This window comes from Nonomuraea sp. KM90 (assembly GCF_052246675.1).
GTDB lineage: Bacteria > Actinomycetota > Actinomycetes > Streptosporangiales > Streptosporangiaceae > Nonomuraea.
This window is the reverse complement of the sequence record NZ_JBQQCB010000069.1, coordinates 1-56051: the sequence shown is the minus strand read 5'-3', so window position 1 is coordinate 56051 and position 56051 is coordinate 1. Positions and strand designations below refer to the sequence as shown.

At 73.4% G+C, this 56051-nt stretch carries 54 protein-coding genes and 1 pseudogene (1 of these 55 running past the window's edge); 34 read left to right on the top strand and 21 right to left on the bottom strand.

All coding sequences use genetic code 11. The annotated features are described in order from the left end of the window. Positions 1-467, top strand: the 3' end of a protein-coding gene (locus ACTWPW_RS41705; protein WP_443171921.1) for an arabinose isomerase. 961 nt of this gene lie to the left of the window's left edge; the window shows 467 of its 1428 coding nt (coding positions 962-1428); its start codon lies off the left edge, out of view; its stop codon occupies positions 465-467. A gap of 106 nt (positions 468-573) precedes the next feature. Here the strand turns inward: ACTWPW_RS41705 and ACTWPW_RS41700 are convergent, their stop codons facing one another. Further along, the gene (locus tag ACTWPW_RS41700; RefSeq protein WP_443171920.1) at positions 574-1764 is read right to left on the bottom strand and encodes an SGNH/GDSL hydrolase family protein; all 1191 of its coding nucleotides are present in this window, start codon (positions 1762-1764) and stop codon (positions 574-576) included. 140 nt (positions 1765-1904) lie between these two features. Here ACTWPW_RS41700 and ACTWPW_RS41695 point away from each other — a divergent pair, with 140 nt between their 5' ends. Together ACTWPW_RS41695 and ACTWPW_RS41690 are read left to right on the top strand one after the other, a co-directional pair. Then, positions 1905-2549, top strand: coding sequence for a TetR/AcrR family transcriptional regulator (locus ACTWPW_RS41695; protein ID WP_443171919.1), 645 nt, complete (start codon positions 1905-1907; stop codon positions 2547-2549). 119 nt (positions 2550-2668) lie between these two features. Then, positions 2669-4798: a SpoIIE family protein phosphatase gene (locus ACTWPW_RS41690; RefSeq protein WP_375109791.1), complete on the top strand. Its 2130-nt coding sequence runs from the start codon at positions 2669-2671 to the stop codon at positions 4796-4798. On the opposite strand, the gene ACTWPW_RS41685 is transcribed toward ACTWPW_RS41690, so the two are convergent. Then, on the bottom strand, positions 4799-5164 hold the full coding sequence (locus ACTWPW_RS41685) for a hypothetical protein (RefSeq protein ID WP_375109790.1): 366 nt from the start codon (positions 5162-5164) through the stop codon (positions 4799-4801). It abuts the gene before it with no gap. Positions 5165-5271: 107 nt separating this feature from the next. Between ACTWPW_RS41685 and ACTWPW_RS41680 the strand changes: the two genes are divergently transcribed. Further along, positions 5272-5979, top strand: coding sequence for a YqjF family protein (locus ACTWPW_RS41680; RefSeq protein WP_364125609.1), 708 nt, complete (start codon positions 5272-5274; stop codon positions 5977-5979). 16 nt (positions 5980-5995) lie between these two features. Here ACTWPW_RS41680 and ACTWPW_RS41675 read toward each other — a convergent pair whose 3' ends face one another. The 5 genes from ACTWPW_RS41675 to kstD form a co-directional block, all read right to left on the bottom strand. After that, positions 5996-6382 carry a VOC family protein gene (locus ACTWPW_RS41675; protein WP_443171918.1) on the bottom strand — a complete coding sequence of 129 codons (387 nt, stop codon included), beginning with the start codon at positions 6380-6382 and terminating at the stop codon, positions 5996-5998. Between the two features lie 86 nt (positions 6383-6468). Beyond that, on the bottom strand, positions 6469-8697 hold the full coding sequence (gene secD / locus ACTWPW_RS41670) for a protein translocase subunit SecD (protein WP_443171917.1): 2229 nt from the start codon (positions 8695-8697) through the stop codon (positions 6469-6471). A 39-nt stretch (positions 8698-8736) separates the two neighbouring features. Beyond that, the gene (locus ACTWPW_RS41665) at positions 8737-9078 is read right to left on the bottom strand and encodes a hypothetical protein (protein ID WP_443171916.1); all 342 of its coding nucleotides are present in this window, start codon (positions 9076-9078) and stop codon (positions 8737-8739) included. A 20-nt stretch (positions 9079-9098) separates the two neighbouring features. Beyond that, positions 9099-10400 (bottom strand): MFS transporter, encoded by a 1302-nt coding sequence (locus ACTWPW_RS41660; protein ID WP_443171915.1) that lies wholly within the window; start codon positions 10398-10400, stop codon positions 9099-9101. 145 nt (positions 10401-10545) lie between these two features. Further along, positions 10546-12312 (bottom strand): 3-oxosteroid 1-dehydrogenase, encoded by a 1767-nt coding sequence (kstD, locus tag ACTWPW_RS41655; RefSeq protein WP_443171914.1) that lies wholly within the window; start codon positions 12310-12312, stop codon positions 10546-10548. Between the two features lie 152 nt (positions 12313-12464). Between kstD and ACTWPW_RS41650 the strand changes: the two genes are divergently transcribed. After that, on the top strand, positions 12465-12839 hold the full coding sequence (locus ACTWPW_RS41650; protein ID WP_443171913.1) for a BlaI/MecI/CopY family transcriptional regulator: 375 nt from the start codon (positions 12465-12467) through the stop codon (positions 12837-12839). A 119-nt stretch (positions 12840-12958) separates the two neighbouring features. Here the strand turns inward: ACTWPW_RS41650 and ACTWPW_RS41645 are convergent, their stop codons facing one another. From ACTWPW_RS41645 to ACTWPW_RS41620, 6 genes are all read right to left on the bottom strand, one after another. Beyond that, positions 12959-14254, bottom strand: a complete 1296-nt coding sequence (locus tag ACTWPW_RS41645; RefSeq protein WP_443171912.1) for a BtrH N-terminal domain-containing protein — start codon at positions 14252-14254, stop codon at positions 12959-12961. Positions 14255-14467: 213 nt separating this feature from the next. Continuing rightward, complete coding sequence (locus tag ACTWPW_RS41640) at positions 14468-15010, bottom strand: dihydrofolate reductase family protein (RefSeq protein WP_443171911.1); 543 nt, start codon at positions 15008-15010, stop codon at positions 14468-14470. A gap of 91 nt (positions 15011-15101) precedes the next feature. After that, entirely contained in the window at positions 15102-16364 is a 1263-nt protein-coding gene (locus ACTWPW_RS41635; RefSeq protein WP_375109782.1) for an erythromycin esterase family protein, read from the bottom strand. A 118-nt stretch (positions 16365-16482) separates the two neighbouring features. After that, complete coding sequence (locus ACTWPW_RS41630) at positions 16483-17214, bottom strand: class I SAM-dependent methyltransferase (protein ID WP_443171910.1); 732 nt, start codon at positions 17212-17214, stop codon at positions 16483-16485. Between the two features lie 31 nt (positions 17215-17245). After that, on the bottom strand, positions 17246-17917 hold the full coding sequence (locus tag ACTWPW_RS41625; protein WP_375109780.1) for a response regulator: 672 nt from the start codon (positions 17915-17917) through the stop codon (positions 17246-17248). Further along, on the bottom strand, positions 17917-19152 hold the full coding sequence (locus ACTWPW_RS41620; RefSeq protein WP_375109779.1) for a sensor histidine kinase: 1236 nt from the start codon (positions 19150-19152) through the stop codon (positions 17917-17919). The genes ACTWPW_RS41625 and ACTWPW_RS41620 overlap by 1 nt, the downstream gene beginning before the upstream one ends. A gap of 146 nt (positions 19153-19298) precedes the next feature. Between ACTWPW_RS41620 and ACTWPW_RS41615 the strand changes: the two genes are divergently transcribed. Both ACTWPW_RS41615 and ACTWPW_RS41610 read left to right on the top strand, forming a co-directional pair. Then, entirely contained in the window at positions 19299-19952 is a 654-nt protein-coding gene (locus ACTWPW_RS41615) for a hypothetical protein (protein WP_443171909.1), read from the top strand. 169 nt (positions 19953-20121) lie between these two features. After that, positions 20122-21618, top strand: a complete 1497-nt coding sequence (locus ACTWPW_RS41610; RefSeq protein WP_443171908.1) for an alkaline phosphatase PhoX — start codon at positions 20122-20124, stop codon at positions 21616-21618. Between the two features lie 372 nt (positions 21619-21990). Here the strand turns inward: ACTWPW_RS41610 and ACTWPW_RS41605 are convergent, their stop codons facing one another. Next, the gene (locus ACTWPW_RS41605) at positions 21991-22338 is read right to left on the bottom strand and encodes an ArsR/SmtB family transcription factor (RefSeq protein ID WP_375109776.1); all 348 of its coding nucleotides are present in this window, start codon (positions 22336-22338) and stop codon (positions 21991-21993) included. A gap of 136 nt (positions 22339-22474) precedes the next feature. Between ACTWPW_RS41605 and ACTWPW_RS41600 the strand changes: the two genes are divergently transcribed. Both ACTWPW_RS41600 and ACTWPW_RS41595 read left to right on the top strand, forming a co-directional pair. Further along, on the top strand, positions 22475-22627 hold the full coding sequence (locus ACTWPW_RS41600; RefSeq protein WP_375109775.1) for a hypothetical protein: 153 nt from the start codon (positions 22475-22477) through the stop codon (positions 22625-22627). Positions 22628-22767: 140 nt separating this feature from the next. Then, complete coding sequence (locus tag ACTWPW_RS41595; protein WP_364125563.1) at positions 22768-23193, top strand: hypothetical protein; 426 nt, start codon at positions 22768-22770, stop codon at positions 23191-23193. 26 nt (positions 23194-23219) lie between these two features. Here ACTWPW_RS41595 and ACTWPW_RS41590 read toward each other — a convergent pair whose 3' ends face one another. Further along, a complete protein-coding gene (locus tag ACTWPW_RS41590; RefSeq protein WP_375109773.1) occupies positions 23220-23795 on the bottom strand; it encodes a TetR family transcriptional regulator in 576 nt (191 codons plus the stop codon). 115 nt (positions 23796-23910) lie between these two features. Between ACTWPW_RS41590 and argG the strand changes: the two genes are divergently transcribed. Both argG and ACTWPW_RS41580 read left to right on the top strand, forming a co-directional pair. Next, positions 23911-25359: an argininosuccinate synthase gene (gene argG, locus ACTWPW_RS41585; protein ID WP_375109772.1), complete on the top strand. Its 1449-nt coding sequence runs from the start codon at positions 23911-23913 to the stop codon at positions 25357-25359. A 920-nt stretch (positions 25360-26279) separates the two neighbouring features. Beyond that, entirely contained in the window at positions 26280-27086 is an 807-nt protein-coding gene (locus tag ACTWPW_RS41580) for an SAM-dependent methyltransferase (protein WP_375109771.1), read from the top strand. A 19-nt stretch (positions 27087-27105) separates the two neighbouring features. On the opposite strand, the gene ACTWPW_RS41575 is transcribed toward ACTWPW_RS41580, so the two are convergent. Then, positions 27106-28086 carry a helix-turn-helix transcriptional regulator gene (locus tag ACTWPW_RS41575; protein WP_443171907.1) on the bottom strand — a complete coding sequence of 327 codons (981 nt, stop codon included), beginning with the start codon at positions 28084-28086 and terminating at the stop codon, positions 27106-27108. Between the two features lie 62 nt (positions 28087-28148). On the opposite strand from ACTWPW_RS41575, the gene ACTWPW_RS41570 reads away from it, so the two are divergent. The 6 genes and pseudogenes from ACTWPW_RS41570 to ACTWPW_RS41545 all read left to right on the top strand — a co-directional run bounded on the left by ACTWPW_RS41570 (position 28149) and on the right by ACTWPW_RS41545 (position 33549). Then, positions 28149-28736, top strand: a complete 588-nt coding sequence (locus tag ACTWPW_RS41570) for a DinB family protein (RefSeq protein WP_375109769.1) — start codon at positions 28149-28151, stop codon at positions 28734-28736. After that, a complete protein-coding gene (locus ACTWPW_RS41565; protein ID WP_443171906.1) occupies positions 28733-29194 on the top strand; it encodes a VOC family protein in 462 nt (153 codons plus the stop codon). Before ACTWPW_RS41570 ends, ACTWPW_RS41565 begins: the two co-directional genes overlap by 4 nt. Positions 29195-29408: 214 nt before the next feature. Further along, positions 29409-29672: pseudogene (locus tag ACTWPW_RS41560) on the top strand (Dabb family protein); the annotation flags it as partial. Between the two features lie 270 nt (positions 29673-29942). Further along, positions 29943-30395 (top strand): (2Fe-2S)-binding protein, encoded by a 453-nt coding sequence (locus ACTWPW_RS41555; RefSeq protein WP_443171923.1) that lies wholly within the window; start codon positions 29943-29945, stop codon positions 30393-30395. Next, positions 30392-31375, top strand: a complete 984-nt coding sequence (locus ACTWPW_RS41550) for an FAD binding domain-containing protein (protein WP_443171905.1) — start codon at positions 30392-30394, stop codon at positions 31373-31375. Before ACTWPW_RS41555 ends, ACTWPW_RS41550 begins: the two co-directional genes overlap by 4 nt. Further along, positions 31372-33549 carry a xanthine dehydrogenase family protein molybdopterin-binding subunit gene (locus ACTWPW_RS41545; RefSeq protein WP_443171904.1) on the top strand — a complete coding sequence of 726 codons (2178 nt, stop codon included), beginning with the start codon at positions 31372-31374 and terminating at the stop codon, positions 33547-33549. Before ACTWPW_RS41550 ends, ACTWPW_RS41545 begins: the two co-directional genes overlap by 4 nt. A gap of 70 nt (positions 33550-33619) precedes the next feature. Here the strand turns inward: ACTWPW_RS41545 and ACTWPW_RS41540 are convergent, their stop codons facing one another. Further along, positions 33620-34321 (bottom strand): TetR/AcrR family transcriptional regulator, encoded by a 702-nt coding sequence (locus ACTWPW_RS41540; RefSeq protein ID WP_443171903.1) that lies wholly within the window; start codon positions 34319-34321, stop codon positions 33620-33622. 125 nt (positions 34322-34446) lie between these two features. Between ACTWPW_RS41540 and ACTWPW_RS41535 the strand changes: the two genes are divergently transcribed. Both ACTWPW_RS41535 and ACTWPW_RS41530 read left to right on the top strand, forming a co-directional pair. Further along, a complete protein-coding gene (locus ACTWPW_RS41535) occupies positions 34447-35355 on the top strand; it encodes an NAD-dependent epimerase/dehydratase family protein (RefSeq protein WP_443171902.1) in 909 nt (302 codons plus the stop codon). Between the two features lie 106 nt (positions 35356-35461). Next, a complete protein-coding gene (locus tag ACTWPW_RS41530; protein ID WP_375109763.1) occupies positions 35462-35872 on the top strand; it encodes an ATP-binding protein in 411 nt (136 codons plus the stop codon). A 9-nt stretch (positions 35873-35881) separates the two neighbouring features. Here ACTWPW_RS41530 and ACTWPW_RS41525 read toward each other — a convergent pair whose 3' ends face one another. Next, a complete protein-coding gene (locus ACTWPW_RS41525; protein WP_443171901.1) occupies positions 35882-36424 on the bottom strand; it encodes a MarR family winged helix-turn-helix transcriptional regulator in 543 nt (180 codons plus the stop codon). Positions 36425-36495: 71 nt separating this feature from the next. Here ACTWPW_RS41525 and ACTWPW_RS41520 point away from each other — a divergent pair, with 71 nt between their 5' ends. The 5 genes from ACTWPW_RS41520 (at position 36496) to ACTWPW_RS41500 (ending at position 41910) form a co-directional block, all read left to right on the top strand. After that, positions 36496-37698, top strand: coding sequence for a flavin-dependent oxidoreductase (locus ACTWPW_RS41520; RefSeq protein ID WP_443171900.1), 1203 nt, complete (start codon positions 36496-36498; stop codon positions 37696-37698). Next, positions 37695-38144 (top strand): DUF3237 domain-containing protein, encoded by a 450-nt coding sequence (locus ACTWPW_RS41515; protein WP_375109760.1) that lies wholly within the window; start codon positions 37695-37697, stop codon positions 38142-38144. Before ACTWPW_RS41520 ends, ACTWPW_RS41515 begins: the two co-directional genes overlap by 4 nt. Positions 38145-38190: 46 nt before the next feature. After that, positions 38191-39795, top strand: coding sequence for a CocE/NonD family hydrolase (locus tag ACTWPW_RS41510; protein WP_443171899.1), 1605 nt, complete (start codon positions 38191-38193; stop codon positions 39793-39795). A gap of 73 nt (positions 39796-39868) precedes the next feature. Continuing rightward, a complete protein-coding gene (locus tag ACTWPW_RS41505) occupies positions 39869-40735 on the top strand; it encodes a sulfotransferase family protein (protein WP_375109758.1) in 867 nt (288 codons plus the stop codon). Further along, positions 40732-41910 (top strand): glycosyltransferase family 4 protein, encoded by a 1179-nt coding sequence (locus ACTWPW_RS41500; protein ID WP_375109757.1) that lies wholly within the window; start codon positions 40732-40734, stop codon positions 41908-41910. Before ACTWPW_RS41505 ends, ACTWPW_RS41500 begins: the two co-directional genes overlap by 4 nt. 247 nt (positions 41911-42157) lie before the next feature. On the opposite strand, the gene ACTWPW_RS41495 is transcribed toward ACTWPW_RS41500, so the two are convergent. After that, entirely contained in the window at positions 42158-43252 is a 1095-nt protein-coding gene (locus ACTWPW_RS41495; protein ID WP_443171898.1) for a serine hydrolase domain-containing protein, read from the bottom strand. A gap of 106 nt (positions 43253-43358) precedes the next feature. On the opposite strand from ACTWPW_RS41495, the gene ACTWPW_RS41490 reads away from it, so the two are divergent. The 8 genes from ACTWPW_RS41490 (at position 43359) to ACTWPW_RS41455 (ending at position 51199) form a co-directional block, all read left to right on the top strand. Next, positions 43359-44366, top strand: coding sequence for a nucleoside hydrolase (locus tag ACTWPW_RS41490; protein ID WP_375109755.1), 1008 nt, complete (start codon positions 43359-43361; stop codon positions 44364-44366). Between the two features lie 157 nt (positions 44367-44523). Then, positions 44524-46329, top strand: a complete 1806-nt coding sequence (locus tag ACTWPW_RS41485) for an HAL/PAL/TAL family ammonia-lyase (protein ID WP_443171897.1) — start codon at positions 44524-44526, stop codon at positions 46327-46329. An 18-nt stretch (positions 46330-46347) separates the two neighbouring features. Beyond that, positions 46348-46527, top strand: a complete 180-nt coding sequence (locus ACTWPW_RS41480) for a hypothetical protein (protein WP_375109753.1) — start codon at positions 46348-46350, stop codon at positions 46525-46527. A 102-nt stretch (positions 46528-46629) separates the two neighbouring features. Then, entirely contained in the window at positions 46630-47952 is a 1323-nt protein-coding gene (locus ACTWPW_RS41475) for an MFS transporter (protein WP_443171896.1), read from the top strand. Next, positions 47949-48314: a BlaI/MecI/CopY family transcriptional regulator gene (locus ACTWPW_RS41470; RefSeq protein ID WP_375109751.1), complete on the top strand. Its 366-nt coding sequence runs from the start codon at positions 47949-47951 to the stop codon at positions 48312-48314. The genes ACTWPW_RS41475 and ACTWPW_RS41470 overlap by 4 nt, the downstream gene beginning before the upstream one ends. Further along, complete coding sequence (locus ACTWPW_RS41465) at positions 48311-49288, top strand: M56 family metallopeptidase (protein ID WP_443171895.1); 978 nt, start codon at positions 48311-48313, stop codon at positions 49286-49288. The genes ACTWPW_RS41470 and ACTWPW_RS41465 overlap by 4 nt, the downstream gene beginning before the upstream one ends. Positions 49289-49380: 92 nt before the next feature. Next, positions 49381-50127, top strand: a complete 747-nt coding sequence (locus ACTWPW_RS41460) for a hypothetical protein (protein WP_443171894.1) — start codon at positions 49381-49383, stop codon at positions 50125-50127. 52 nt (positions 50128-50179) lie between these two features. After that, entirely contained in the window at positions 50180-51199 is a 1020-nt protein-coding gene (locus tag ACTWPW_RS41455; protein WP_443171893.1) for an AraC family transcriptional regulator ligand-binding domain-containing protein, read from the top strand. A 179-nt stretch (positions 51200-51378) separates the two neighbouring features. On the opposite strand, the gene ACTWPW_RS41450 is transcribed toward ACTWPW_RS41455, so the two are convergent. Together ACTWPW_RS41450 and ACTWPW_RS41445 are read right to left on the bottom strand one after the other, a co-directional pair. Then, positions 51379-52938, bottom strand: a complete 1560-nt coding sequence (locus ACTWPW_RS41450) for a nitrilase-related carbon-nitrogen hydrolase (protein WP_443171892.1) — start codon at positions 52936-52938, stop codon at positions 51379-51381. Positions 52939-53082: 144 nt separating this feature from the next. Continuing rightward, positions 53083-54987 carry an aconitate hydratase gene (locus ACTWPW_RS41445; protein ID WP_443171891.1) on the bottom strand — a complete coding sequence of 635 codons (1905 nt, stop codon included), beginning with the start codon at positions 54985-54987 and terminating at the stop codon, positions 53083-53085. Between the two features lie 181 nt (positions 54988-55168). On the opposite strand from ACTWPW_RS41445, the gene ACTWPW_RS41440 reads away from it, so the two are divergent. Both ACTWPW_RS41440 and ACTWPW_RS41435 read left to right on the top strand, forming a co-directional pair. Then, positions 55169-55750: a hypothetical protein gene (locus ACTWPW_RS41440; protein WP_443171890.1), complete on the top strand. Its 582-nt coding sequence runs from the start codon at positions 55169-55171 to the stop codon at positions 55748-55750. Positions 55751-55817: 67 nt separating this feature from the next. Continuing rightward, positions 55818-56051, top strand: a 234-nt coding sequence (locus ACTWPW_RS41435) for a hypothetical protein (protein ID WP_443171889.1), incomplete at its 3' end; no start/stop codon positions are given.

Genomic DNA, 56051 nt, shown 5'->3' with positions numbered 1-56051 from the left:
CCATGCTCATCATGGACCGCCTGGGCGCGGGCGGCTCCTTCACCGAGTTCCAGGCGCTCGACTTCCTGCGCGGCCACGTCGAGATGGGCCACGACGGGCCCGCCCACCTGGCCATCAGCGCCCGCAAGCCGCTCCTGCGCGGACTGGGCGTCTACCACGGCAAGCGGGGCTGGGGCGTCTCCGTCGAGTTCGACGTCCGGCACGGCCCGGTCACCGCGTTCGGCATCATCCAGCGCCGCGGCGGCGAGTTCGCCTTCCTGGCCTCGGAGGGCGAGACGGTGGACGGCCCGCACCTGCGGATCGGCAACACGACCAGCCGCGTCGACTTCGGGCGGGATCCCGGCGAGTGGACGGACGACTGGAGCGCCACCGGCATGTCCCACCACTGGGCGCTCGGCACCGGCCACCGCGGCGCCGAGCTGAAGGCGCTCGCCCACCTGCTGGACATCGACTACATCCAGATCTGACCCCGGGCACGCCTCCACCCGTCCCGTGCGCGGGCGCCGTGCGTGGGCGCCGGGTGTGCGGCGTTCCCGAAGCGGCGGGGCTGGCACGGGGCGGCCGGAGGGCGGGTCAGGTGAAGAGCGTCGCGGGCACGGCTGTGGCGAGGGCGTGGTAGCCGGCGGGGCTCAGGTGCAGGTGGTCGCCCCCGTCGTACGCGGCCGAGAGCCGCCCCGGCGCGGCCGGGTCCCGGACGGCGCGGTCGAAGTCGATCACCGCGTCGTACCGCCCCGCCGTGCGGATCCAGGCGTTGACCGCCTGCCGGGCCGACTCCCGGAAGCCGTGGGGGTCGTCGTACGGGTCGTGGCCGCCGAAGGGGGTCAGGGTGGCGCCGTACACCAGGAGGTCGCGTGCCTGGGCCCGGACGATGATCTGCTCGTAGGCGGCGATGAGGTCGGCGGCGGTGCGTTCCTGGGCGTCCCGGGTGGGCTCGGCGGTGCCGAGGTCGTTGACGCCCTCGAAGACCAGGAGCCACCGGGCGGCCGGCTGGGCGAGGACGTCGCGGTCCAGCCGGGCCAGGGCGCTCGGGCCGAGCCCGTCGTCGAGCACCCGGTTGCCGCCCGCCCCCTGGTTCGCGACGGCGACCCCGCCCGGGAGCCGGTCGAAGAGCCGGTCCGGCCAGCGGTCGTTGCCGTTGGTGGTGGATCCCCGGCCGTCGGTCAGGGAGTCGCCGAGCAGGACGAGCGTCCCGGTGTCGCGCCCGGCCCGGACCTCGACGCCGGAGAGGAGGTACCAGTGGTCGACGGCGGTGGCATCGGGCAGGTCGGAGGCGTCCACGTGGTCGCCGGTGGCGAGGTAGGAGGTGGTCCTGGAGCCGGGGTGCGAGGTGAGCTCGGAGGAGGGCTGTCCCCGGTCGAGACGGACCGTCACCGTCAGGACCGAGCCGGGTGTCAGGTCGAGCTCCAGCGGGTCGGACACGGCGTGCGCCCCCATCGGGACGACGAACGACGTACGGCCGGAGAACGTCACGGGCCGGGAGCTGCCCGGCCGGATGGCGCTCACCCCCGCCGCCCCGCCTTCCGGCAGCGCCACCGCCACGCGGGTGATCGGCAGCGGCGCCCCGCCGAACGCGTTGGACAGGCGCAGCCGCACCCACCGCCCGCCCGCCGACACCCGCACGGTCTGCCGCAGCGTCGTGTCGGCCAGCACCAGCCCCTCCTTGGCGTACGGCGGAGGCGGCATGTTGCCGGGCTCGGTGAGCTGGGGCATCGCCGTCCACGTCGTGACCCAGTGACCGGCCGGCAGGCTCGGCGATCCCCCCATGAAGACGGCTCCACTCGGTAGTCGAAATTTTCGGCACAATACCGAACCTTTCGCAGCCGCCTGCGGCCGGGGCGCGTTTTTACCCGGCTTTGTCGGTCGAGTGATAGGCCCCGCGGCCCTTCGCGCCTATGGTCACGACCATGGAGTCTCCAGAAGACGGCCGGGAGCCGATCGTCCGGGCGGCCACCAGGCTGTTCGCCGCTCTCGGCTACGACGGCACCTCCATCGCGCAGATCGCCGACTCGGCGGGCAGGGAACCGGCGGACGTCCACGTGCACTTCGCCACCAAGCGTGAGATCTACCTGGAGGTCATGGAGCAGGCCCGCGGTCTCCTGGGGTGCGTCGTCGAGGCGGGGGCCGGTGAGCTGCTGAACGCGCCGCCCGAGCGGCGGCCGGAGGCGCTGCACCGGTTCATCGACGAGTACCTCGACATGTGCGTGGCGCATCCGGAGGCGCCCGCCCTGTGGATGCACCGCTGGTTGTCCGACGCCAGCGACATCGCCGACGTGGAGGACAACAGCACGCAGCCGCTCATCCAGTTCGCCGTCGACAGCGTCGCCACGGTCGCCCGCCCGGCCGGCGCCGACCCGCTGCACACCACGTACACGCTGATCTGGTGCATCCACGGGTTCGCGCTGAGCGGGGTGCTCGACGGGACCGGCCACCGGTGCGGTGTCGAGGACGTCCGCCAGCTCGGGCGGTTCCGCGCGCACATGCACCTGATGCTCGGCCGCGCGCTGGACCTGCCCGAGCCGGAGCCCGAGGGGCCCGCCACCGCCCCATAGGCTGTGTGGAAATAAGCGGAACGTAACTAATTCACTACACTAATGCGTGTATTCTGCCCATATGGGAGGTTTCGGATGCCGATGGCGCTCACGTCGCGTGAGCGGAGCGTGCTGAGGCGGTGCGGGACGAGGACACGCTGATCCCCGGCGCGGCGAGCGAGTCGTCCCGCCTCGACACGCTGCTGGTCGAAGCCGTCAGCAGCTCCGGAGCCCACATAGGCGCCCTGTACCTCCTGGAGGCGCACGGCGAGGTCCTGCACATGGCGGCCGAGATCGGCATGCCGGCGCCCGTCGCCAGGGCGTGGGCCAGGGTCAGGAAGCAGGACCCGGTGCCGATCGCCGCGGCGGTCCGCGAGGAGCGGCTGATCTGGCTCTCCGGTCGCGAGCACCTGGCCAACGAGTTCCCGGGGTCGGCGCTGGCCCTGCCGTACCACTTCGCGGCGGCCCTGTCCCCCATCTGCGCCGCGGGCGCCGTCTGGGGCGGGGTCCTGCTGCTGTGGCCGTCCGGCCACGTGTCGGAGCTCACCCCCCGCCAGATCGACATCATCAACGAGGCCTGCGCCGCGCTCGGCCACGTGCTGTGTCGGGCGGCCGAGCGCGGCCGGCCGATCGCCGCCGAGCCCCGGCCCCGCATCCTCGGCCCGCGCCGCACGCCCGAGGGGGACCCGAGGGCCGACCTCGTGGCGCTCGAATGCCTCAACCGCCTGCCCGAGGGCTATCTGGCGCTGGACGTGGACGGGTGCGTGACCCTCCTCAGCGCGCCGGCCGCCGACCTGCTCGTCAGCAGCCCGTCCGAGCTGATCGGCCGGCGCCCGTGGGAGATGCTGCCGTGGCTGGCCGACCCGTCGTACGAGGACCGCTACCGGGCCGCGGTCCTGGGCCGGCAGGTCACCCACTTCGTCGCCCGCAACCCCGTGGGCCGGCAGCTCACCTTCTGGATGTATCCCGGGCTGACCGGCATCACCGTGCGCATCTCCCCCGGCACCGCGTCGCGCGCCCCCGCACCGGACGCGCCCGAGGGGCCGAAGGTCATCGCGGTGCACGAGATCCTGCAGCTGGCCACCACACTCGCGCGGGCGGTGACCGCCCAGGAGGTGATCGACCTGGTCGCCGACCACGTCATGCCCGTCTACGACGTGCAGGCGCTGGCCATCCTCACCTCGAAGGGCGGCCGGCTGCGGGTCGCCGCCTCACGCGGTTACAGCCGGCGGGCCATCGACGAGTTCGACGGCCGCCCGGCCATCCCGGCGATCCCCGCCGGCCGGGCGTTCGACGCGGGCAAGCCGGCGTTCTTCTCGACCTGGGACGAGCTGCGCGCCACCTACCCGGACGCCCTCCGCTCCGACGACATGTGCGCCTGGGCGTTCCTGCCGCTGGTGACCTCGGGCCGGCCGATCGGCACCTGCATCCTCGCCTACGACCGCCCGCACGAGTTCAGGACCGACGAGCGCGCCACGCTCACCGCGCTGGCCGGGCTGATCGCCCAGGCGTTCGAGCGCGCCCGCCTCTACGACGTCAAGCACCAGCTCGCCCAGTGCCTGCAGTCCAGCCTGCTGCCGCACACCCTGCCCCAGATCCCCGGCCTGGACGTCGCCGCCACATACCTGCCCGCCACCCCCGGCATGGACATCGGCGGCGACTTCTACGACCTGATCCGCCTCAGCGACACCATGGCCGCGGCGGTCATCGGCGACGTGCAGGGCCACGACGTGACCGCCGCCGCGCTCATGGGGCAGGTGCGGACGGCCATCCGCGCCCACGCCACCGCGGGGGCCTCCCCCGGCGACGTGCTGGCGCACACCAACCGGCTGCTCACCGAGCTGGCCCCCGACCGCTTCACGAGCTGCCTGTACGTCAGCTTCGACCTGCGCCGGCACGCCGCGTGCCTGGCCAGCGCGGGGCACCTGCCGCCGGTGCTGGGCCCGCCCGGCGGCCCCGGCCGGGTCATCGACACCTCCCCCGGCCTGCTGCTCGGCATCGACCCCGACGCCGAGTACGCGACCACGGACCTGTCCCTTCCACCCGGCTCGGTGATGGCCCTCTACACCGACGGCCTCATCGAGGAGCCGGGGCTCGACCTGGGCGACGCCATCGCCGCCCTGGCCGCCCGCTTCGCCCCGACGCCCGGGCAGCCCTTGCACCGCCTGGCGGAGTCACTCGTCGAATCCGCCACCATCGAGCGGCGTACGGACGACATCGCGGTGCTCCTCCTGCGGGACGCCTTCACGCACCCGGACGGGAGGCCCTGATCACCGCCCGGGAGCCAGGCGCAGCACCGCCTTCCCCGAGGACAGCGAGACCACGCGCACGCCGATGCCGTTGACCGACCCCGACGTGCCCTCGCCGAGCTGCGCCTGCGACATCACGCCCGGCCCGGTGCCCTTCACGCGCACGGTGCCGGCGGTGAAGGCGATGGCCAGCCTGGTGATGCCGAAGCGGGGGCTGACCCGGAACGACACGCTCTTGGTGAGGGTGAGCTCGCACCTGCCGTCGTAGCAGGCGCGCAGGTTGGGCTTGGCCGCGGCGGACGCGCCCGTGGCGGTCAGGTGGGCGGCGACGGGGGTGAGGGCGATGGACGCGGCCACGGCCAGGGCAGTGGTGATCTTGGGGGGCATGATCCTCCTTGCGCTCCGCTCGTGTCATGAAAGCTTACGGAACTCGTCAGTACGCCGCTTGCCGCCCGGGCAGAATGCCGGGCGCCGCTGGGGGCAGGGGCCGGGGTGTGCGAGCGCCATCGTCTCTTCACGTCGCCCGGCCGGTGATGTACCACCAGTGGTCGGAGATCACCTTCCTCCACTGGCGTTGTCCGCCGGCCGTCGTGCAGGCGCTGGTGCCGGGCTCGCTCACGGTCGAGACCTTCGACGGGTCCGCCTGGGTAGGGCTGACGCCGTTCCTCATGGAGGGGGTGCGGGTGCCCGGCCTGCCCGCCGTGCCGTGGTTGTCGAGGTTCCCGGAGACGAACGTGCGGACGTACGTACGCGACGATCTGGGCCGCCGCGGGATCTGGTTCCTGTCGCTGGACGCCGGGCGCCTGACCGCGGCGCTGGGCGGCCGGGCGGGCTTCTGGCTGCCGTACTTCTGGTCCGACATGTCGGTGCGGGTGGGCGGGGGCCGCGTCCGGTACAGGTGCCGGCGTCATGGGAACGGGGCCCGGTGCGACGCGGAGGTGGCGACGGGCCCGCTGCTGCCGGCCGGCGAGGTGGACGAGCTGGCGCTGTTCCTGACCGCCCGCTACCGGCTGTTCACGGTCGTGGCGGGCCGGACGGCCCGGGCGCGGGTGGAGCACCCGCCCTGGCCGCTGCGCCGGGCCGAGCTCACCCGCCTCGACCAGGACCTGGTCCAGGCCGCCGGCCTGCCCGCCCCGCAGGGCCCTCCCGTCGTGCACGCCTCCTCCGGGGTCCCGGTACGGGTGGGGATGTGGACCTGGTGACCCCCGTCCGCGGCGGTCAGCGGGTGTCGCGGCGCAAGGGGTGATCGGGCGGGACCTGCACCAGGACGATGCGGTGGCCGTCGGGATCGGCGATCCACAGCTCGACCAGCCCCCACGACTCCAGGCGGGCCTCGCGCAGCACGGTGACGCCCGCCGCCCGCAGCCGCTCCTCCTCGCGCGCCACGTCGCGTACCTGCAGCCAGAGCGAGACCCCCGGCCCGGCACCGTCCCGCGCGGCCCCGGAGAGCTCCAGGAAGCCCTGCCCGAGGAAGAAGACCACGCCCGGATGGTCGGGCGGGCCGAACTCGCGATAGACGGCCAGGCCGAGGGTCTCGGCGTAGAAGCGGCGGCTGCGCGCGGGGTCACCCGGGCGCAGCAGCACGCGGCTGCTCAGCACCTCCATGCCGGACCTGTTCCCCGATCACGGCCCGGGATGCGCGCCGCCGGCCGGGGACGCCGGCGCCCGGCCGGAGCTCGGGCCCGGTGCCATCACACGACCGCACCCCGCGGCACCTGCGGCTTCGCGGACGCGGGAGGGGGCGGCGGGCGCCGGTCGAACCTGCCGAGCAGGATCGCCGCCGGCCCGGCCACGAAGGCCGACGACAGCGTGCCCGTCACGATCCCGGCCACCAGCGCCAGCGCGAAGTCACGCAGCGAGTCGCCCCCGAAGGCCATCAGCGCGAGCAGGATGAACAGCGCCCCGAGCCCGGTGTTGACGGTACGCGGCAGCGTCTGCAGGATCGCCCCGTCGACCGCCGCCGCGAACGGCACGCGGGCCGTCCACAACTCCCTGACCCGGTCGAACACCACCACCTTGTCGTTGACCGAGTAGCCGACGACGGTCAGCGTCGCGGCCAGGAACACGCCGTCGACCGGCTTGCCCAGCCACGCGAACAGCCCCGCCACCACGGCCACGTCCACCAGCAGGGCCAGCACGGCCGCCACGCCGAACGTCCACCGGAACCTGGCCGCCAGGTACACCAGCTGCATCGCCACGGCCACGCCGAGCGCGACGAGGGCGTTGCGGCGCAGCTCCTCGCCCAGGCTCGGGCCGATGAACTCCTCGCGCCGCTTGGTCACCTCGCCCGCCTGGCCTTCGAGTGCCCGCTCGATCCCGGCCACGTCCTCGATGCCGAGCCGCGCGGCGCGTACCGAGACCCCGTCGTCGCCCGCCTGCACCACCGCCGTCGGGAACCCGGCCCGCGCCACCGCCTGCCCGGCGGCGTCGGCCGAGATCGGCCTGGAGGTGGCGAACTCGACCAGCCGCCCGCCGGTGAACTCGACGCCGAAGTTCAGGCCGCGGGCGACCAGCCCGGCCACGGCCACCGCCGCCAGCCCGCCCGCGATCCCCAGCCACACCTTCCCGGCCCGCATGAGCTGCGGGTTCCGGCCGGCCAGCCACGTCCGGACGGTCCCGGCCGAGCCGAGCCCCGACACGCGCGGCCGGATCCGGCCGATGACGGCCTGGACGAGCACGCGGGTGATGAGCAGGGCCGAGACGAGCGAGGCGGCCACGCCGACGGCCAGGGTCACGCCGAAGCCCTTGACCGGGCCCGAGGCCAGCCAGAACAGCAGCCCGGCGGCGATCAGGGTGGTGACGTTGGAGTCGGCGATCGCGCTCCAGGCGTTCCGGAAGCCCCGGTCGAGAGCCGCCCGCAGCCCGCGGCGGGGCGCCTGCTGGTACTCCTCCCTGGCCCGCTCGAAGACCAGCACGTTGGCGTCGATCGCCATGCCGATGGCCAGCACGAACCCGGCCAGCCCCGGCAGCGTGAAGGTCGCGCCCATCGCCACCAGCGCCGCGTACGAGATCAGGCCGTAGCAGGCCAGCGCGAGCACCGACAGCAGCCCGGCCAGGCGGTAGGCGGCCACGATGAAGACGGCGGTCAGGACCAGCCCGGCGACCGCCGCCCTGGCGCTGGCGTCGATGGCCGCCGCGCCGAGCGTCGGGCCGACCGTCCGCTGCTCGACGAGCTGGAGCGGCACCGGCAGCGCGCCGCCCTTGATCAGCACGGCCAGGTCGCGCGCCTCCTCGTGCGTGAACGAGCCGGTGATGTCGGCGCTGCCGCCCGGGATCCCGGTACGGCAGGGCACGGACGGATCGAGCGGCGGCGAGGAGATGACCTCCTTGTCGAGCACGATGGCGACCCTGCGCCGCGGGTCGTCAGGAGGTTGGCAGGCCGCCTCCCCGGTCAGCCGCTGCCAGGCCCCCTCCTCACGGAAGTCGATGCTCACCCACCAGCCGGGGCCGCGCTGGGGGTCGCTCCGCTCGGCGGCGTCGCTCACCCCGTCGCCGGTGATGGCCGCGGGCCCGAGCTTCAGCAGGCCGCCGTTCTCGTCGCGGAACGCCGACCGGTCGCCCGGCTCGGCCGCGCCGAGCACGGGGTGGAAGGCGAGCTGCGCGGTACGGCCGATGACCTCGGCCGCCTGCCGCGGGTCGAGCACGCCGGGCAGCTCGACGATGATCCGCCGCTCGCCGGAGCGGACCAGGGTGGGGTCGACCACGCCGAGCGCGTCCGCCCGCCGGCGCAGCACGTCGAGCGCCCGGTCGGTGGCGGCGGCGTCGGCCCCGACGGTCGGCGAGTCCCTCGTCTCGAAGACGAGCTGGGTGCCGCCGCGCAGGTCGAGGCCCAGGCGCGGGGCGGCGGTAAGGGTGATCGCTAATGAGATCGCGATGACGGCACACGCCGCCACCGCACGCCAGAACGGCGCACGGAACATGGAAGCCTCCACAGGCTCGGAAGTGCGGAAAAGGGATCTTCAGCGCACTGTGGAGGGAGGCGCCCGCGCCGCCGCGGCGGGCGGCCTGCGGGCCTCGGGGGCGTCGGCGCCCCGGTCAGGGACGAGGACGGCCCACGGGGACCGGAAGCGGGGCAGCCCGGACCCGGGCGCGGCGGCCGCGCCGGTCACGGTGTTCGGGCCGGCCCAGGCGCGTACGGCGGGGGCCGGGTGCGGGACCTGCCGCACCCCGGAATGTTGCTGCTCGGCCCGCCAGGTCGCGGTCTGCGCGGCGGTCACCTGCTGGACCGGCTGCGCGTGGGCGGCGGCCGGCAGGAACCAGGACAGGAGGAGGAGCAGCGCGGCGGGCAGCCTGGTGCGCATGGACCCCCTCCCTTCGGGGCTCACCCTAGCCCGTCCGGCGTCGAAGGGCGCCTCGATGCCCGCGGACCGATCACGGCGCCCGCGCAGGCGATGAGCAGGCCCGCGGCCAGCAGGGCGGTGACCGGGCCGGCGCTCTGGGCGAGGGCGGCCAGCGCCAGCCCGCCGACGATCTCGCCGCCGGTCTCGGCCTGCGAGAGGAACGACTGCACGGTGGCCCGCACGTCGCTCGTGGTGCGCCGGTTGACCCAGACCACGCTCGCGACCCGGGTGAGGGGGTCGCAGATCCCGGTCACGAGCAGCATGCCGAGCCCGCCGAGCAGCGCGACGGGCGCCCAGGCGAGCACGAGCAGGCCCAGCACGCCGGCGAGGCAGGCGAGCGCGTAGGCCCGTCGTACGACGCCCGCGCCGCCGATCCGGCCCTCGACGGCCCGCAGCGCGACGACCCCGGCCAGCGAGGCGAGGATCCCGAGACCCGTGTACCAGAGCGTGGGATCGCCGGCCGGGAATCCGAGGGCGACGAGCTGCCTGGGGAAGATCCAGGTGATCATCGTGGCCCCGTTGACGATCACCGTGGCGGCGAGCACGAGCCGGATCTCGCGGTCCCGGCGGGCGAGGGCGAGACCGCGCCGGAGGGTCGACAGCGAGGCGGCCCGCCGGCGGTGGGTCACGGGGGTGAAGCCGCGCTCGGTGAAGCGGGCGGCGACGTACAGGCCGGCCAGCGCGACGCCCGCGCCCGAGACGACGATCGCCACCCACAGACCGGCCGCCCAGCCGAGCACCCCGAACACCACCATCCCCGCCGCCCCACCGGCCAGCTCCCAGCGAGCCGCGGCGGCCAGCACCCGCGCGATCCCGTCCGGCCCGGCGGGGTCGCCGGCGGGCCGCCCGGCGGGCCGCCGGGCAGGGTCGCCGGCGGGCCGACCGGCGGCGCGGTCCGGCCCGGTGAGCTCGTCGGTGAGCCACGCGACGTCGGCCCCGGCCGACAGCGCCCAGCCCAGCCCCCACAGCACCTGCGTCACCACGATCCACGGGAAGGCGGTCACGAAGCCGGTCATCACCATGCCGGCGGCCAGCAGCCCGTGCCCGGCGACCAGCGACCACCGGCGGCTGACGGTGTCCGACCAGGCGCCCGCGGGGATGTCGGAGACCAGCATCGTGGCGGCCACGACCGTGCCGAGAAGGATCAGCTCACCGGCGGAGAGCCGGGCGACGACGACGAAGTAGAGGCTGGAGGCGAGCACGTAGCCCCGGTGGGACATGGCCCGCAGGAACGTCCAGAGCAGGAACGTCCGCGCCGCGCCCATGCCCGTGCCCGTGCCCACGCCCGTCAGCCCGGCACGCGCCGGATCCCGCTCGCGGACCCGGTGACGACGACCCTGGTGGACTTCATGACCTGCCTCCGGCGGGCGGACGGCGCACCCCGTCGATCGACGCTACTGGGAGGCCAGGTCCGAAGTCGTGCCGTTTTCAGGCGACGGGGGTGCCGGCGAGGTCGTTCGCCGCGACGTACCCGAAGGTCATGGCCGGTCCGAGGGTGGAGCCGGAGCCGGCGTAGCTGTGGCCCATGACGGCGCCGCTGGCGTTCCCGGCCGCGTACAGGCCGGGGATCACCGAGCCGTCCGCCCGCAGCACGCGGGCACGGGCGTCGGTGCGCATGCCGCCCTTGGTGCCCAGGTCGCCGGGGACGATCTTGAAGGCGTAGAAGGGCGGCAGCCACAGGGGCGCCAGGCAGGGGTTGGGCTTGACGTGCGGGTCGGCGTAGTAGCGGTCGTAGGCGCTGTCGCCGCGGTGGAAGTCGGCGTCCCGGCCCGCCAGCGCGAACCCGTTGAAGCGGGTGATCGTGGCGCGCAGGGCCGCCCTCGGCACCCCGATCCGGTCGGCGAGCTGCTCGATGGACCAGGCGCGGTGCACGGCGCCGCTGTCGTACCAGGCGTCGGGGAAGGGCAGCAGCGGCGCGACGTCCTTGAACAGGTAGCGGTTGCGGTAGTTCTGGTCGACGATCAGCCAGGCGGGGATGTGCGGCGCGGACGGGGTGTTGCGGTCGTACATGGTGTGCACGATGTCGCTGTACGGCGCCCCCTCGTTGGCGAAGCGCACGCCGTTGCCGTTGACCATGACGCAGCCCGGCAGGGTGCGCTCGGCCAGGCAGAAGTACGGCTCGTCGGGCAGCGGGATCACCGGGCCCCACCAGGCGTCGTCCATCAGGTCCAGCGCGGCGCCGGCCCGCTCGCCGGCCTCGATGCCGGCGCCGGTGTTCTCCTTGGCGCCGATCGTCCAGTCGGTGCCGATGGGCTGGCGCTGGAACTCGGCCCGCATCGCCGCGCTGTGCTCGAACCCGCCCGACCCCACGATCACCCCGCGCCGCGCCCTGACCAGGCCGGCGGACGTGACCACGCCCGCGACCCGGCCCGCCTCGACGTGCAGGTCGAGCAGGGGCGTGTTGAGCCACACCGGCACCCCGGCCGCGAGCAGCCCGGCCCGGAGGCCGCCGGCCAGCGCCTGCCCCATGGTGAGCGGCTGCTCCCCGCGCAGCGCGGCTTCGGTGCCCCGCAGCAGGCACGCGGCGGACACCTCGATCCCCTTCGGGTGGACCGCGCTGAGCGTCAGCCACTTGTAGTCGGCGCTGAAGACGACCATGCCGGCCGGGGTGGGGATGTACGGCGGGTTGAGGCGGGCGAGCTCGGCGCCGAGGACGCGGCCGTCGAGCTGGTCCGGCTCGATGGAGCGCCCGTTCGGCATCCCGCCGGGGAACTCGGGATAGTAGTCGGAGTAGCCCTGCATGAACCGGAACCGCAGCGGGCTGTTGCGCATGACGAACGAGATCATGGCCGGTCCGGCGGCGAGGAACGCCTGCTGCCGCTCGACCGGCACCGTGCCGCCCACGACGCGCGCGAGGTAGGCGGCGGCCTTGGCGGGGGTGTCCGGCACGCCGGCGGCGAGGATCACCTCGTTGCACGGGATCCAGATGCCCGCGCCCGACCGGGCCGCGGAGCCGCCGAAGGTGGGGGCCTTCTCCAGCACGACGGTGCGCAGGCCGCGCTTGGCCGCGGTGAGCGCGGCGGTCATCCCCGCGGCCCCCGCCCCGACGACCACGACGTCGTAGTCGGCCTCGGCGTACGCGGGCGTCTGCCCGAGCGCCGCTCCGGTCACCAGGATCCCGCCCGCGACGAGCAGGGTGCGGCGGCTGTGCCCGGCGGCGGTCAGGCCCTCGGGGGCCGGCACGGCAGGTCCCATCGATCGATCCCCTCACCTCTGGGAGAGCCTGGTGGCCCCCTCGCCGTACCGAAGCATGCGCTTGGTTGGTTTCGGTGTCAACCGCAGGTCCCGGCGGACGTCTACGATCGCCGGTAGCATTGGGCGCGGCGCGGTTGGAGGGGGCCTGTCACATGGCGCGCGGCCTGGGAGAGCTCGAGTCCACGATCATGGATCACCTGTGGGCCACCAAGCAGCCCGCCTCGGTCAGGGACGTCCTGGAGCACCTGCGCCGGGAGCGCCCCCTCGCGTACACGACGGTGATGACCGTGATGGACAAGCTCCACACGAAGGGCCTGCTCAAGCGCGAGGCGGTGGGCCGGGCCTACATCTACGAGGCGGTCTCGTCGAAGGAGGCGTACACCGCCGAGATGATGCGCGAGTCGCTGGCCAGGAGCGGCAACCGGGCGGCCACGCTGGTGCACTTCCTCGAACGGCTCACGCCCGAGGAGGCCGGCGCCCTGGAGGCGGCCCTGCGCGTCTACCCGCCCAAGGGCCACGCCTCCTAGCAGCAGCGACCCTACGAGCAGCCGTAGTAGCCGCCCGTCGACCGGCGCGCCGCGAGTTCGGCGGGATCGTGGCGGGCGTGCCGGCCCCGTGCCGGAACGGCACGCCCGCCCCGTCCCCGTCAGGCCGTCAGTTCGGCCAGGCGGGCGACGGCCGCCCGTTCGGCCTCGTGGACGGCGCCCAGGCGGGTGCCGAGAGCCGCGAAGAGCGGGGCCGGGTCGCCGGCCGCGGCGAGGGAGTCGTTCGCGGCGGCGCGGGCCCCCCACAGCTCGCGGGACGCCCGCGCGGCGGCCGGGTCGCCGGCGGTGCCGTCCGCCATGACGCTCTCCTTGATCGCGGCGGTCAGCTCCCGGATCCGCGCGAACTCCGGCACCTCGGCGGGCAGCGCGGTCTCCGCCAGGTCGTGCCAGAGCGCGTGGATCTCCCGGAACCGGCCGGCCAGCTCCTCCAGCGCGGGCCGCTCCAGCAGCGTGGCGGCCTCGTCCAGCGCGTCGGCGAACAGGTCGCGCAGGTTCCCGCCGTCCATGCCCACCGGCTCCGCCCCCTCCCAGACCGACAGCAGGGCGTCCGCCAGCCCCTGCCGGTCGGCGAAGACCTTCGGCCACGCCTTGGCGTTGCGGGTGTCGGTCAGCAGCCGGGCCCACTTGCGCCAGGCGGGCAGCGAGAAGGAGTCGGAGGCGGCCGACAGGTGCTCGGCGCAGTCGCGCAGCCCCTCGCGGGCAGCGCCCGCCAGGGTGGCCTCGTCCGGCTCGGCCTCGCCGAGCACGTGCAGCACGTTCCCGTACGAGCCGACCCGGGCCCGCGCGGCGTCGAACCGCTCCTGGGGGATGTGGATCGGCGCCTGGCCCCGGTCGTCCAGGAACACCCCGTCCGCGTCGCGCCGGTAGGCGACCACCGGGTGGCCGCCGTGCCCGTCCAGGGAGGCGGGCAGGTGCCAGTAGCCCAGGTGGTAGCGGTCGGGCAGGACCACGCAGGGCCGGCCGGCGTCCAGCTCCGCGGCCAGCCGCCGGCTCGCCGCGCGGACCCCGGACGTGCGGTGCTCCTCGTACGGCACCCCGAGGCGGCCGAGCGTCTTGGCCATCCAGCGGTCGTGGTACTGCCACTGGTTGCGGAAGCCCAGCGTCACGTGCCGGGCCCCGTCGTGCTTGAACTCCCACAGGATGTACCCGGCTCCGATGCCCCCGCCCGCCAGGAACACCAGCGGCTCGCTGACGACGGCGCCCTGGTTGAGCAGGACGGCGGCGATCGCGGCGCTGGACGGGTGCCGCCCGCCCGAGAAGCGCCATCCGCCGTCGGCGGCCGTCGCGGCGGCACCGACCGCAGGGCCGACGACGTGGTGGCGGGCCGTGGTGTAGCTCTCGCCCGTCTTGGCCATCCGCGCCCGGATGCGCGCCTTGAGCTGCTTCTTGCTGGTCATGTACGGCTCTTCCCGCGGCCATCGCCAGGGCCCGGCCCACGCCCGCGGCCCGTGGCGGCCGCGAAAGAACGCGGACCGGTCGGAGCGCGGCTCCCGAGGCGCCTGACGTCCCCTTTGCCCCCGCGTCGGGCGGGTCGCGTGGGGACCCGCTCTGGAGGTTCGGCGGGAGAGTGCCGCCGTGCAGCGGATATTAGTACACCGCCGCCGGCCGGCCTAGGGCTTGAGCCCGTAGGTGAGGACGATGATGCCCGACTTGAAGCGGGTCGTCTCCAGCAGGTCGAGGTGCGTGAGGTCCACCAGGCCGTCGAGCAGCCGGTCGCCACCGCCGGCGATGGTGGGGAACATCCAGAAGTGGAACTCGTCGACCAGCCGGTTCTCGATCAGCGTGCGGTCGAGCGAGCCGGTGCCGAACTTCAGGATGTTCTCCCCCGGCTGCCGCTTCAGCTCGGCGACGGCGGCGGCGACGTCCCCCTGGATGAGGGTGCCGTTCCAGGCGTCGGCGTCCTTGAGCGTGGTGGAGGCGACGTACTTGGGCATGCCGTTGATCCGGTCCGTGTACGGGTCGCCGGAGCGGCCGGGCCAGACCTGGGCGAACCCCTCGTACGTCTCGCGGCCCAGCAGCAGCGCGTCGGCCCCGAACAGCAGCTTCGTGCCGTAGCCCTGGTGCTCCTCGTCCCAGTAGGGCGCACCCCAGACGTGCGGGTCACCGATGACCCCGTCCAGCGTGACGAACGTCGATTCGACGAGCTTCCTCATGGTGGTCTCCTTCTCGGTCGGCCTGGCTGATGGAATGTAGCCTGGCCCGGGCCGCTTACCGAATCCCGACGATGTTCTTAAGGCCGGGTTCTCAAGGCCGTGCAGGCAGGGGCGTACAGGGCGTGATCACCTGGCGGTGCACGATCACGTCGAACCACCCCGCCAGCGAGCCGCCGGACATGTACGAGCCCTGCGGCCGCGCCGGTTCGTAGGCCGCGTACCCGCGCACCTTCGCCGGCCCGCGCAGCCACTCGCGCACCGGCTCCGGGGCGTCGGCGCGCAGGTCCACCGCGTACTCGTCGAGGCCGGCGGCGCCGAAGACGCGGTTGGCGAAGCCGGGGTCCGGGCGCGGCACCGGCGCCGGGGCGGTGCCGCAGCCGCGTCCCGCGTTCAGCGTCCCGTGGTCGAACAGGACGCCGACGGACCGGTAGCGGTCGCCGTACCAGCGGCGCAGGTGGGAGCCGGCGCTGTCGAACGTGATCGCCTCCCCGCCGAGCGTCACCCGCAGGCGCGGCGCGGCGGCCGTGTGCGCGGAGGCCGCCCAGTAGGCCACCTTGTCGCCCGTGTGGCGCTGCCACCAGCGCAGGTTCTCCGCCGCGCGGCTGTCGCGGTAGGCGTAGTTGTCCCGGAGGCTGAAGCCCTCGTACCAGGACAGGATCTGCCGGGCGTGCTGCACGGCCAGTCGCTGCTCCCTGGTCCGGGGCAGGCGCGCGACCAGCTCGTACACCTCCCGGGCGTGCCGGATGTAGGGGCGCTTGTCGGTCACGTCCAGGTACCACATCAGGTTCCGGTGCGTGTCCTCGTGGCGGGGGCGGATGGGCTCCAGGTGCCGGCCCAGCCTGCCGAGCAGGGCGGGGGCGGCCTTCGTCACGTAGGAGGAGACGGCGTCGTAGGCGAGGGAGCGGGTGGCGTAGTATTCCACGCCGACGAACTGGACCTTGTCGTCGTGGCCGGCGTTGTACGCGCGCAGCCAGGCCAGCACCTCGCGGACCTCGGCCGTCTGCCAGGTGGTCGTCAGCTCGCGCATCAGGGCGTCGAGGTCGCCCTCGCCGGTCAGGACGTACCGGTTGACCCGTACGCCCGTCGTCCAGTCCTCCTCCCAGGCGATGGAGCGGAACCCCAGCTCCGTCACCAGGAGGCGCAGGGTGCGGAACTTGAGCGTGGACTCCTCGTGGGTGCCGTGGGACGACTCCCCCAGGCCGACGACGGTCGCGTCGCCGATCATCTCCCGGGTGACCTGCGGCCGGGCGTTCTGCCTGAGCCAGTCGACGACCTCCGGGTGGGCGGCCGGAGTGGCGGCAGGGGTGGCGGCAGGGGTCGCGGCCAGGACGCCTGCGACGAATAGACGGAACATGGTGACCCCGTTCTGGGATGGGACGGTGAGCCCCCAGAATCCCCGCCGCACCCGTGGGCGCGCGTCCGCCGGGCGGCCCATCGCGGGCTGCGCCCGGCGGCGTAGGGGTTCTCCCCGATCAGTCCTCGGGGCGCCGGGCCAGGAACACGAACTCCCGGCCGGGCCGGTCCGGCGCGTCGCGTACCTCCTCCAGGGTGTAGCCGCCGGCCGACAGGTCCGCCTCGACCTCGTCGCGCTCGCGGAAGCGCAGCGTGGAGTCCGACGTGAGCACCTGCCCGTCGGAGGCGAACACCCACGTGCCGCGGAAGGTCACCAGCGGCCCGCTGACGTCGAGCAGGTCGTACCACTGCTCCACCCGGCCCAGCCCCGGCAGCTCGGCGACCTGGTACGTCGCCGCCCGGTTCCACTCCAGCCAGGCCTTCCTGGCCGGGTCGCGGGTCTCGAACACCAGGTGCCCGCCGGGCCGCAGCGACGCGCGCACGCCGGCCAGCGTGGCCCGCCAGTCCGCCGGCTCGACGATCGCCTGGGCCACGTTCGCGGTCATCGTGGCCAGGTCGGCCCGCATCGGCGGGAGGGCCGTGGCGTCGCCGTGGATCCAGCGCACGCGCTCGGCGCCGGGCTTGCCCCGTGCGACGTCGAGCGAGGCCGCGGCCGGGTCCACCCCCGTCACCTCGAGGCCGCGGCCGGCCAGCAGCAGCGCGAACGTGCCGGTGCCGCAGCCGACGTCGAGCACGCTGCGCGCGCCGAGCTCGGCGGCGATCGCGGCGTAGACCTCCAGGTCGCCGCGGTCGGGGTCCAGCGGGTCGTAGACGGCGGCCAGCCGGGGGTGTTCGAAGATCGCGTCAGCCATGCGGCCACGATACGCGCGGGCCCGATCCGGGTTACGGGTGAGGGTGCCGGGACACCCAGACCGCGAGCTGGGTGCGGTCGCGCAGGCCGAGCTTGCGCAGGCAGTTCGAGATGTGGTTCTTGGCGGTGCCCTCGGTGATGTGCAGCCGGCGCGCGATCTCCCGGTTGGCCGCGCCGGTGCCGATGAGCAGCGCGATCTCGTACTCGCGTGCGGACAGGCCGCACGGCGGCTCCGCCGCGTCCGGCTCCCGCCCGGGGACGGGGGCGGTCGTCTTGCGCAACGCGCTGACGAGCCGCTCGGTCGCCGCCCCGCCCAGCACGGTCTCCCCCCGCGCGGCCCGCCTGATCGCGGCCACCAGCTCGTCCGGCGGCGTGTCCTTCAGCAGGTAGCCCTTCGCGCCGGCGCGGAGCCCGCCGAAGATGTAGTCGTCGTCGTCGAACGTGGTCAGGATCACCGGCGCGACCTCGGGGAACTCCGCCCGCAGCCGGGCGACCAGCGCCACGCCGTCCATCCCCGGCATGCGGGCGTCGACGAGGGCCACCTGCGGCCGCACGGCGGCCCCGGCCAGCCAGCTCAGCGCCTCCTCGCCGCCGGCCGCGGCGGCGGCGACCTCGATGCCGGGCTCGATCTCCAGGAGCTTGCGCAGGCCCTCGCGCATGAGGATGTGGTCGTCCACCAGCAGGACGCGGATCGCCGTCGCCATCACACCGGCACCGTCGCCTTGAGCGTGAACCCCTCGCCGCGGGCGCCGACCACGTCCAGCACCCCGCCCACGTCCCGCAGGCGTTCGCGCAGGCCGTGCAGCCCGAACCCGTGCTCGGTGGCCCCGGGCTCCGCGCCTGTGCCGTCGTCGGAGACCGTCACCTCCAGCCGCTCGGCCGTGCAGTCGAGCGCGACCTCGATGTGCCGGGCACGGGAATGGCGCAGGGCGTTCGTGAGCCCCTCCTGGACGACCCGATAGCAGACCAGCGCGCGGTTCTCGTCCACGTCCGGCCAGGTGCCCGTCACCGTGAAGGCGACGCCGGTGTCCCCCGAACCGAACGACTCGGTCAGTGCCCGCAGGGCGGCGGGTCCGGTGAGGCCGTCCATGCGCAGCGGCTTGAGCGCGCGTACCCAGCGGCGGGTGTCGGTCAGCGCCTCCCGGGTGAGGGCCTGCGCCTGGCCGACCTCGTCCCAGGCGTCCTCCGGGCGTACGGTGCGGTAGCGCCGGGCGTTCTCCAGGCCCACGTTGATGACGGTGAGGTAGTGGCCCACCGAGTCGTGCATGTCGCGCGCCATCCGCGCGCGCTCCTCGGCGACGGCCAGCTCGCGCGAGCGCGCCGCGTGCCGGCCCAGCTCGGCGTGGGCCCGCTCGAGGTCGGCCAGCAGGCGGCGGGTCTCCTCCGCCCGGCGCTGAGAGTCGAACATCGCGACCACGGCCACGAGGAGCACCAGGCACAGCAGCAGCATGACCGTGCCGTCGGCGACCGCCGCGAGCACGGACTGGCGGGGGTTGAGCAGCCCGACCACGACGTTGAGCAGGGCGGCGACGACGGCGTAGCCGAGGGCGCCGCGCAGCCCGAGCACGACCAGCGCGTTCGCGACCGCCAGCCCCACGATCAGCAGGGCCGCGGCCCCGCCCGCCGACATGAGCAGCAGCGACACGGCCAGGAACGCCACGGTCACCGCCCTGCGCGCGAGCGGCGCCCTCGGCCGCCACGGCAGCAGCGTCCACAGGACGGCGCCGGGCAACAGGGCGGCGGTGCCCGCGTAGAAGAGCACCTGGTGCAGCAGCCGGCTGTCCGGCGGCAGGTCGCCCACGACCGGGAGGGCGCCGGCGAACACCGCGGCGCTGACGGCGACCGAGACCCAGAAGAAGAGCCCGAACACGAGGGGCGGGCGGCCGCCGGAGAATCCCACCCAGCCGTCCAGGTCCCGGATCGATCGCACCTGCCGCATATGCGGGAGCATAACCATTCCGTTCCCGCAGGGCAGCGTGCCGATGGTCATGTCCGTGAGCATGACCCGGGTCATGCTCACGGACATGACCGGTACGTGCCCCGCGCGGGATGTTCGGCCCTGATCGCCAAATTTACGATCACCGCATGCGTACCGCAGAACGGCTCCGGGCACCGTGGCCCGGCATCATGGTGTCCTCGCTCAGCCTGGTCGCGATGATCGCGATCTCCTGGGCGGTGTGGGATTCGCTGCCTGAGCTCGTGACGACCCGGGAGGCCACCCCGCGCCGGGCCGGTTTCCGGGTGCCGAGGCTCGTCCTGGCGGCGGCGCTGCCGGCGACCCTGGTGGTGATCGGCATCGTCATGGCGGGCGCGACCGCGGTCGCGGACCGGCTGCGCCCGCACCTCCCTCCGCTGCTCGTCGCGTCCCCGAGCCGGCAGACGAGGTCGATGAACGTCCTCTTCGTCCTGCTGCCGCCGTTCCTGACCGTTCTGCACGGCGGCCTGCTGCTGCGCACCGCCGGCCACGACGTCCCCCTGGAGCGGGGGATGGCCGTCGCGATCGGGCTCCTGCTGGCCGGCCTGGGCCTGGCCCTGCCCAGGATCAGTGCCCGGCTCCCCGTGCCGGGGTGGGGGCGGGCGCAGCGCCTGGGCGGGCTGGCCATGACGGCGGTGGGCGCGGGGTGCGCCGCCGGAGCCCTGTTCCTGCCGCCGCTGCTGGTGTCCGTGGCCGCCGCGCTCGCCGCCGGGGTGATCCCCTTCCTCCCGGCGCTCGTCGCGCTGGCGCGTGCGCGCCGCTGACGTTCACTCGCCCGCCCCCGTCCAACAGCAGGCCGGGGGCGGGTCTGCCGGACGAACGGCATAAATGGGCCCCCTCTGCGCGTAAGACGCCGTTTACGCTTTCGTAAGCACTCGTTCATCCCATGCGACATATAGACACACGTCTATAAGTCGCCCCGAGGGGAGCACCATGACCGAGCTTGATCGACGATCCTTCCTCGGCCGCGGCCTGGCCACCACCGGCGGTGTGCTGGCCAGCGGCGTCGCCATCCAGACGCTGGCCGCCCACGCGTCCTGGGCCGACGGCGGCCGCCCCGCCGCCGACCCCGGCGAGACGGGGTACGGCCCGCTGCGCCGCACCCCCTCCAAGAACACCGGCGAGGAACTGCTTGCCCTCCCCGCGGGCTTCTCGTACGTCGTGCTGGGCAGGACCGGCACCCCCATGACCGACGGCGTCGCCACCCCCATCGCCCACGACGGCATGGCCGCCTTCCCCGGCACCCACCGCCACACCGCCCGCCTGATCCGCAACCACGAGGTGCGCACCGCCCCCGGCTCGCCGCTCGGCCGCGTGCACGTCGAGGGCTCGGAGCGCTACGACGAGCTGGGCGTGGCCGGCACCACCACCCTCGAGGTGGACTTACGCAGCGGCGAGGTGCTGCGCCACTTCGTGAGCCTCAACGGCACGATCATCAACTGCGCGGGCGGCCGGATGTTGCACGACCGCGGCTGGCTGACCTGCGAGGAGACGACCGCCGGCCCCGCGCAGGGCTGGCAGCGCAAGCACGGCTACATCTTCGAGGTGCCCCTGCACGGCCCCCGGCCCGGCCACCCCGCGCCCTCCCAGCCGCTGACGGCGATGGGCCGCTTCTCCCACGAGGCCGTCGCGGTGGACCCGCGCACCGGGTACGTCTACGAGACCGAGGACGACTCCGGCAAGCCCGACGGCTTCTACCGCTTCCGCCCCCGCGACCCGCGTGACCTGGCCGAAGGCGGCGTGCTGGAGATGCTCAAGATCAAGGGCGTCGACGGCTACGACTGCCGCGAGGGCCAGACCATGGGCGCCCGCCTGCCGGTCGAGTGGGTGCGCATCGACGACCCCGACCCCGACCTCGAAGGCGGCGCACCGACCTGCACCCAGCAGGGCCTGGCCAAGGGCGGCGCGAAGTTCAACCGCCTCGAAGGCTGCTGGTACGGCGACGGCAGCGTCTTCTTCAACTCCACCAGCGGCGGCGACGTCAAGAACGGCGACCCGCCCAACGCCGACGGCTACCTGGAGGGCTACGGCCAGGTCTGGCAGTACGTCCCGGGCCGGCGGGATGGCGGCACGCTCGTGCTCGTGTACGAGTCGCCCGGCCGCAAGGAGCTGGACTCGCCGGACAACCTCACGTTCACGCCCCGGGGCGGCATCGTGCTGTGCGAGGACGACGCCGGCCCGACCGACGCGGACCCGCACCCGCTGGCTCCCGGCCTGGTCAACGTCAACCGGCTGATCGGGCTGGACCCGCGGAGGGGACAGCCGTTCGAGTTCGCGGTCAACATCGCCGACGACAGTGAGTTCGCGGGGGCGTGCTTCAGCCCGGACGGCTCGGTCCTGTTCGTCAACCAGCTCGGCGACACGGCCGCGCTGGACCCGCCGGGCCGTACGTACGCCATCCGCGGCCCCTGGCACCGCGGGCCGCTGTAACCGCGGCTGGACAACCCCCTCGGGGCCCACAAAGATAGACATGTGTCTATGAAAGAGGGGTCGCTGCCCCTCCTTCCCACCGGCGGATGCGCCGGCCCGCGACCGGGCCGGCCCATTCCCCGGACCACCGCCATCGCGTACGCCCGGCGCCTGCAGGCCGTGGCGGACCCCGTACGGCTGCGCCTGCTCAGCCTCGTGCTCGCCGGCCAGGACGGTGACTCCTGCGGCTCCGAGCAGCATCACCTGGAGATCCTGCGAGAGGCGAACCTGATCGAGCCGTGCGGCGGGAGCGCCCCGCTCGGCCACCGCGCCACGGCGGAAGGACGGGAGCTGTTCGCCCGCCTGATGGCCTGTCGCGACGCCACGCGGGAGTCAGGGGATCAGGCCGCGCAGGGCGTCGAGCCGCTCGGGAACGATCGAGTACCACGCCCACTTGCCGCGCTTCTCCCGCGTCAGTAGCCCGGCGTCGACGAGGATCTTCAGATGGTGGCTGACCGTGGGCTGCGTCAGCCCGAGGGGCGCGGTGAGATCGCAGACGCACGCCTCCCCCGCGGCGCTGCCGCTGATCATGCTGAGCAGCTGGAGCCGGGTCGGATCCGCGACCGCCTTCAGCGCACCCGCGAGCCGCTCGGCCTCTGACCGTGCCAGCGGCTCGGGGACCATCTCGGGATGGCAGTGTTCGTCGTGCTGATCGGTCAGCGTGATCTCGTCGGGCTGCACCGAGCCAGTTTAGATAGTGATCGACGGTGACGGATCCTGACCCCTTCACCGGCAAACTTCTGGTACGGGTGGGACACGTGCCCGTTTCGGCCCCGGCTGCCCGGCTATAACGCCCGCCAGGAGAAGGGAGACAGACATGTGTCTGAGCTGTGGCTGCGGGGAGCCCAACGAGGATCACGGCAACGCCGCCAACATCACCGCGCAGGACCTGCAGAGCGCCGCCCAGGCGGCGGACATCAGCCCGCAGGAGGTGGTGGAGAACATCCAGTCCGGGGTGCGCGCCGGCTGAGGACGCGGGACGGCCTCCTAACCTGACACCAGGTGAGCATTCTGTGGCGGGAAGTGGCACAACCCCCGTCTTGCATGGGGGCACGGGGCGGGGCGGACACTCGAGTCGAACGCTCTTCGCCTGCCCGGGGGTGGTTCCTCGTGCGCGACGGGTTCGAATCCCGCGAATCCTGGCCCTTCGAATGCCTGCGCTGCCTGTACGTCTGGGAGGAGGACTACATCGTCCGCCACCTGTCCGACGATCACGGCAACGAGGTCGAGATCTGGCTCAGCTCCGGAGTGCCCGTGCAGCCGCCCTGGTCGGGGACGAGCTGCCCGGCGTGCGGCGCCTTCCATCTCACCTCGTTCCCGTCGGGTTACCTGGCGCGCCACCCGGAGCTGACGGCGGCGCCCGATCCTAAGCCGCTGGCCGAGGTGCCGATCATGCCGATCAAGGACATCGACCTGCCCGCCGGCCGTCCGCCGCTGCCGCGCCGCCTGCTGATCGCGGTCGGCCTGCCGGTGGTCGCGTTCGCAGGTTACGAGCTCTACCAGTACCTGCTGGCGCCCGCCCTCCACCACCACTAGGCCTCACCAGGTGACGGGCGGCTCTCTCAGCCCCGCCGCGCCGCCGCGCCGTCGATCCCCCGGCGGAGCAGGTCCCACAGCCGCCCGGCGGTCACGACCCGCTCCGGTGCCGGCAGCTTCGACAGCAGGCTGGCCAGCATGCCGACGACCAGGACCAGGTCGTCGGCCGTCACGTCCGCGCGGACGCGACCGGCGGCGCGCGCCTGCGGCAGCTTGCCCTCCAGCACCCGCGCCACCCGGTCACGCACCTCGATGACGCGCGGGTCGGGCCGGTCCGGCACGCTCACCATCGTGATGAACGCGGTCGAGGCGATGGTCTGCTCGGTGATCACGGTCAGCACGTCGTCGAGGGTCGAGCCGGGCGTGGCGGCCAGCGCCTCCAGCTCGGCGACGCTCTCCTCGAACACGGCCAGCGCGAGGCTGATGCGATCGGGGAAGTGCCGGTAGAGGCTGCCCTGCCCGACCCCGGCCTCCCGGGCGACCGTGCTGAGCGGCGCTTCGTAGCCGGCGGTGGCGAAGACCTCGCGAGCCGCCGCCATCAGTGCCGCCCGGTTCTCGGCGGCGGCACTGGGTCCCCTGTTGGGTCGGCGCTCGGCAGGCATGGCGGCCATCGTACCAACCGGACAACCTTGTCCGGATAGCCCCACCTGCACCGTGGCGACACGCGGGCCCCCCGGCTTTGAATGGTCATGCAGTCGTATGTATATACTTCTACTCGTGTCCAAGATGCTCACCTCCCTCCCTGTCGGCGAACGCGTCGGGATCGCCTTCTCCGGCGGCCTCGACACCTCTGTGGCGGTCGCCTGGATGCGCGAGAAGGGTGCCGTGCCGTGCACCTACACCGCCGACATCGGCCAGTACGACGAGCCCGACATCGCCTCGGTGCCCGGGCGCGCCACGGCGTACGGCGCGGAGGTCGCCCGGCTGGTCGACTGCCGGGCCGCCCTCGTCGAGGAGGGGCTCGCGGCCCTGGCCTGCGGGGCGTTCCACATCCGCTCCGGCGGCCGGACCTACTTCAACACCACCCCGCTCGGGCGGGCCGTCACCGGCACCCTGCTGGTGCGCGCGATGCTCGACGACGGCGTGCTGATCTGGGGTGACGGCTCGACCTTCAAGGGCAACGACATCGAGCGGTTCTACCGCTACGGCCTGCTGGCCAACCCGTCCCTGCGGATCTACAAGCCGTGGCTGGACGCCGACTTCGTCAGCGAGCTCGGCGGCCGCAAGGAGATGTCCGAGTGGCTGCTCGCCCGTGACCTGCCCTACCGGTCCAGCACGGAGAAGGCCTACTCCACCGACGCCAACATCTGGGGCGCGACCCACGAGGCCAAGTCGCTCGAGCACCTCGACGCGGGCATCGAGATCGTCGAGCCGATCATGGGCGTGCGGTTCTGGGACCCCGAGATCGAGATCCCCGCCGAAGACGTCACCATCGGCTTCGAGCAGGGGCGGCCGGTGACGATCAACGGCAAGGAGTTCGCCTCGGCGATCGACCTGGTCCTGGAGGCCAACGCCATCGGCGGCCGGCACGGCCTGGGCATGTCCGACCAGATCGAGAACCGGATCATCGAGGCCAAGAGCCGGGGCATCTACGAGGCGCCGGGCATGGCGCTGCTGCACGCGGCCTACGAGCGGCTGGTCAACGCGATCCACAACGAGGACACCCTGGCCGGCTACCACACCGAGGGGCGGAAGCTGGGCCGGCTGCTGTACGAGGGCCGCTGGCTCGACCCGCAGGCGCTGATGGTGCGCGAGTCGCTGCAGCGCTGGGTCGGGGCGGCCGTCACCGGCGAGGTGACGCTGCGGCTGCGGCGCGGCGAGGACTACTCGATCCTGGACACCTCGGGGCCGGCGTTCAGCTACCACCCGGACAAGCTGTCGATGGAGCGCACCGAGGACTCCGCCTTCGGGCCGCTCGACCGTATCGGCCAGCTCACCATGCGCAACCTCGACATCGCCGACTCCCGCGCGAAGCTGGAGCAGTACGCGGGGCTCGGCATGGTCGGCAGCCCGCACGCGACCCTGCTGGGCGCCACGCAGGCCGCGCCGACCGGGCTCATCGGCGCCATGCCCGAGGGCGGCGCTGAGGCGATCGCCTCCCGCGGCGAGGCCGCCGAGGACGACGAGCTGCTCGACCACGCGGCCATGGAGGCCGGCACCGACTGACCCCCCGCCCTCCCGGATCGGAACCGACCGACCCGCGCCCGCCAAGGGCGGCACCGGTCGACCCCAGCCCGCCCAGGGCGGCACCGGTCGACCGGTCCGATCCGGGGGATGGCCGGTTCCGGTCCCGGGGATGGCCGGTTCCGGTCCGAGGAAGGCCGGTGTCGCGCCGGGGAAAGCCGGTGTCAGCCATAGCGATGCCGGTATCGGCCCTAGGGAAACGGCACTCCGCCGCTCTACCATGCGAGCAACGAGGCGGGAGTGCCGTATGCGAATCCTGATCGTCGGAGTGGGCACCCGGGGGGACGTGCCCGCCTCCGCCGGCTTTCACGTCGCCGGGGCCATGGGCGTGCCGAGCATGCGCCCGCAGCCGGTGGAGCCGACCGGCCGCAGGTGCGGAAACCGGGCGGCCGGACGCGCCGATCACCTCACCGGCCTCGCGGTACGCGCGCCGCGGGAGGCCGGGCTGCGGGCCGGTGTCCCCGCCGTGGGCCTGCCGGCGCTCAACGACCGGCCGCTCCGGGCGTCCCGGCCGGCCGCGACCGGCGTGGCGCCTGCCGCCGTACGGTTCCGGCACCTGATCTCCGATCGGCCGGCCACCGCGCTCGGAGCCGCCGTGACCGGCCCCTCCTACTGGTGCGGGGCCGCGGAGCTCGGGGACCGGATCCGGGCGGCGCCGCCGCCGTGGTGTCGGCCGTGGACAAGCAGGCGGCCTGACATGGGAAGCCGGTCATCGTATCCTGCCACGGCGATTCTGGTAACAAACATTTCCCAAGATAACCGGTCTATCGTGTTGTCATTGACTGGAATTGTTGGAACATATGGTTCGAGTCATCGAGTGAGGTCCATAGATCGCTAACCGAGAAAAGGTCGGCGGCGAGGGGAAAGGGGCAACGCTCATGCACCAGCGTGCTGTCCGAAACTTGGCCAAGCTCGAAACCACGCAGGCCAGAATCACGCGGATATTCGACGCGGCGGCCGGTGGCAAGAACAACTTCTTGGTCGACAAGGACACGGTACGCCATTTCGATCAAGCGGCCCCCGCCCTCACGACAGCGGCCCGCTCGGTGCTCGAGTTCCTCTCCCGGGTGATTAGCCATTTAGCCGGCGAAGGCGTCGACCAATTCATGATCGTGGGCAGCGGGATCCCCAGCGGCCTTTCGGCGGGGCACCGCCTGCACGACATGGCGCGCAACGCCGCCGGCCCGGCCCCGCGGGTCCTGTACGTCGAGAGCAACCCGATGGTGGTGGCCATGGCCCAGGCCACCATCGAGCCCTTCACCGACCTGGTGCGCGTGGTGGAGGGCGACATCCGGGAGATCGACGAGATGCTCCGGGACCACGTGGTGCAGACGTTCCTCGACTGGGACCGGCCCATGGCCGTGCTGGTGCTGTCGGCCTACAGCCTCGACGACGACGAGCACGCCCACTACGTCGTCAAGCGCATCCGGCACACGGCGCCGGCGGACAGCTTCCTCTGCCTGCTGCACACCACGTTCGACGGCATCCCGCCGGAGCTCCTGCCCGCCATCCGCGACCTGCTCGCCATGACCCTGCCCCATCTCGCGATCCGCTCCCGCGAGGAGGTGGCGGCCCTGCTCGAAGGGCTCGACCTGGTCGAACCCGGGCTGGTCTGGGTCCCCCAGTGGCGCCCCGCCGGCGGCGACCTGGCCTGCGGGGACGAGCCGAGCACGTCGGGCAACTACGGGGCCGTGGCCCGCATCCCCTGACCCGGGCCGGGTCCGCGGCTCACGGCTCCTCCGCGCCGGCGCCGGCCGACAGCAGCTTCCCGGCCAGCTCGCGGCAGCGCCCCCGGAGCTCCGGCGGGTCGAGCACCTCGAAGTCGTGCCCCAGCAGGAGCATGTGGACCAGCACGCGGTCGAGGCTGCCGGCGCCGCTGAGCACCTCGCAGCGCTCGCTCCCGCGCTCCCGTACGACGCCCGCCGACGCCGGGATCTGCGCGCGTACCGTGTCGGCCGGCGCGTGCACCAGGAAGCGCGCCTGGTGCGGGTAGACCCGGCTGGCCACGTTCTCCTGCACGTACGCCGCCGCGTCGGGCGCCGCGCGCGGGCGGAAGCGCCAGGTCCGTGCGATCACCTCGGCCATCCGGTCCACGCGGAAGTTGCGCCAGTCGTCGCGGTCGAGGTCGTAGGCGAGCAAATACCAGCGCCGGTCGGAGGCCACCAGCCGGTAGGGCTCGACCCGCCGCTGTCGCACCTCGCCCCCGGACGGGTAGCCGAAGGCGGCCTCGACCTCGTCGCGGCAGGCCCTGGCCAGCGTCATGAGCACCTCGGGGTCGACCGGCGTGCGACCGCCGCCGAAGGACTCCACCGAGCCGGAGAGCGCGCGCACCTCGTGCCGCAGCCGGACCGGCAGCACCCGGTCGAGCTTGGTCAGCGCCCGCAGCGCGGCGTCTCCGGCGCCGGCGACCGCACCACCCGCCCCGGCGAGCAGCGAGACCGCGGTGGCGATCGCCTCCTCGTCGTCGAGCAGCAGCGGCGGCAGGTCCTGCCCCGGGCCGAGCTGGTAGCCGCCGCCGACGCCCTGGCCGGAATGCACCGGATAGCCGAGCGCGCGCAGCCGCTCGACGTCGCGGCGCACCGTGCGCGACGTGACCCCGAGCCGGTCGGCGAGCTCGGGGCCGGTCCAGACCTGGCGCTGCTGCAGCAACCCGAGCAGGGTGAGCACCCGCTCCGTCGTGCCCCGCTCCTCACCGCTCGCCACTCCCATGTCACCCACCTTGCCAGAGATAGCGGACCGATCCTGTCCGCCATGGGTGTGAGAGTGGCTCCATGGACGCAGACGAACTCGACTGGAACCGGACGCTGCGCGAGCAGTTCGAGTTCCACTGGAGCCATCAGCTCCGGGCCAGGCTCGACGGCCTCACCGACGACGAGTACTTCTGGTCGCCGGTGCCGGGCGCCTGGAGCGTACGGCCGCGCGGCAGCTCGACGGCTCCCGTACAGGCCGGCGCCGGGGACTTCACGATCGACTACGCCCACCCCGAGCCGGTCCCCGCGGCCTTCACCACGATCGCCTGGCGGCTCGGTCACGTCGTCGTCGGCGTGCTCGCCGCGCGGAACGCGGCCCACTTCGGCGCGCCGGCGGCGTCGTACGAGAGCTGGGAGTACGCCGGCAGCGCGGCCACCGCGCTCGGCCAGCTCGAGACCCAGCTCGACCGCTGGCTGGCGGGGGTGCGCGGCCTCGGCGAGGCCGAGCTCCGGGCCCCGGTCGGCGAGAAGGAGCCCTACCCCGACGCGCCGATGGCCGACCTGGTGCTGCACGTCAACCGCGAGCTGATCCACCATCTGTCCGAGGTCTGCCTGCTGCGCGACCTCTACCTGCACACGAACACCCCGACGAACGGAGCAACCCGATGAGCCGCCACATCCAGGTCACCTTCGACGCCCACGACCCGCAGGCGCTGTCGTCCTTCTGGCGCGACGTCCTGGGCTACGTCCACCCCGGCCCGCCCGGGGTCGACCTGCCCGAGGGCGCCGACCCGCTGGCCGCGTGGGACGACTTCCTCGAGCGGGTCGGCGTGCCCAAGGAGCAGCGCAACACGAGGTCGGCCATCGAGGACCCGGACGGGCACGGCCCCCGGCTGTTCTTCCAGCAGGTGCCGGAGGACAAGGTGGCCAAGAACCGCGTCCACCTCGACGTCCGCGCGGCTCCCGGGCTGCAGGGGGACGAGCGGATGGCCGCGCTGGAGGCCGAGTGCGAGCGGCTCGTCGCCCTGGGGGCGACGCGGATCAGCCGCCACGAGCCAGAGCCCCCGATGAGCGGCGGGTTCATCGTGATGGCCGACCCCGAGGGCAACGAGTTCTGCCTGGACTGACGCTCCCGGCCGCATGAGGTTCGCGCCCGGGATAGCCCTGCGCTAACACATTTCCGTTAGCACTGGTTGACAATGGATACTTGATAACGGAATACTGCTACCAACGCTAGCGACGCCTCTCCCGCTCGCCCGAGAAGGCACCTGAGCCCGGCTGATCCGCACCACAGGGGCTTTCGCATGCCGCCAGACCGATCCGTACGAAGAAGGGAGCGAGATGATCTACCACGGCAGCCGGTTCACCTTCAGGCCGGATACGACACCGCGGCAGCGGGCGGAGGCTCTCGAAAGCCTGCGTGACCAGGGCAGGGTCATCCCGTCGGTGAGATCCTTCGCCGTCGGTCGCGACGGGAGCGGTGCCTACGAATGGGGCGCCATCTTCGTGATCGAAGACCTGGACGGCTACCGCGAGTATCTGACGCATCCCGCGCGCCGCCGCGCCGACCGGACCGCACTGCCGCTGGTCGAGGAGGTCGTCTCCTTCGATCTGACCGACGACCCGGATCCGGGGACGGCCGCGAGGATCAACGAGCTGCGTCAACGCCTCCTGGAGCCGCCGGCGGAGCACGATCCCTTACCCGAGGGGCCCGTGCACACCCGCCGTACCGTGCTCAAGGCCATCGCGGTGACCGCGGCGGGGACGGCCGCCGCCGGGGGGACGGGCATCGCCGCCGCTCCCGCTGCCGCGGCTCCCCGGACCGCCGCCGCTCAGGCGTACGCCGTCGCCCCCGGTGCGTCGGTGGAGGTCGCCATGACGGTCAACGGGCAGCTGCGCAAGGTCGTCCTGGAGCCGAGGGTGACGCTGCTGGACGCGTTGCGCGAGCGGCTGAGCCTGACCGGCACCAAGAAGGGCTGTGACTGGGGCGAGTGCGGGGCGTGCACGGTGCTGGTCGACGGCGAGCGGGTCAAGTCGTGCCTGACGCTGGCGGTGATGCGGCAGGGGGCCGAGGTCACCACGGTGGAGGGGCTGGCGCGGGGCGAGGAGTTGCATCCGGTGCAGGAGGCGTTCATCCGGCACGACGCGTTCCAGTGCGGGGCGTGCACTCCCGGTCAGCTCATGTCCGCCGTGGCCTGCATCGACGAGGGGCATGCGGGTTCCGAGGCGGAGATCCGCGAGTGGATGAGCGGGAACCTGTGCCGGTGCGCGGCGTACCAGAACATCGTCGCCGCCGTCGCCGACGCCGCGAAGGAGGTGCGACGATGAGGGCCTTCGGTTACACGGTCGCGGGCAGCCCGGCCGAGGCGGTACGGATCGCCGCGAGCACCCCCGAGTCGACCTTCGTGGCGGGCGGCACCGATCTGCTGAACCTGATGCGGGACGGCGCGGAGGCCCATGACCACCTGGTCGACGTCAACCGCCTCGGCACCGACGGTGTCACCGTCGACTCCAGGCGGTTGCGCGTCGGAGGATCGGCCAGGATGCGCCAGGTCGCCGAGCACCCCAGGGTGCGGCGGGAGTTCCCCGTGCTGTCGGAGGCGCTGCTGGCCTCGGCCTCCCCTCAGGTACGGAACATGGCCTCGATCGGCGGGAACCTGTTGCAGCGCACGAGGTGCGGCTATTTCCGGGACGCGGCCTCGGCGTGCAACAAGCGGGTCCCGGGCAGCGGTTGCCCGGCGATCACGGGGGACACCCGGGGACACGCGATCCTGGGCGGGAGCGACCACTGCATCGCCACGCACCCCTCGGACCTGGCGGTGGCGCTGGTCGCGCTGGACGCGACCGTGCACCTGCTCGGCCCGGGTGGCGAGCGGGCCGTCCCGATCGCCGACTTCCATCTCCTCCCCGGGTCCACGCCGGACCGGGAGACCGCGATGCGGCCGGGCGAGCTGATCACCTGGGTGGACGTGCCGCGCACAGCCCTGGCCGGGGAGTCGCGCTACCTGAAGCTGCGCGACCGGGCCACGTTCGAGTTCGCGGTGGTGTCGGTGGCGGCGGCGCTGCGGACGAGGGGGCGCGTGGTGCAGGACGTACGGCTGGCGTTCGGCGGCGTGGGCACCCGTCCGTGGCGGGACGTCCGGGTCGAGGCGGCGCTGCGGGGCCGGCCGCTCACCGGGCAGGCGATCGCCGAGGCGGGCCGGCTCCTGGTCAGGGACGCCGAGCCGCGCGAAGGGAACAGGTTCAAGGTCGAGCTCGTCCAGCGGGCGCTGGTGAGCATCCTCAGCGATCTGGGAGGGCTTCGATGAGCGGGCTGGTGGGGCAGGGCGTGGCGCGGGTGGACGGCCGGGCGAAGGTCACCGGCGCGGCCCGCTACGCCGCGGACAACGAGGTGGCCGGCGTGCTGCACGGCTTCCTGGTGATGAGCACGATCGCCCGCGGCGAGGTCGTGGAGATCGACACGAGGGCGGCGCTGGCGCATCCGGGCGTTGTCGCGGTCTACACCCACGCCGACATGCCGAGGCTGAGACTGCCGAGCTTTCCCTACAACAGGTCGTTCGTTCCCATGCAGGACACGCGGGTGCACCACCACGGGCAGCCGGTCGCGTACGTCCTGGCCCAGACCCTGGAGCAGGCGCAGGAGGCCGCGAACCTGGTGAAGGTGCGCTACCGGGCGGAGGATCCGGTCGCGCGGATGGCGGACGTGCTCGGCGAGGCGTTCCTGCCGGAGAAGTTCCGCAACAGGCCCAACGAGGCCGCCCGCGGCGACGCCGCCGCGGCGCTCGAACAGGCCGAGGTGCGCATCGACCAGACCTACAGCAGCCCGATGCAGCACCACAACCCGATCGAACCGCACACCACCACCGCCGTCTGGGAGGACGGCACGCTGATCCTGTACGAGAGCACCCAGGGCGTGGTCTTCGCCCGCAACGCCGTGGCGTTCGCGTTCGGCAAGGGTCAGGGGAGCGTCCGGGTCATCTCGCCCTACCTGGGCGGTGGTTTCGGCGCCAAGGGCCCCACCTATCCGCACACGCTGCTCACCGCGGCGGCGGCGCAACTCGCCGGCCGGCCGGTGAAGCTGGTGCTGTCGCGCGCGCAGATGTACACCTCCAACGGCCACCGCGCCGAGTACCGCCACCACCTCCGGCTCGGCGCCACCCGGCAGGGCACGCTGACCGCCATCGTCGACACCTCGACGGCACAGGTGACGCGCATAGACGAGAACATCTACAACGGCAGCGACTCCACGCTCCGCCTGTACGCCTGCCCGAACGTCCACGTGCGGCAGCTGGGCGTGCGGCTGGACCTGCCGACGTCGAGCTACATGCGCTCACCGGAGACGACCGCGCACTTCGGCCTCGAGACCGCCATGGACGAGCTGAGCCACGAGCTCGGCATCGACCCGGTGGAACTCCGGATCCGCAACCACACCGAGATCGACCAGCAGAGCGAGACCGGCCAGGCCTACGCCGGCAAGCAACTGCTGGAGTGCTACCGGACCGCGGCCGAGGCGTTCGGCTGGGCCCGGCGCAACCCCAGGCCGGGCACAACCAGGGACGGCGACGAGTACGTCGGGTGGGGCATGGCCACCGAGACCCACACCTACGGCTACATCCCGTCGCAGGCCCACCTCGCGATCGGCCCCGACGGGCGGGCCACCCTGCGGGCAGCCACCCAGGAGATCGGCACCGGCACCTACACCGTGCTCACCCAGGTCGTCGCCGAGGGGCTCGGCATGCCGCTCGGCCAGGTCACGACGCTGCTCGGCGACACCACGTACCCCGACGCGTCCCTGTCGGCGGGGTCGTCCACGATGCCCAGCGTGGCCGGCCCGGCGGCCGACGCGGCGCGGCGCGCGCGGGACGCCGTGATCGCGCTCGCCGTCGCCGACCCGCGCTCCCCGCTGCACGGCGTGCCCGCCGAGGAGGTCGTGACCGGGAACGGCCACCTGTTCGCCCGGAACGACCGCGATCGCAGGGACACCTACCGCGACGTCGTGACCCGCCACGGCAGCTCCGTCGAGGTGACCGGACGCCAGGACAACACGGCCGGGCACTCGTTCGGCGCGGTGTTCCTGGAGGTACGGATCCAGCCGAGGCTGGGCAGGTTGCGCGTGACCCGCGTGGTGACCGCGCACGACCTGGGCCGGGTGCTCAACCGCCGGACCGCGCGCGGGCAGGTCATCGGCGGCGTGACGTGGGGGATCGGCTTCGCGCTGATGGAGCACACGATGGTGGACCCGAACACGGCGCGGGTCGTCAACCCGAACCTGTCCACCTACCTGGTTCCGGTCTGCGCGGACACGCCGTCGGTGGAGGCGTTGTTCGTGGACCGGTCGGAGCCGGACGGCAAGCTGCTCGGCGTCCGCGGATTCGGCGAGACGCCGGGGACGGGCGTGCCCGCGGCCATCGGCAACGCGATCTACCACGCCATCGGCCGCCGCCTCAGGGACGTCCCCTTCACCCAGGACAAGCTGCTCTGATCACCGTACGCGCCGGCAGAGGGACGGACGCCCGGGGCCGACGTCCACCTGCCGGCGCCGACCGGCCGGATCAGCGGGCGGGGGCGTGGTCCGCGGCGCGGTCGAGGAGTTCGTTCAGCAGGGCCCGCTCGCCCGGGCTGTACAGGTCCGCCACCTCGCCGAGAACGGCCTTCAAGGCCACGGCCCGCTGGGCCGCGCCGGGGGCGCCGGCCGGGCCCGCCGTGGTGATCGACGCGATCATGGCCTCGCGCAGGCGGTCGGGGAGGGCCGGATCGCGCTCCTCGGGAGGAGTGCCGATGAGGTTGAGCGTGAGGCCGACACCGGCGGCGTGCACCATGCTGACGGCGGCCTCGACGCCGACCGAGAGCCGGCCCGCGACGGCGATGCGTCCGACCAGCATGCGCAGCCGCTCCAGCCCCTGCTCCGCGGCGCGGCTCCGGGACCCGGGCGTGGGCTGGCCGTACATGAGCAGGTAGTGGGCCGGGTTCTCCAGGCCGAAGCCGATGTGCGTGTCCCAGCCGCGGCGCAGGTCGTCCACGGGGTCGTCGGAGAGCGCCTGGCCGTGCTTCTGCGCGAGGTAGCGCGCGAACCCATCGGCCGCGACCGCTTCGAGCAGCCCGTTCATGTCGGTGAACAGGCGGTAGATCGTGGGTGCCTGCACTCCGGCCGCCGCGCTGACGGTCCGCGTCGTCACTCCTTCGCGGCCTTTGTCCCGAAGCAGCTTGGTCGTGGCATCGACGATGCGCCGCCGGACCTCTTCCCGATCACCCATGAATCGATGATAACAGGATGTCGATATCGGCTATGCGCGCCCGGCTTTGCCGTAACGGCAAACGAAGTTGAGGCCATTCACCCTCCGGGCCGAAGCTCGTCCGACCCGAGCAGATGGGATATCTGATGAACGTCTTCGTCACCGGAGCGAGCGGCCTCATCGGCGGCACCGTCGCCATGCGCCTGCTGGCGGCCGGTCACACCGTCACCGGCCTGACCCGCGATCACACCAAGGCCGCGGCCCTCGCCGGCCTGGGCATCGAGCCCGTGGTGGGCACGCTGGACGACGCCGGCGTGCTCGCCGGGCAGGCCGCCCGCGCCGACGCCGTCGTCAACGCGGCCGACAGCGATCACCGTCCGGCCGTCGAGACCCTCGTCGCCGCCCTGGCCGGCACCGGCAAGGCCCTGATCCACACCAGCGGCTCCAGCATCGTGGCCACCGGCACCACCGGGGAGCGGTCGGACGAGGTCTTCACCGAGGACGTCCTCGACTCCGGCTGGGTGCCCGCCCACCCCCTCCGCACGGCGCGACTGGACATCGACCGCCTGGTCCTGTCCGCCGCCGGCCGGGACGTGCGCTCCGCGGTCCTGTGCAGCAGCCTGGTCTACGGGCGGGGCCGCGGCCTGGGGCGCGACAGCGTGCTGATCGCCGCCCTGGTCGGCCAGGCCCGCGCCGGCGGTGTCGTCCGGCACGTCGGCGCGGGCGCCAACCTCTGGTCGAACGTCCACGTCGACGACCTGGCCGACCTGTACCTGCTCGCCCTGGAGAAGTCCCCGCCCGGCACCTTCTACTTCGTCGAGGGCGGCGAGGAGTCGTTCGGCGCGATGGCGGGGGCGATCGCCCGCTCCCTCGGCCTGCCGGGCCCGCGGTCATGGGACCCGGACGCGCCGGACAACGTCTGGAACCACGAGTTCGCCCGGCACGCCCTGGGATCGAACAGCCGCGTACGCGCGACCCGCGCCCGCGACCTGCTCGGCTGGCGTCCCCGGCACCGCTCCATCACCGCCTGGCTCGCCGCCGCGGACCTGGCCTGAGGATCTCTCCTCCGGAGAATTTCAAAGTGCGGATTCACAAAAGTGAAGGAGAGCGCTTATCGTGGGAATTGGGAGCGCTCCCAACCCCCCGAGAGATGTGATGCACATGCCCCTCCGCCCCGGGTCCCTGTCCGCCCCGCCGATCCGCACGGTCGAATACCTGCTGCCCTCCGTGCCCGCGGGTGTGGGCGAGGCGCGCTCCCTGGTCCGCGCGGAACTCACCCGCTGGGGCCTCACGAGCAGCGTGGACGACTGCCTGCTCATCGTCAGCGAACTGATCACGAACGTCGTCCGGCACGGCGGGTCGGCGTACGCGCTGCGCCTGGAGGACCGCGACGGCCGCCTCTACGGCGAGGTCTTCGACCCGGGCGGCGGCGTGCCCCGCCGGCGCTCCCCCGACGCCGACGCGATCTCGGGCCGGGGGCTGCAGATCGTCGCGGCGATCGCCGACGACTGGGGGGTCGCGGCGGCGGACGGCGGCAAGGTCGTGTGGTTCTCCGTCGCCTGCGCCCCCTGACCGCCCGCCTCAGGGCAGGTCGGACGGGCGGGCGCGCAGGATGCGGGTGAGCAGCCCGGTCAGCCGCTCGCGCTCGTCGTCGTCCAGGGACGCGAACCACTGCCGCTCCCTGAGGGCCTGATCGGCGAACGCCTCCCGCACGGCCGTCTCGCCGGCCGGCGTCAGCGCGATCACCACCGCGCGGCCGTCCTCCGGCATCGACCGGCGCTCGACGAGGCCGCCGCGTTCCAGCGTGTTGACCGCGTTGGTCACGGCCGACCGGGACATGGCCGAGATCTCGGCGAGCCGGACGGGCTGGGTGGGGCCCAGCAGCCAGAGCTTGAACATCAGCCGGAAACCGGGCAGCGTCCAGCCGCGCGGGCGGTGGATGCGGGTCTCCAGGTCCGTCACGAGCAGGTAGGCGAGCTGGAGCAGGTGGTAGGCCAGCGCGAACGCCTCGGGGTCGGCCGGAGGTGGCATGGCGGCCAGGCGCTCGCGCGCGTACGCGGCGTACTCGAGGTCCGGGGGCACGCCGTTCGCCCGGGTCTCCGCACTGTCGCCGGCTCTTCTCACGGGTCAAGTCTTGCGCAGCCGGACACCTTCCGAAATATTGTTATGGCCATAACAACCCTCGGGAGGGGTCTGTGCGCATCGTCATTGCCGGAGCCGGCATCGGCGGGCTGGCCGCCGCCCTGAGCCTGCACGCCGCCGGGTTCGAGGACGTGACCGTGCACGAGGCGGTCCCCGAGATCCGGCCGCTCGGCGTCGGCATCAACCTCCTCCCCCACGCCGTGCGCGAGCTGATCGAGCTGGGCCTGGCCGACCGGCTGGCGGGGATCGGCGTGGCCACGGCCGAGCTGGCCTACTTCAACCGGTACGGCACGCCGATCTGGTCCGAGCCCCGGGGACTCGCCGCCGGGTACGCCTGGCCGCAGTACTCCGTGCACCGGGGCCGCCTGCAGCACCTCCTGCTGGAGGCGGTGATCGAGCGGCTGGGGCCGGACAGCGTACGGACCGGGAGCCGGATCACCGGGCCCGGGACGGAGGACCTGCTGATCGGCGCGGACGGGATCAACTCGGCCGTCCGCGCCCACCTGCACCCCGGCGAGGGCCCGCCACCGTGGAACGGCCTGGTCCTGTGGCGCGGCATGACGTACGGGGAGCCGTTCCTGACCGGCCGATCCATGATCATGGCAGGGGACGGGACGAAGAAGTTCGTCGCCTACCCGATCGAGACCGGCCACCGCACCCTGATCAACTGGATCGCCGAACAGCCGCTGGAGGGCGCGGCCCCGGAGCGCGGCAACTGGAACCGCCCCGCCGACCCGGCCGAGGTCGGCCGGCACTTCGCGGACTGGCGCTTCGACTGGCTGGACGTGCCGGCCGTCATCGCCGGGGCGGAGGCGGCCTACGAGTACCCGATGGTGGACCGCGACCCCCTCCCCCGCTGGACGTACGGGAACGTCACGCTGCTCGGCGACGCGGCGCACGCCATGTACCCAATCGGCTCCAACGGCGCCTCCCAGGCGATCATCGACGCCCGGGTGCTGGCGCACGCGCTCGCCCACGACGACCTGGACGCGTACGAGGCGCTGCGGCGGCCCGCCACGACGGCGCTGCAGCTGTCCAACCGGGAGATGGGCCCGGAGGTCGTCATGAAGCTGGCGCACGAGCGCGCGCCCGGCGGGTTCGACGACATCGAGCAGGTCGTCCCCTACGCCGAGCGGGCCGAGATCGCCGCCTCCTACAAGCGCACGGCCGGATTCGACCCGGCCGCGCTGAGCGAGCGCCCGTCCTGGGACGCCACCCGCACGTCCCGGAGCGCAGATCGGAGCCCGGCGTCGTGAACCTGGAACCGCTCGCCACCTTCCACGTCGAGCTCGACCCCATCCTCGACCTCGGCGACTCGCACTGGGGCCGGCGCCGCGTGATCAACATCGTGGGCGGCAGGTTCGACGGCCCCCGCCTGTCGGGCGCCGTGCTGCCCGGCGGCGCCGACTGGCAGGTCCTGCACGCCGACGGCACGATCAGCATCGACACCCGCTACACGCTGCGCACCCACGACGGCGCGCTGCTCTACATCGCCACCAGCGGGGTCCGGTACGGCGCGCCGGAGGTGCTCGACCGGCTCGCGCGGGGCGAGGAGGTGGACCCGTCGGATTACTACTTCCGGCTGTTCTGCCGCTTCGAGACCGGCGACGAGCGCTATCGCTGGCTCAACCGTACGCTGGCCGTCGCGTCGGCCGCCCGCGCCGCCGCCGCCGTCCGCTACGACGCCTACAGCGTGACCTGATCTCGGGCTTGACCCCGGACCCGACCCCCGCCTCGCTGGAGACCCGATGCCGAAGCTGAACCGCTCCCCGCTGCGCGTCACCGCCGAGTACGACACGCCGATGCCGATGCGCGACGGCACCGTCCTGCGCGGCTCGGTCCACCGCGGGGCCGAGGGCGGGCCGTACCCCACGCTGCTGGCGCGCACGCCGTACGGTGAGGGCTCGTTCCGGATGATCCCGGTGGCCGCGGCGCTGGAGGCCGGGTTCGCGGTGGTGCTGCAGCACTGCCGGGGGCGCGGGAGCAGCGACGGCGAGTTCCGGCCGTGGCGGGACGAGGGGGCCGACGGCCACGACACGATCGTCTGGATCACCTCGCAGCCCTGGTCGAACGGCGAGGTCGTGATGACCGGCATGTCGTACCTGGCCGGGTGTGCCCTCCAGGCGGCGGCCACCCGCCCGCCGGGGCTCAAGGCGGTGGTGGCCTCCATGACGCCGCACGACTTCCACGACGGCCTCAAGTACCACGGCGGGGCGCTCGCGCTGGGCTCCGCGCTCAACTGGGGCGCGATGCAGGCGGCGCTCGGGCTGATGCACGCGGCGGAGGCGGGCGAGGACGTCGGGGCGGCGTTCGGCGCGCTGCTCCCGGTGCTGGGCGACCAGGCCGCCGCCGTGCGGACGCTGCCGCTGGACTCGATCGAGGGCATCCCGTGGTGGCGGGACTGGATCTCGCACCCGGAGCGCGACGCGTACTGGGAGGAGCTGGCCGAGACGCTGCGGCACGACCGGATCGAGGCGCCGGTCATGCACGTGGCGGGCTGGTTCGACCTGTTCCTGGCCGGGACGCTGGAGAACCACCGCCGCCTGGGCGGGCCGCTGATCATCGGCCCCTGGTCCCACCTGACCACGGGCGCCTCCGGCACCGGGCGGCTGGACTTCGGGTTCGCCGCCTCGGGGCAGGCGATCCAGCTGGAGCAGCGGCAGCTCGCCTTCCTGCGGGGCCGGGACACCGGGCCCGCGGTGCGGATCTTCGTGATGGGCGACGACGTGTGGCGGGACGAGGAGGCCTGGCCACTGGCCCGCGCCGTCGAGACCCGCTACCACCTGCACGCCGGCGGCCTGCTCTCCCCCGAGCCGCCCGCCGCGGACGAGCCGGCCGCCTTCACCTTCGACCCGCGCGACCCGGTCCCGACCGTCGGCGGCCCGACGCTGCTGTCCGACCCGACCAACGCCGGCCCGCAGGACCAGCGCGACGTCGAGCTGCGGCCCGACGTGCTCTGCTACACCACCGAGGCGCTGGACTCCGACGTCGAGGTGACCGGGCCGGTGTCCGTGACCCTGCGCGCCGAGACCTCGGGGGCCGCCACCGACTGGACGGCCAAGCTGGTGAACGTCCATCCCGACGGCCGGGCGATGAGCGTGATCGACGGCATCGTACGCACCTCGACGCCGTCCGGGACGTACACCGTGGATCTGGTCGCCACCAGCCAGGTCTTCAAGGCCGGCCACCGCATCCGGGTGGAGATCTCCAGCTCGAACTTCCCCCGCTTCGACCGCAACCCCGGCACCGGCCGCCCCGCCGCCCGAGCCGCCGAGGCCGACCTCGTCGTGCAGCACCAGCGGGTCTTCTCCTCCTCCTTCGTCACCCTCCCGATCGTCCCCCGCGAGAGGTAGGGTCTGAGCTGCGAGGATTCCGATTCTCACGCTTCCAGCCAATTTCCAGGTACGACAGGTAACCTCACACGGCATGAAGTGGCAGCGCACATTCAACGGCGCGCTGGCCAGGTATACAGGATTCCAGGTCAACCGAGTAGGTAAAGCAGGACAAGCGGCGAAGGCGGTGCCGGAGAAGCGACCGGAAACGCCTTTCCGGCCGCCGGCGGATCCGGGGACCGATCGCCTGCTGACGGCGCCGGTCTTCATCATCTCGCCGGTCCGGTCGGGCTCGACGCTGCTGCGGGCGATGCTGAACGCTCACCCGGACCTGCATGCTCCCCACGAGCTGCACGTACGCCGGCTGAGAGTGGAATTCGATACCTCGCTGGCCGAGAGGGCGATGGCGGCCCTGGGACACAACAAGGCCGACCTGGAGCATCTGCTCTGGGACCGGGTGCTCCACCGCGAGCTGGTACGCAGCGGCAAGCGGTTCATCGTGGAGAAGACCCCGGCCAACGCGTTCGCGTACGAGCGGCTGGCCACGTGCTGGCCGGACGCCCGGTTCGTGTTCCTGCTGCGCCACCCCGCCTCGATCGCGACCTCCTGGCACGAGGCCAGCCCCGACAAACGCACCCCGGCCGAGGCCGCCGCCGACGCCCTGCGGTACATGAAGGCCGTGCAGCGGGCACGTACGGCGTTGCCCGGCCTGACCGTCCGCTACGAGGAGCTGACCGCCGAGCCCGAGAAGATCGGGCGCGGCATCTGCGACTTCCTCAAGCTGCCCTGGGCACCCGAGCTGCTCTCCTACGGCAAGCCGGAGGTCGTGACCAAGGGCCTGGGCGACTGGAAGGACAAGATCCAGTCGGGCACGGTGCAGCGGGGGCGCGAGCTGCCCCGCCCGGAGGAGGTCCCCGACGTGCTGAAGAGCATGTGCCGGAGCTGGGGGTACCTCTCATGAAGATCCGCTACATGCTCCTGCACGCCTACGGGATGGGCGGCACCATCCGCACCGTGGTCAACCAGGCCACCGCGATGGCGGAGGCGGGGCACGACGTCGAGATCGTCAGCGTCGTGCGCCGCCGGGACGAGCCCCAGTTCGCCATCGACCGGCGGATCACGCTCTCGGCGCTGGTGGACCAGCGCTCCGGCATCGAGGCCGACTCCCTGGCCCGCAAGGTGTGGCGGCGCGCCCGCGGCAAGATCGTCCCGTACGGCGAGTTCGCCGCCGAATACTTCACCGAGCGGGTGGAGTCGGCCGTCATCGACTACGTCTCCGGCCTGCGCGACGGCATCCTGGTCACCACCCGGCCCGCGCTCAACCTCATCTCGGCCCGCCGCGCCCCGTCCGGCGTCATCCGGGTCGCCCAGGAGCACATGAACGTGGCCTCCTACCACGAGGCCGTACGCGAGCAGATCGGCCGCCACTACGGCGCGTTCGACGCCATCGCCGTGCTGACCGAGACCAGCCGCCGCGAATACCACGCGCTGGTGCCCGGCACCCCGGTGGTGCGCATCCCCAACGCGGTCCACATGGACGGGCGCAAGCACTCCGACCAGAGCAACCCGCTGGTGATCGCGGTGGGCCGGCTGGTGCCCCAAAAGGGCTTCGACATGCTCATCCCCGCCTTCGGCGCCGCGACCCGCGAGCACCCCGAGTGGAAGCTGCGCATCTTCGGCACCGGGCCGTCGAAGGAGCGGCTGCAGGCCCGCATCGACGAGGCGGGCCTGGGCGATCGCATCCGGCTGATGGGCCGTAGCAACCGCATCCACGAGGAGCTGGCCAAGGCGTCGATCTACGCGCTGAGCTCGCGGATCGAGGGGCTGCCGATGGCGATGATCGAGGCCATGGGCCACGCCCTGCCGATCGTCGCCTTCGACTGCCCCACCGGCCCCGCCGACGTGCTCACCCCCGGCAAGGACGGGGTGCTGGTGCCGCCCCGCGACGTCGACGCGCTGGGCGAGGCGCTCGGGCGGGTGATGGCCGACCGCGAGCTGCGGCAGCGCATGGGCGCCGCGGCGGCGGAGACCGCCCACGGCTACACCCCGCACGTCGTCATGCCGCTCTGGAACGATCTGTTCACCGACCTGGCCGCCGGCCGGCCGATCGGCGACGGGTCCCGGACGGCCTCCTGACGGCTTTTTCCGGCTCGGTCGCCGACGGGTCCCGCGAGACCCGCTGACGGCCTTTCCCCGGCCGGACCCTTCGGCCCCGGCCGGGCTCCTCGGGGGCCCGGCCGCTGCCTCAACACGCCGCCCCGCCCGCGCCATCCCGGCCAGGTCGCTCAGCCCAGGTCGCTCAGCCCAAGCCGCCCTCTTGGAGCGGGCCTCCCCGAGCGAGCCCGCACGAGGAGCCGGTGGCCGGCGTGCCTCGGGCGCCGGCTCAGTCCTCGCCCACCACGGCGAGGTCGTCGCCCAGCGCGGCCGCGATCTCCGCGGCGCGGGAGTGGTCGTCCAGGCGGCGCGTCAGGTAGGCGCAGCCGTGGTGGTGCCGGAGCGACCACCAGGCGGCCGAGCCGCCGATCCCGCCCTTGGCGATCTTGCCGCGGTCGCGGACGAAGCCCAGCGTCCAGGTGAGCCTGGTGCCGAAGACCTCGTCGAAGTCGGTGACCTGCGAGGCGAGCAGCTCGGCGTGCAGGTGCGGGCCGAGCAGCGCGCGCACGCGGCCGTCCGCGCCGGTCAGCTCCGAGAAGAACCGTGCCATGGCGGTGGCGGTCGTGTGCAGGTTGACCGCGCCGAAGACGGACTGCCGCCAGGCCCTGGAGTTCGCCCGCCCGACGTCGAGGGTCCCGTCGGGGATCTGCAGCCACGGGGCCGCGTGCAGCAGGCGCGGCCACGCGGGGTCGGCGTATTCCAGGTCGGCGACGCGGTCCAGCTCGCCGTCCGGCACCCCGAACCAGGCGTCCAGGCCCAGCGCGGGCCGCACCACCTCGGCGTGCACCTCCCCCAGCGTCGTGCCGGCGCCCGCGCGCAGGATGCCGTCGACCAGGTGCCCGTAGGTCAGCGCGTGCTCCCCTAACGACGTCCCCGGCACGTACTCCGGCGCCGCCCCCACCAGGCTCTCGCGCAGCCCGGCGTCGTCCAGCAGGTCCAGGCCGGCGGCCGTGGCGGGGAACCGGGGCTGGCCCGCCCGGTGCGTGAGCACGTGGCGCAGCGTGGTGGCCTCCTTGCCGTTGGCGCCGTACGCGGGCCAGTAGGTGGCCACCGGCTCGTCCAGGGCCAGCGCGCCGTCGCGCACCGCGACCAGGGCGGCGATGGTCACGAACGCCTTCGACAGCGAGTACGGCTGCACGAGCGTGCTCGCCTCCCAGGGACGGCTGCGCCCGGCATCGGCCCACCCTCCGTCGAGCCGGACGACCTCCCGCCCGTCCTTCCAGACGGACACGCCCGCGCCCGTCTCCCTGCCCTCGTCCACCAGTTTCTGGAAGACCTCGCGCACCGCCTCGTACCCGTCAGTGACGAACCCCTCGACCTTCACGATGTCTCACCTCCACCCCGAATATACCCCTATAGGGTATTCTCCACAACGGCCGATCCGGGTTTGACTGGAGCCCTGACCGCATCGCCTCACCCCCGGGAAACCCATGAGAAGGCTCCTGCTCTCCCTCGTCCTGGCCGTGGCCACCCCCCTGGCGGCCGCTCCGGCGGTGGCCCACACCCGGCCGCCCGCCGTCATCTTCGACACCGACATGGACTTCGACGACGCGGCCACGCTGGCCTATCTCGCGCAGGAGCACCGGGCCGGGCGCATCGACCTGCGCGCGATCACGGTGACGAGCAGCGGCGCCGGCTTACCCGGCCGGGCGATCCGGCACGCGAGGTGCCTGGCCGAGCGCCTGGGGCTGCGCTCCGTGCAGATCGCCGACGGCACCGCCACGGGGGCCAACTCCTTCCCCGCCGAGCTGAGGCAGCTCTTCGACCGGGTGCTCACGGCGGCCACGCCCGGCTGCTCCGGGGACGAGACGCCGTCGAAGGTGCGCGCCCCGGACCTGATCAGGAAGGTGCTGCGCGCCGACCCCTCGACCGAGATCATCGCGACCGGACCGCTGACCAACCTGGCCGGCGCGCTGCCGTACTCGGCCTCCCGGCTGACCTCCATGGGCGGCGCCGTGAACGTCCCCGGCAACCTGTGCTGCGGCACGCCGCCCGAGTTCGACGGGACGCAGGAGTTCAACTACTGGCTCGACCCGGCGGCCGTGCGCGAGGTGCTGGCCCGGAGCCGGGGCGCGGTGCGGATGGTGCCGCTGGACGCCGCCAACGAGGTGCTGATCACCGGCGCTTTCCTGGACCGGCTCGGCGCCGACCACCGCACCGCGGCCGCCGACACCGTGCTGGAGATCGTCACGCATCCCGAGGTCCAGCCCCTGATCGCGGCCGGCCTGCTCTACTGGTGGGACCCGCTGGCCGCGATGAGCGCCGTCCACCCCGGGCACGTCGGGTTCACCTCCGGACGGATCGACGTGGTGCCGAGCGGCCCCTCCGCCGGGCGCACGTTCCTGTCGCCGTCGGGGCGCCCGCTCAGGTACGGCACGACGGCCGGCACCGCCGCGTTCGAGCAGCGCTTCCTCGACACCCTGAACGGCCGGACTTAGCGAAACCGCGGCAACTGCGGGTAACTGTGGGTAATCGCCCGCCATCGGGCCGGTCGAGACCGGGTCAGCACTCGTCACACCGGCGCTGAGCCGTCTCCGGCCCGCCACGGCCCCCGGCTATAACGGACGGCATCGATCTTCGCCGGGGGGCATGTTGATGACCAGCGTACGACGGACCGCCACCGGCCTGGCCCTGCTCGCCGCCCTGTGCGTGCCGGGCCAGGCGGTCGCGGAGCCGGCCCTGCCATCCGCGCCGCCGGTGCTGAGCCTGGAGTTGGACGGCGACTCGTTCTCCCTCCGCGACGCCTTCGCCATCCTCTCGGGCCGTCCGGTCGCCGCGCGGCTCTCGCCGGCCGCGCGGGCGAACATGGCCAGGACGCGGGCGGGTGCGCTGGCGGTCCTGGACGACCAGCGGGTGTACGGCTGGAACCAGGCACTCGGGCCGCTGAAGGACCTCCCGCTCTCGTCGCCGCAGGCGGAGCAGTTCCAGCGCAACGTCCTGCGCTCGCACGCCGCCGGGGTCGGGGAGCCGCTGCCCGACGACGTGGTCAGGCTGGCCATGATCCTCAAGGCGAACCAGATGGCCAGGGGGACGGTCGGCGTACGGCCCGAGGTGCCCCAGCGGCTGCTGGCCATGGTCAACGCCGGCGTCGTGCCGCTGATGCCGCAGATCGGCTCGCTCGGCACCGGGGACCTGCAGCCCCAGGCGGCGGCGGGCCTGGCGGCGCTCGGCGAGGACGCGCCGGTGCGCTACCGGGGCGAGGTGGGGCCCGCCTCGGTGCTGCTGCCCAAGGCCGGGCTCCCCAGGGACTTCGTGTTCCAGGCCGGGGAGGCGCTGCCGGTCATCAGCGGCAGCACCGTGCTGGCCGCCTCGCTGATGCACGCCGTGTACCGGGCCACCGTGCTGGCCGACCAGGCGGAGGGCGCCTTCGCCCTGTTCATGGAGGCGACCAGGGCCGAGCGCGGGTCGCTGGACGCGCGTACGCACCGGGAGCGCCGCATCCCCGAGCAGAACGCGGTCGCCGCGCGGCTCCGCGCGATGGTGGCGGGCTCGCGCTGGATGACGGAGGAGGGCCGCAAGCGCCTCGACCCGGCGAACTACCACCCGCGTGTCCAGGACGCGGTGTCGGTACGGGCGGCGCCGCACATCATGGCCGGGCTGCGGCACGCGCTCGCCGACGCCCGCCGGACCCTGGTACGGGAGGCCAACGCCTCGACCTCCAACCCGCTGATCTTCAAGCGCGACCGGGGCCCGGGCTACGAGTTCGTCATGGGCGGCAACTGGGACGGCTCCGTGATGGGCCATCTCGCCGACACCCTGAACGCGGAGATCGCCGACGTCGGGGTCCTGTCGCAGGAGCTGTCGGGGCGGCTGCTGTCCCCCAGGTGGAGCTACGGCCTGCCGGCCAACCTCGCCGGCGGGACGGCCGGGCTGAACTCCGGGATGGTGCAGGTCCAGACGGTGGCCGCCGCGCTGATCCCGGAGATGCAGGTCAGGGCCACCCCGGCGGGGACGCTGTCCCGGCCGGTCAAGGACGGGCAGGAGGACCACAACACGATGGCGATGGCCTCGGTCCGGAACCTGCACGAGAACCTCGACCGGCTCGAGATCGTCCTGGCCGTCCAGTACCTGATGGCGGCCCAGGGCATCGACCTCATCGCCGGGAAGATGGCGGGCCTGCCGCTCGGCGCCGTGACGCGGGGCCTACAGGCGGAGATCAGGCGGCACATCGCGCCCTTGGGCGAGGACCGGTATCTGACTCCTGACCTGGAGCGGGCCGTCTGGCTGGTACGCGACCGCCGCCTGGTCCCGGCCGTGCCTCCCCTCCCCCGCCGCGCCACCGTCTCCACCGCCGCACCCGCTCCCGCCGCTCGGCCCGCTCCCTTGTCCGCCCCTCTGTCCGCCCCTCTGTCCGCTCACCTGTCCGTCCCCTGCGCCCGTCCTGGCCGCGGTGGGTGCTAGGGCCGGGGCCAGGCTCCCGTGTCCGGTCCGCCCCCGGTGCCGCGCCCGCCCGGCGACGGCGAGCCGGTAGAGCCCACGGCGGCGCGGCGCCTGCTGCTGGCCGCGGGCGCCGTGCTGCTGGTCCTGGTCGTCCTGCTGATCGGGGCCACGGCGTTCTACCTGTACAACCACGCCATGGCTCCGGAGCGACCGGGCTAGGGGCGGGCTCCGGCGAGGACCGACTACTACACCTTGTAGCATTACGCGCTGTAGTAGCGGTGGCTCCGGACAGACGGCCCCGCCCGGTGGGAAGGGGACGTGATGCCGCGCTCGGCGCAGCTGGTCATCTCGGCCACGGTGTTCGTGGATCTGCTCGGCTTCACGCTGATCCTGCCGGCGCTGCCGTTCTACGCCTCCGAGCTGGGGGCCGGCGGTTTGTGGTTCGGGGCGCTGATGAGCGCGTACTCGGTGGCGCAGCTCGTCGCCGCGCCCGTGCTGGGCAGGCTGTCGGACCGGTACGGGCGGCGGCCCCTGGTGCTGCTGGCCCTCGCCGGGTCGGCCGTGTCCATGACCCTCACGGGCCTGGCCACGTCGCTGGCCGGGCTCCTGGTCTGCCGGCTGCTGGCGGGGGCGTGCGGCGGGAGCATCTCGGTGGCCCAGGCGTACCTGGCCGACGCTGTGCCCGCCGAGCGGCGTACGGGAGCGATGGCGCAGCTGGGGGCCGCGATCGGGATGGCTTTCGTGGTCGGGCCGGCCCTGGGCGGGCTGCTGGCGCCGCTGGGGTTCGCGGCCTGCGCGTACGCGGCGGCGGGCCTGGCCGCGCTCAACCTCGCCGCCGCCTTCGCCTGGCTCACCGAACCCGCACGGGCCTCCCCCGCCACGCGCCGGCCACACCCCCTTCCCGACCACCAGCGCGCCGCACCGGCTCGGGATCACCCCGATGGCGATCAGGGGCGGGACGCGTCCCAGCGGGCCGGGCTCGGCGGGAGCCGGGACGGCCGCCGGCCGATCCGCCCCCTCGGCGTCTCCCGGCCGGGCACCGCGCCGGGCGGGCCCGCGGCCGGTGGGCGCGGGAGCAGGGCCGTGGCGTTGCTGGCCGGGACCGGGTTCCTGGCCATGGCCGCCTTCGTGGGGATGGAGACCACGCTGGCCTTCCTCGGCCGGGACCGTTACGGGTGGGACGCCACCACGATCGGGCTGGCGCTGGCGGCGGCCGGGCTGGCGATGGCCGCCGTACAGGCCGGGCTGGTGTCCTGGCTGGCCCGCCGCTGGGGCGATGCTCGGGTCGCGGCGGCCGGGGCCGTGACGATGGCCGGGTGCATGGTGGCGGTCTCGGTTTCGGCGACCTGGTGGCAGTGCATGGTCGCCGTCTGCCTGCTCTCCGCCGGGCACGGCCTGCTCACCCCGACCGTGTCCAGCCTGCTGGCCGCCGCGGGGCCGCCGGAGCGTCGCGGGGCGCGTCTGGGGACCGGGCAGTCGGCGGGCGCCGCGGCGCGGATCATCGGCCCGGCCGGCGCGGGGCTACTGTTCGACGTCGGGACGGCGTTACCGTACCTGGCCGGGGCACTCTCGGCGGCCCTGGCGGCCGCTGCCGTCCTGGCCGTGCCCGCGCTGGAACCCGCAGGACAGGAGGAGGAGGCGTGAACAGCCTCGGCGAGCTGGAACGCTCGATCATGGACGTGCTGTGGAGCAGCGACGCGTGGCTGACCGTACGCGACGTCGTCAACCGGCTCAGCGACCGCAAGCTCGCGTACACGACCGTGATGACCGTGATGAACCGGCTCGTCCGCAAGGACTTCATCCGGCGCGAACGCGACGACGACGGCCGCACCTGGCGTTACCGGCCGGCGGCGGGGCGGGAGGCGTACGTCGCCGAGCTGATGCTCTCGGCGCTCGGCGAGACGGGTGACCGGCTCGCCGCGCTGGGCCACTTCGCCCGCTCGGTCACCCCCGAGGAAGCCGCCGCGTTGCGGCAGGCGCTGCCCGACGGGCAGGAGACGTCATGACCTACGCCGCCCACCACCTCCTCACGCTCGCGGCGGCCCTGGTCACCATGGCGGTCATGCCGCGCTCGCGGCTCGCGTGGCGGGCGCCGCGAACGTCGCTGCTGATCTGGCAGACGGTCGGCCTGACCCTCGTCCTGTCGGCCGTCGGCACGGCCATCGCGATCGGCCTGGCCCCCTACCGGCTCGGCATCGTCCCCGCCCTGGTCGCCTTCGCCCGCGACCTGGCCGGCGGCCGGCTGCCCGCCGCGCTCACCCCCCTGCACCTGCTGTGCACCGCCGGCGGTCTGGCGGCGACCGCCTGGATCGCCGTCGCGTTCGCCCGCAGCGCCCGCTCCGTGGCCGCCCTGCGACGCCGGCAGCGGACGCTGCTCAACCTGATCGCCCGCCCGCATCCCGACCTGCGGGAGGCGCTGGTGGTGGAGCATCCGGCGGTGGCCGCGTACTGCCTGCCGGGGCGCAGGGCCGCGATCGTGGTCAGCACCGGCAGCCTCGACCTCCTCACCGGGCAGGAGCTGCGGGCGGTCCTGGCCCACGAGCGCGCGCACGCCCGCGAGCGCCACGACCTGGTGATCCTGCCGTTCGCCGCCCTGCACCGCGCCCTCCCGTCCAGCCGCCGGGTCCGGGCGATGCTGGACGCGGTCGCGCTGCTCGTCGAGATGCGCGCCGACGACCGTGCCGCGCGCGACAGCGGCCGCCGCCCGCTGGCCACCGCGCTGCGCCGGTTCCGCTCCTGTGAGCGCCTCGCCACCCCGCCCGGCACGCTCGGCACGCTCGGCACGCTCGGGGACACCAGCGGCACGGGTGGCCGGGACGGCACCGGCGGCACGGATGGCAGGGGCGGGCATGATCTTGATGCGCGCATCGACCGGCTCAGCGGGCAACCGCACAGCCCGTGGCCCGTGCGGGCCCTGCTCCTGCTCGTCGCCCTGACCGTGGTGAGCACTCCGGTCAGCCTGTTCCTGCTCCCCCTCTGAGGCGCCGGCGGCAGGAAGGCGATATACGGAATCGCCCCGCGAACGTATGATCGGGTCGCCTGATCACCGCGGCTGCGAGGGAGTTTCCCGTCATGCGGATCACCATCATCGTGCTCGCGGCGCTGGCCGTCGGCCTCCTGCCCGCGACCGCCGCCCACGCGCAACCAGGCGCTCCCGGCCTGAGGATCAAGGAGAGCCGGTACCACGTCAAGGCGATCGGCCCCGGCTTCGTGCTGAAACTGACCCCGCGCAAGCTGGACACGCGCATCGACGAGGAGCGGTTCGGCGACCCCGCCACCGGCAACCCGATCGTCCGGCAGACGATCAACCTCACCGGGCTCACGCTGCGCCCCTTCGAGTGCCGCAACGGCACGTACACGATCAGGACCGGCACCTTCCAGCGCACCTGGCGGGTCTCGCAGCTCGCCAAGCGGCCGCTCCCCTACCCCGAGGGGTTCGCCACCGGCGCGCCGGGCATCTTCACGCCGTTCGTCGGCGAGCTCGAAGGCACGGTGACCGACACCGCCGGGGAGACGCTGAACTTCCTGATCTCGGACCTGGTGCAGGAGGTCCTGACGCCGGACGGCTTCTCCGCGACGGCGCCGATCCACGGGTTCTTCGTCGATCAGCAGGGCCGCGTACGCGACCGCATCTCGCTCGTCGGCCGCTTCAACTCCGGCGGCGACGGCCAGGCCCCCACGTACGGGATCGAGGACCGCGGCACCTGCCGGCAGATCGCCGACCTCCCCTACGGCCCGGGGAGCGAGCGCGCGGTGGTGACGGGACCGCTGTTCGTGCTGCCGTTCAGCGTCCCCGTGACGGTGCCCGAGCACCCCTGACCTGGACCCGGACGGTCGTCTGCTAGCGTCGGCGGCGGCGAGGAGGTGGGTCATGTCCGCGGACGGCGTCGCGGTCCAGTTCGTCCGGGCGGCCATCGCCTCGACCGAGTCGGCCGGGATCGACGTACGCGGGGCGACCCGCGACACCTCGCTGTGGCGCGAGCTGGCGCGGCCGGGCACCACCCACATCGGCTGCGAGCAGGCGGTCACGGCGCTGCGGGGCCTGTTGCGGCTCACCGGTGACGAGTTGCTCCTGCTCGGGCCGCGCCCCGTGCCGCCGGGCACCTTCCGGATGATCTCGCTGGGCCTGATCCACGCCCCGGATCTGCGGACCGCGCTCGAGCGGCTGGTGGAGTTCGCGTCGATCACCACGGGCTACTCGCGCAGCCGGCTCGTCGTGGACGGCACCGCCTGCCGCATCGAGATCGCCGCCGAGCCGGGCGCCGATGTCCCGCCGCTGGCGGCCGAGATCATGCTCGCCTTCGCGCACCGGTTCCCGGCGTGGCTGGCCGCCCGGCGGATCCCGCTCACCGGGGTGGAGCTGCCCTTCCCGGAGCCCGGCTACAGCGCCGAATACCTGCACATCTTCGGCAGGGCGCCGTCCTTCGACGCTCCGGTGGCCGCCGTCTCCTTCGACGCCGGCCATCTCGCGGCCCCCGTCGTGCGGGAGGAGCGGGAGCTGCTGAGCTATCTCCAGCGGTCCCCGGCCGATCTGATCCACCATCGCGACTACGGCACCACGACCGCCGACCGGGTCCGCAACATCCTCGAACGCGGCGACACGAGCAGCCGGGCGCGCGCCGAGGACGTCGCCGCCCGGCTGTCGATCAGCGTCCCGCACCTGCGCCGCCTCCTGCGGCGGGAGGGCACCTCGTTCCACCGGATCCGGGAGGAGGTCCTGAGGGACCTCGCCATCGCCGGCCTGCGCCGCGGCGACGAGTCCGTGGACGAGCTCTCCTCCCGGCTCGGGTTCTCCGAGCCCAGCGCGTTCCGGCGGGCCTTCACCCGCTGGGTCGGCAGCCCGCCGGGCGAATACCGCGACCGGCACGCCGCCCTCTCGGCACGGAACTGACCCCCGGGACCCGCCGGCACGCACAGCGTCGCCGCGGTCGCCCCCGGAGGCCCGGCACCCCCGGGGCACCGGGGCCGTGAGCGCGATGGGCGGCGCCGGGCGGCGCCCCGAAGGCAGGCGTCCCAAAGGGGAGCGTCCCAAAGGCGGACGGCGGGCGGCGGGCGGCGGGCGGCGGGCGGCTACGTGGTCTGTGTGGCGGTGGTGGGGCGGCGGGGACGGAGGCGCCATGGCGGGAGGGCGATCATGACGGCCGTGCCCACCAGGCATGCCCAGGCGAAGACGTCGCCGATCACGCGGTAGACCGTGGCCGCTCCGCGCGTGGGCACGTCGGAGAAGACGACGTGCCGGTCGCCGCCGGCGTAGTCGTGCACGGCCAGCGCCCGCCCCCGCGCGTCGAAGGCTCCCGACACGCCGAACTCGGCCTGCCGGACCATCGCGTACCCGTTCTCGATCGAGCGCAGGCCGGCCTTCTGGCTGTGCACGGGCCCGATCTCCGCCCAGTCGCGCGCGGGCACGATCATGATGTCCGCGTCCACGCGCATGAGCTCGGGGAAGTCGGCGTCGAAGCAGATCACGGTGGCCAGCCGGCCGTAGGGCGTCCGCGCGACCGGCACCACGCCGTCGCCCGCCGGGTACGCCTCCAGGCCCGGAATGGGATGGGCCTTGTCGTACGCCCAGACCCGCTCGCCCTCCGGGCCGAACAGGTGGACCCGGTTGGCGGCGTACGGGGGCCGCGGCAGGAAGAGGGACACCGCGGCCTGCAAATAGATCCGGTTCTCCCGCGCGGCGGCGGCCACCCGGGCCAGGAAGGCCGGTTCGTCGCCCGCCAGGACGTTGGCCGCCTGCTCCGACCACGCCACGATCCTCGCTCCCGCCTGCGCCGCCTCCCGCGTACGTGCCAGCAGGTTGGCGTTGACCCTGTCGAAGGCGGCCCGCACGGCCACTTGATCCTGCCCGGCGACCCCTTCGGGGGTGTAATTCTCGCCGATCACGCCGCGCAGCTCGCGGGTGGCCGAGGTGTCCGGGCTGATGCCCGCGACCCGCACGGTGGTGGCGTCCGGCGCGGGGAGGGCCAGCCTGGTCCCGCCCGCCAGCAGCACGACCAGGGTCACGGCGGCGTACGACCACAGCACGCGCAGCGCCCGCGGGTTCGCCCAGACGTGGTTCGCCACGGTGGCGAACCAGCCGATCAGGAAGCCCACCCCGTACGGACCCGTCACGGCCACCACCTGCAGCAGCGCGAGGTTGTCGTGCTGGGTCGCGGCCGGCACGCCGAACGCGGTGCCGAAGGGGCTGAGGAGCGTCATCAGGAACTCGCACGCCGCCAGCGCCGCCGGGAACAGCAGCAGCCCCGCCACGGTGCCCGCCCGCGGGGTGACGAGCCGGTCGGCGACGTACGGCACGACGGTCAGGGTGCCCAGGGCGATGATCCCGAGCACGGTGATCGGCGTCATCGGCACCGCGGTCTCGACCATCCAGAACAGGCCCGCCGACGCGGACGCCGCCCACACCGCGAGCAGGCCGGCGAGGGCCGGGCCGGTCCTGACGAACCTGAGGAGGAGAACGGGCGACAGCCAGGCCGCCACCGCGACGTCGTAACGACCGTGGACGGCGAGGAGCCACAGCAGCGTTCCCGCCCCCAGCCAGGCCCAGCGCCACCGATCGGCCCTGGGGACCGGTGGCACGCCGGCCGTGCCGTCACCCGTGCCGCTTCCACGTACGACCTGCTCTGTATGCATGCGCCGACGCTATTTTCGGCCCGGCCCCGGCGGCTGTGACCGAGGCTCTCCTCATCCATGACCGAGCCGATCGGCCCGGGCGGCGGGCCATGACGTGTCAAGGGCGGGCCGGCGGGTTCACCTTCGACGGGAACGAGCGGCCGCTCATTGCCTGAACAGCGGGATCCAGCCGCCCGCCAGGACCATGGCGCGCTGGCGGGCGGAGAGGCGGTGCCTGAGCACGATGCCGTTCACGGCCAGCTCCGTGCCGTGCTCGACCGCGTCGCGCAGGCCCTCGAAACGCAGCTCGGGGCCGATCCTGTCGTAGTCGGACTCGTCGGCGAACTCGAGCGCGAGCACGCCGAAGTTGGCCAGGTTCTGCCAGTGGATGCGGGCGAAGGACTTGGCGACGACGACCCGGAGCCCGAGGTAGCGGGGGACGATGGCGGCGTGTTCGCGGGAGGAGCCCTGGCCGTAGTTGCGGCCGCCGACGATGGCGTGCGGCCCCGTGTCGCGGGCCCGTCGCGGGTAGTCCTCGTCGATCTGGGTGAAGGCGAAGTCGGCCAGCGCCGCGATGTTGCTGCGGTACGGCAGCGCCCGCGCGCCCGCCGGCATGATCTCGTCGGTCGAGATGTCGTCGCCCACCTTGAGCACGACCGGCAGGGTGAGGGAGTCGGGCAGCGGATCCAGCTCCGGCAGCGTGCCGATGCTCGGGGCCTTGACCAGCTCCGCCTCGCGGGCCTGGTCGACGGGCGGGGGCGGCTCCAGCAGCGCGGCGCCCGCGCTGACCGTGCGCGGCAGCTGCCCGCGCGGCGGGTCGAGGCCCAGGTCGCGCGGGTCGGTGATGGCGCCGGTGAGTGCCGCGGCGGCCGCGGTCTCGGGTGAGCAGAGCCAGACGGAGTCGTCGTGGGTGCCGGAGCGGCCGGGGAAGTTGCGGGGGAACGTACGCAGGCTGTTGCGGCCGACGGCCGGGGCCTGGCCCATGCCGATGCAGCCCAGGCAGCCGGTCTGGTGGATGCGGGCGCCGGCCTCGATCAGCGCGGTGATCGCGCCCATCTTGGTGAGGTCGATGAGGATCTGCCGCGAGGTGGGGTTCACGTCCAGGGACACCTGGGGGTGCACCTGCCTGCCGCGCAGGATCTCCGCCACCACGGCGAAGTCGCGCAGGCCGGGGTTGGCCGAGGAGCCCACGACGACCTGGTGGACCGGCTCGCCCGCGGCGTGGCGTACCGGGATGACGTTGCCGGGTGAGCCGGGCCGGGCGATCAGCGGCTCCAGGCCGGACAGGTCGATCTCCTCGTGCACGTCGTAGCCGGCGCCGGGATCGGCCACGCATTCGGTGAAGTCGCCGGCCCGGCCCTGGGCCCGCAGGAACTCCAGCACCCGCTCGTCGGAGGGGAAGACCGTGGTGGTCGCGCCCAGCTCGGCGCCCATGTTGGCGATGACGTGCCGGTCCATCGCGGTCAGCGTGGCGAGCGCGGGTCCGTGGTATTCGATGACGCGTTGCACGCCGCCCCGTACGCCGTGCCGCCGCAACATCTCCAGGATCACGTCCTTGGCGCTCACCCACGGCGGCAGCTCGCCGGTGAGCCGCACGCCCCAGACCTCGGGCATCGTGACGAACAGCGGCTCCCCGGCCATGGCCATGGCCACCTCGAGCCCGCCCACGCCGATGGCCAGCATGCCGAGCGAGCCGGCGGCGCAGGTGTGCGAGTCGGAGCCGGCCAGCGTCTTGCCGGGTACGCCGAAGTGCTGCATGTGGGTGGGATGGGACACGCCGTTGCCCGGGCGCGAGTGCCAGATCCCGAACCGCCGGCAGGCCGAGCGGAGGAACACGTGGTCGGCCATGTTGCGCTCGTCGGTCTGCAGGAGGTTGTGGTCGACGTACTGGACCGCCGTCTCGGTGCGTACCCGGTCCAGGGCGAGGGCCTCCAGTTCGAGCATCACCATCGTGCCGGTGGCGTCCTGGATCAGCGCCTGGTCGATCCGCAGCCCGATCTCCTCGCCCGCCCGCATCTCGCCCCTGGTCAGGTGCGCGGCGATCAGCTTCTCGGTCACGTTCTGGCTCACGAGGGGCTCCGCTACCCGGACGGGGCCGGACGACTCACCGGATCTTCGCCGACGCCGTGGAAGATGTCCTGATCTTTCATGAGAAATCCCTCATGTCCCTCTCACGTGGGAGCCACGGCCGATCGAGAGCCTTCTCATGACCGGGCGGGCGGCCCGCACCGGGACTGACGAGGGGAATGACATGAACAAGATCGGACTGACCGTGGCCGGCGCCGTCCTGGGCACCGTCCTCGGCACCGTCCTCGGCGGCCTCACCCTGGCCACACCGGCCGCGGCCGACACGCGCACCTGCGCCGGCACGATCCGCGCCACCGGCGTCGACGACGTACGCGTGCCCGACGGCGCCACCTGCACCCTCCTCGGCACCCGGGTGAGCGGCAACGTCAAGGTCGGCGACGGGGCCGGCCTCGTGGCGCGCGGCGTCCGGGTCGCCGGCGACATCCAGGCGGAGGGCGCCCGCGCGGTCTCCGTCACCAGCGGCTCGAAGGTGGACGGCAACATCCAGGTGAAGGACGGCGGCAGCGTCACGGTGACCTCGACCCGGGTCGACGGCGACATCCAGATCGAGGGCAACCGCCGCCACGTACGCGTCGACGGCAACCGGGTGGACGGCGACATCCAGCTCAAGGACAACCGCCGGGGCCTGCGGGTCCACCGCAACGCGGTCAAGGGCGACCTGGAGTGCGCGGACAACCGCTCGAAGGTCACCGGCGGCGGGAACTCCGTGCGCGGCGACAAGGAAGGCCAGTGCCGCCGCTTCTGACCGCCGGGCCTCCGGGACCGGATCCGCTCCCGCGCGGACGGCCCTTGGTCAAGCTAGGTTGACCTCTATGGAAGAGGCGCGGCGCATGACGCCGGGGACGTACGGTGACGATCGGCTCGCGGCGAAGCTGAACGAGGTGCTCGACCCCGCCCGCCACCCCGTGGCCGCCGTCGCCCCGGTCACGTCTTCGGGGATGCCCGTGGCGAGCCGTGGCGCCCCGATGGCGGGGGACTTCGAGGTCGGGTCGATCACGACGGGGATCAACGGGCTGCTCTACGTCTACGCGCTAGCACGGGGCGAG

What these genes read in the sequence shown, in the direction of transcription:
- ACTWPW_RS41700 (WP_443171920.1), bottom strand. Translation starts at nt 1,764, where the DNA reads ATGGGGGGATCGCCGAGCCTGCCGGCCGGTCACTGGGTCACGACGTGG.
- ACTWPW_RS41695 (WP_443171919.1), top strand. Translation starts at nt 1,905, where the DNA reads ATGGAGTCTCCAGAAGACGGCCGGGAGCCGATCGTCCGGGCGGCCACC.
- ACTWPW_RS41685 (WP_375109790.1), bottom strand. Translation starts at nt 5,164, where the DNA reads ATGCCCCCCAAGATCACCACTGCCCTGGCCGTGGCCGCGTCCATCGCC.
- ACTWPW_RS41675 (WP_443171918.1), bottom strand. Translation starts at nt 6,382, where the DNA reads ATGGAGGTGCTGAGCAGCCGCGTGCTGCTGCGCCCGGGTGACCCCGCG.
- secD (WP_443171917.1), bottom strand. Translation starts at nt 8,697, where the DNA reads ATGTTCCGTGCGCCGTTCTGGCGTGCGGTGGCGGCGTGTGCCGTCATC.
- ACTWPW_RS41665 (WP_443171916.1), bottom strand. Translation starts at nt 9,078, where the DNA reads ATGCGCACCAGGCTGCCCGCCGCGCTGCTCCTCCTCCTGTCCTGGTTC.
- kstD (WP_443171914.1), bottom strand. Translation starts at nt 12,312, where the DNA reads ATGGGACCTGCCGTGCCGGCCCCCGAGGGCCTGACCGCCGCCGGGCAC.
- ACTWPW_RS41650 (WP_443171913.1), top strand. Translation starts at nt 12,465, where the DNA reads ATGGCGCGCGGCCTGGGAGAGCTCGAGTCCACGATCATGGATCACCTG.
- ACTWPW_RS41645 (WP_443171912.1), bottom strand. Translation starts at nt 14,254, where the DNA reads ATGACCAGCAAGAAGCAGCTCAAGGCGCGCATCCGGGCGCGGATGGCC.
- ACTWPW_RS41640 (WP_443171911.1), bottom strand. Translation starts at nt 15,010, where the DNA reads ATGAGGAAGCTCGTCGAATCGACGTTCGTCACGCTGGACGGGGTCATC.
- ACTWPW_RS41635 (WP_375109782.1), bottom strand. Translation starts at nt 16,364, where the DNA reads ATGTTCCGTCTATTCGTCGCAGGCGTCCTGGCCGCGACCCCTGCCGCC.
- ACTWPW_RS41630 (WP_443171910.1), bottom strand. Translation starts at nt 17,214, where the DNA reads ATGGCTGACGCGATCTTCGAACACCCCCGGCTGGCCGCCGTCTACGAC.
- ACTWPW_RS41625 (WP_375109780.1), bottom strand. Translation starts at nt 17,917, where the DNA reads ATGGCGACGGCGATCCGCGTCCTGCTGGTGGACGACCACATCCTCATG.
- ACTWPW_RS41620 (WP_375109779.1), bottom strand. Translation starts at nt 19,152, where the DNA reads ATGCGGCAGGTGCGATCGATCCGGGACCTGGACGGCTGGGTGGGATTC.
- ACTWPW_RS41615 (WP_443171909.1), top strand. Translation starts at nt 19,299, where the DNA reads ATGCGTACCGCAGAACGGCTCCGGGCACCGTGGCCCGGCATCATGGTG.
- ACTWPW_RS41610 (WP_443171908.1), top strand. Translation starts at nt 20,122, where the DNA reads ATGACCGAGCTTGATCGACGATCCTTCCTCGGCCGCGGCCTGGCCACC.
- ACTWPW_RS41600 (WP_375109775.1), top strand. Translation starts at nt 22,475, where the DNA reads ATGTGTCTGAGCTGTGGCTGCGGGGAGCCCAACGAGGATCACGGCAAC.
- ACTWPW_RS41590 (WP_375109773.1), bottom strand. Translation starts at nt 23,795, where the DNA reads ATGCCTGCCGAGCGCCGACCCAACAGGGGACCCAGTGCCGCCGCCGAG.
- ACTWPW_RS41575 (WP_443171907.1), bottom strand. Translation starts at nt 28,086, where the DNA reads ATGGGAGTGGCGAGCGGTGAGGAGCGGGGCACGACGGAGCGGGTGCTC.
- ACTWPW_RS41570 (WP_375109769.1), top strand. Translation starts at nt 28,149, where the DNA reads ATGGACGCAGACGAACTCGACTGGAACCGGACGCTGCGCGAGCAGTTC.
- ACTWPW_RS41565 (WP_443171906.1), top strand. Translation starts at nt 28,733, where the DNA reads ATGAGCCGCCACATCCAGGTCACCTTCGACGCCCACGACCCGCAGGCG.
- ACTWPW_RS41555 (WP_443171923.1), top strand. Translation starts at nt 29,943, where the DNA reads ATGACGGTCAACGGGCAGCTGCGCAAGGTCGTCCTGGAGCCGAGGGTG.
- ACTWPW_RS41550 (WP_443171905.1), top strand. Translation starts at nt 30,392, where the DNA reads ATGAGGGCCTTCGGTTACACGGTCGCGGGCAGCCCGGCCGAGGCGGTA.
- ACTWPW_RS41545 (WP_443171904.1), top strand. Translation starts at nt 31,372, where the DNA reads ATGAGCGGGCTGGTGGGGCAGGGCGTGGCGCGGGTGGACGGCCGGGCG.
- ACTWPW_RS41540 (WP_443171903.1), bottom strand. Translation starts at nt 34,321, where the DNA reads ATGGGTGATCGGGAAGAGGTCCGGCGGCGCATCGTCGATGCCACGACC.
- ACTWPW_RS41535 (WP_443171902.1), top strand. Translation starts at nt 34,447, where the DNA reads ATGAACGTCTTCGTCACCGGAGCGAGCGGCCTCATCGGCGGCACCGTC.
- ACTWPW_RS41530 (WP_375109763.1), top strand. Translation starts at nt 35,462, where the DNA reads ATGCCCCTCCGCCCCGGGTCCCTGTCCGCCCCGCCGATCCGCACGGTC.
- ACTWPW_RS41510 (WP_443171899.1), top strand. Translation starts at nt 38,191, where the DNA reads ATGCCGAAGCTGAACCGCTCCCCGCTGCGCGTCACCGCCGAGTACGAC.
- ACTWPW_RS41505 (WP_375109758.1), top strand. Translation starts at nt 39,869, where the DNA reads ATGAAGTGGCAGCGCACATTCAACGGCGCGCTGGCCAGGTATACAGGA.
- ACTWPW_RS41500 (WP_375109757.1), top strand. Translation starts at nt 40,732, where the DNA reads ATGAAGATCCGCTACATGCTCCTGCACGCCTACGGGATGGGCGGCACC.
- ACTWPW_RS41490 (WP_375109755.1), top strand. Translation starts at nt 43,359, where the DNA reads ATGAGAAGGCTCCTGCTCTCCCTCGTCCTGGCCGTGGCCACCCCCCTG.
- ACTWPW_RS41485 (WP_443171897.1), top strand. Translation starts at nt 44,524, where the DNA reads ATGACCAGCGTACGACGGACCGCCACCGGCCTGGCCCTGCTCGCCGCC.
- ACTWPW_RS41475 (WP_443171896.1), top strand. Translation starts at nt 46,630, where the DNA reads ATGCCGCGCTCGGCGCAGCTGGTCATCTCGGCCACGGTGTTCGTGGAT.
- ACTWPW_RS41465 (WP_443171895.1), top strand. Translation starts at nt 48,311, where the DNA reads ATGACCTACGCCGCCCACCACCTCCTCACGCTCGCGGCGGCCCTGGTC.
- ACTWPW_RS41460 (WP_443171894.1), top strand. Translation starts at nt 49,381, where the DNA reads ATGCGGATCACCATCATCGTGCTCGCGGCGCTGGCCGTCGGCCTCCTG.
- ACTWPW_RS41455 (WP_443171893.1), top strand. Translation starts at nt 50,180, where the DNA reads ATGTCCGCGGACGGCGTCGCGGTCCAGTTCGTCCGGGCGGCCATCGCC.
- ACTWPW_RS41450 (WP_443171892.1), bottom strand. Translation starts at nt 52,938, where the DNA reads ATGCATACAGAGCAGGTCGTACGTGGAAGCGGCACGGGTGACGGCACG.
- ACTWPW_RS41440 (WP_443171890.1), top strand. Translation starts at nt 55,169, where the DNA reads ATGAACAAGATCGGACTGACCGTGGCCGGCGCCGTCCTGGGCACCGTC.